This is a genomic window from Streptomyces sp. NPDC057099 (genome assembly GCF_042671245.1).
In the GTDB taxonomy this organism is placed as follows: Bacteria; Actinomycetota; Actinomycetes; order Streptomycetales; family Streptomycetaceae; genus Streptomyces; species Streptomyces purpurascens.
This window is the reverse complement of the sequence record NZ_JBHUTX010000027.1, coordinates 57,128-100,247: the sequence shown is the minus strand read 5'-3', so window position 1 is coordinate 100,247 and position 43,120 is coordinate 57,128. Positions and strand designations below refer to the sequence as shown.

At 71.8% G+C, this 43,120-nt stretch carries 38 protein-coding genes, 4 tRNA genes and 1 pseudogene; 17 read left to right on the top strand and 26 right to left on the bottom strand.

Annotated elements, in window-relative coordinates; genetic code table 11:
• Nucleotides 1-66 precede the first annotated feature (66 nt).
• The 6 genes from ACFT4A_RS27885 to ACFT4A_RS27860 form a co-directional block, all read right to left on the bottom strand.
• On the bottom strand, nt 67-2,289 hold the full coding sequence (locus ACFT4A_RS27885; protein WP_382835013.1) for an ArnT family glycosyltransferase: 2,223 nt from the start codon (nt 2,287-2,289) through the stop codon (nt 67-69).
• Nucleotides 2,286-3,731 carry a glycosyltransferase gene (locus tag ACFT4A_RS27880; RefSeq protein WP_382835010.1) on the bottom strand — a complete coding sequence of 482 codons (1,446 nt, stop codon included), beginning with the start codon at nt 3,729-3,731 and terminating at the stop codon, nt 2,286-2,288. Before ACFT4A_RS27880 ends, ACFT4A_RS27885 begins: the two co-directional genes overlap by 4 nt.
• Before the next feature lie 14 nt (nt 3,732-3,745).
• Nucleotides 3,746-5,527 (bottom strand): sensor histidine kinase, encoded by a 1,782-nt coding sequence (locus tag ACFT4A_RS27875; protein WP_382835007.1) that lies wholly within the window; start codon nt 5,525-5,527, stop codon nt 3,746-3,748.
• Nucleotides 5,524-6,264 carry a response regulator transcription factor gene (locus ACFT4A_RS27870; protein ID WP_382835004.1) on the bottom strand — a complete coding sequence of 247 codons (741 nt, stop codon included), beginning with the start codon at nt 6,262-6,264 and terminating at the stop codon, nt 5,524-5,526. The genes ACFT4A_RS27875 and ACFT4A_RS27870 overlap by 4 nt, the downstream gene beginning before the upstream one ends.
• Before the next feature lie 179 nt (nt 6,265-6,443).
• Entirely contained in the window at nt 6,444-7,316 is an 873-nt protein-coding gene (locus ACFT4A_RS27865) for a DUF2797 domain-containing protein (protein ID WP_382835001.1), read from the bottom strand.
• Between the two features lie 109 nt (nt 7,317-7,425).
• Nucleotides 7,426-7,809 (bottom strand): HGxxPAAW family protein, encoded by a 384-nt coding sequence (locus ACFT4A_RS27860; protein WP_382834999.1) that lies wholly within the window; start codon nt 7,807-7,809, stop codon nt 7,426-7,428.
• A 102-nt stretch (nt 7,810-7,911) separates the two neighbouring features.
• Here ACFT4A_RS27860 and ACFT4A_RS27855 point away from each other — a divergent pair, with 102 nt between their 5' ends.
• Nucleotides 7,912-8,412, top strand: coding sequence for a MarR family winged helix-turn-helix transcriptional regulator (locus ACFT4A_RS27855; RefSeq protein ID WP_382834996.1), 501 nt, complete (start codon nt 7,912-7,914; stop codon nt 8,410-8,412).
• Here ACFT4A_RS27855 and ACFT4A_RS27850 read toward each other — a convergent pair.
• Nucleotides 8,358-8,681, bottom strand: a complete 324-nt coding sequence (locus ACFT4A_RS27850; protein ID WP_382834993.1) for an NUDIX domain-containing protein — start codon at nt 8,679-8,681, stop codon at nt 8,358-8,360. The two genes, ACFT4A_RS27855 and ACFT4A_RS27850, sit on opposite strands and share 55 nt — an antisense overlap.
• Nucleotides 8,682-8,747: 66 nt before the next feature.
• On the opposite strand from ACFT4A_RS27850, the gene ACFT4A_RS27845 reads away from it, so the two are divergent.
• The gene (locus tag ACFT4A_RS27845; RefSeq protein ID WP_382834990.1) at nt 8,748-9,281 is read left to right on the top strand and encodes an NUDIX hydrolase; all 534 of its coding nucleotides are present in this window, start codon (nt 8,748-8,750) and stop codon (nt 9,279-9,281) included.
• A gap of 7 nt (nt 9,282-9,288) precedes the next feature.
• On the opposite strand, the gene ACFT4A_RS27840 is transcribed toward ACFT4A_RS27845, so the two are convergent.
• The 5 genes from ACFT4A_RS27840 to ACFT4A_RS27820 form a co-directional block, all read right to left on the bottom strand.
• Nucleotides 9,289-9,555, bottom strand: coding sequence for a hypothetical protein (locus ACFT4A_RS27840; RefSeq protein WP_382834987.1), 267 nt, complete (start codon nt 9,553-9,555; stop codon nt 9,289-9,291).
• Between the two features lie 185 nt (nt 9,556-9,740).
• A complete protein-coding gene (locus ACFT4A_RS27835) occupies nt 9,741-10,136 on the bottom strand; it encodes a hypothetical protein (RefSeq protein ID WP_382834985.1) in 396 nt (131 codons plus the stop codon).
• A 9-nt stretch (nt 10,137-10,145) separates the two neighbouring features.
• Entirely contained in the window at nt 10,146-10,886 is a 741-nt protein-coding gene (locus tag ACFT4A_RS27830; protein WP_382834982.1) for a hypothetical protein, read from the bottom strand.
• Between the two features lie 293 nt (nt 10,887-11,179).
• Nucleotides 11,180-11,252, bottom strand: a tRNA-Arg gene (locus ACFT4A_RS27825).
• A gap of 184 nt (nt 11,253-11,436) precedes the next feature.
• A tRNA-Ser gene (locus tag ACFT4A_RS27820) sits at nt 11,437-11,527 on the bottom strand.
• 164 nt (nt 11,528-11,691) lie between these two features.
• Here ACFT4A_RS27820 and ACFT4A_RS27815 point away from each other — a divergent pair.
• On the top strand, nt 11,692-12,222 hold the full coding sequence (locus ACFT4A_RS27815) for an SSI family serine proteinase inhibitor (protein ID WP_382834979.1): 531 nt from the start codon (nt 11,692-11,694) through the stop codon (nt 12,220-12,222).
• Nucleotides 12,223-12,605: 383 nt separating this feature from the next.
• Nucleotides 12,606-17,297, top strand: coding sequence for a PAS domain-containing protein (locus tag ACFT4A_RS27810; RefSeq protein ID WP_382834976.1), 4,692 nt, complete (start codon nt 12,606-12,608; stop codon nt 17,295-17,297).
• A 125-nt stretch (nt 17,298-17,422) separates the two neighbouring features.
• Here ACFT4A_RS27810 and ACFT4A_RS27805 read toward each other — a convergent pair whose 3' ends face one another.
• Entirely contained in the window at nt 17,423-18,001 is a 579-nt protein-coding gene (locus ACFT4A_RS27805) for a TetR family transcriptional regulator (RefSeq protein WP_382834973.1), read from the bottom strand.
• 129 nt (nt 18,002-18,130) lie between these two features.
• Between ACFT4A_RS27805 and ACFT4A_RS27800 the strand changes: the two genes are divergently transcribed.
• Together ACFT4A_RS27800 and ACFT4A_RS27795 are read left to right on the top strand one after the other, a co-directional pair.
• Complete coding sequence (locus ACFT4A_RS27800) at nt 18,131-19,336, top strand: MFS transporter (protein WP_382834970.1); 1,206 nt, start codon at nt 18,131-18,133, stop codon at nt 19,334-19,336.
• Between the two features lie 55 nt (nt 19,337-19,391).
• Nucleotides 19,392-19,985 (top strand): GNAT family N-acetyltransferase, encoded by a 594-nt coding sequence (locus tag ACFT4A_RS27795; protein WP_382834966.1) that lies wholly within the window; start codon nt 19,392-19,394, stop codon nt 19,983-19,985.
• A 43-nt stretch (nt 19,986-20,028) separates the two neighbouring features.
• Here the strand turns inward: ACFT4A_RS27795 and ACFT4A_RS27790 are convergent, their stop codons facing one another.
• The 6 genes from ACFT4A_RS27790 to ACFT4A_RS27765 all read right to left on the bottom strand — a co-directional run bounded on the left by ACFT4A_RS27790 (nt 20,029) and on the right by ACFT4A_RS27765 (nt 25,727).
• Nucleotides 20,029-21,675 carry a long-chain fatty acid--CoA ligase gene (locus ACFT4A_RS27790; protein WP_382835019.1) on the bottom strand — a complete coding sequence of 549 codons (1,647 nt, stop codon included), beginning with the start codon at nt 21,673-21,675 and terminating at the stop codon, nt 20,029-20,031.
• Nucleotides 21,676-21,868: 193 nt separating this feature from the next.
• Nucleotides 21,869-22,429: a SigE family RNA polymerase sigma factor gene (locus ACFT4A_RS27785; RefSeq protein ID WP_382834963.1), complete on the bottom strand. Its 561-nt coding sequence runs from the start codon at nt 22,427-22,429 to the stop codon at nt 21,869-21,871.
• Nucleotides 22,430-22,525: 96 nt separating this feature from the next.
• Nucleotides 22,526-23,734 (bottom strand): lipid-transfer protein, encoded by a 1,209-nt coding sequence (locus ACFT4A_RS27780; RefSeq protein WP_382834960.1) that lies wholly within the window; start codon nt 23,732-23,734, stop codon nt 22,526-22,528.
• A gap of 112 nt (nt 23,735-23,846) precedes the next feature.
• Nucleotides 23,847-24,266, bottom strand: coding sequence for a MaoC family dehydratase (locus tag ACFT4A_RS27775; protein ID WP_382834957.1), 420 nt, complete (start codon nt 24,264-24,266; stop codon nt 23,847-23,849).
• Nucleotides 24,263-25,219, bottom strand: coding sequence for a bifunctional MaoC family dehydratase N-terminal/OB-fold nucleic acid binding domain-containing protein (locus ACFT4A_RS27770; protein WP_382834954.1), 957 nt, complete (start codon nt 25,217-25,219; stop codon nt 24,263-24,265). The genes ACFT4A_RS27775 and ACFT4A_RS27770 overlap by 4 nt, the downstream gene beginning before the upstream one ends.
• A 181-nt stretch (nt 25,220-25,400) precedes the next feature.
• Nucleotides 25,401-25,727: a hypothetical protein gene (locus ACFT4A_RS27765; protein ID WP_376389351.1), complete on the bottom strand. Its 327-nt coding sequence runs from the start codon at nt 25,725-25,727 to the stop codon at nt 25,401-25,403.
• Nucleotides 25,728-26,095: 368 nt separating this feature from the next.
• Between ACFT4A_RS27765 and ACFT4A_RS27760 the strand changes: the two genes are divergently transcribed.
• The 3 genes from ACFT4A_RS27760 to ACFT4A_RS27750 all read left to right on the top strand — a co-directional run bounded on the left by ACFT4A_RS27760 (nt 26,096) and on the right by ACFT4A_RS27750 (nt 28,300).
• Nucleotides 26,096-26,962: a bifunctional DNA primase/polymerase gene (locus ACFT4A_RS27760; protein ID WP_382834951.1), complete on the top strand. Its 867-nt coding sequence runs from the start codon at nt 26,096-26,098 to the stop codon at nt 26,960-26,962.
• Nucleotides 26,963-27,256: 294 nt separating this feature from the next.
• On the top strand, nt 27,257-27,745 hold the full coding sequence (locus ACFT4A_RS27755) for a hypothetical protein (protein ID WP_382834948.1): 489 nt from the start codon (nt 27,257-27,259) through the stop codon (nt 27,743-27,745).
• A gap of 9 nt (nt 27,746-27,754) precedes the next feature.
• Nucleotides 27,755-28,300 carry a DinB family protein gene (locus ACFT4A_RS27750; protein WP_382834946.1) on the top strand — a complete coding sequence of 182 codons (546 nt, stop codon included), beginning with the start codon at nt 27,755-27,757 and terminating at the stop codon, nt 28,298-28,300.
• Here the strand turns inward: ACFT4A_RS27750 and ACFT4A_RS27745 are convergent.
• Nucleotides 28,285-28,590, bottom strand: a pseudogene (locus ACFT4A_RS27745) (GNAT family N-acetyltransferase); the annotation flags it as partial. The gene ACFT4A_RS27750 and the pseudogene ACFT4A_RS27745 sit on opposite strands and share 16 nt — an antisense overlap.
• 131 nt (nt 28,591-28,721) lie before the next feature.
• On the opposite strand from ACFT4A_RS27745, the gene ACFT4A_RS27740 reads away from it, so the two are divergent.
• Nucleotides 28,722-29,294: a GNAT family N-acetyltransferase gene (locus tag ACFT4A_RS27740; protein WP_382834943.1), complete on the top strand. Its 573-nt coding sequence runs from the start codon at nt 28,722-28,724 to the stop codon at nt 29,292-29,294.
• 177 nt (nt 29,295-29,471) lie between these two features.
• Here ACFT4A_RS27740 and ACFT4A_RS27735 read toward each other — a convergent pair whose 3' ends face one another.
• Nucleotides 29,472-33,611, bottom strand: coding sequence for an AAA family ATPase (locus ACFT4A_RS27735; protein WP_382834940.1), 4,140 nt, complete (start codon nt 33,609-33,611; stop codon nt 29,472-29,474).
• A gap of 434 nt (nt 33,612-34,045) precedes the next feature.
• Between ACFT4A_RS27735 and ACFT4A_RS27730 the strand changes: the two genes are divergently transcribed.
• Genes ACFT4A_RS27730 through ACFT4A_RS27720 form a run of 3 tightly spaced genes read left to right on the top strand, consistent with a single transcriptional unit; the run spans nt 34,046 to nt 35,558 of the window.
• Nucleotides 34,046-34,519, top strand: coding sequence for a hypothetical protein (locus ACFT4A_RS27730; RefSeq protein WP_382834933.1), 474 nt, complete (start codon nt 34,046-34,048; stop codon nt 34,517-34,519).
• A gap of 43 nt (nt 34,520-34,562) precedes the next feature.
• Nucleotides 34,563-34,775, top strand: coding sequence for a ferredoxin (locus tag ACFT4A_RS27725; RefSeq protein WP_382834930.1), 213 nt, complete (start codon nt 34,563-34,565; stop codon nt 34,773-34,775).
• Nucleotides 34,776-34,790: 15 nt separating this feature from the next.
• On the top strand, nt 34,791-35,558 hold the full coding sequence (locus tag ACFT4A_RS27720; protein ID WP_382834927.1) for a PIG-L deacetylase family protein: 768 nt from the start codon (nt 34,791-34,793) through the stop codon (nt 35,556-35,558).
• A gap of 28 nt (nt 35,559-35,586) precedes the next feature.
• On the opposite strand, the gene ACFT4A_RS27715 is transcribed toward ACFT4A_RS27720, so the two are convergent.
• Complete coding sequence (locus tag ACFT4A_RS27715) at nt 35,587-35,781, bottom strand: hypothetical protein (RefSeq protein ID WP_382834925.1); 195 nt, start codon at nt 35,779-35,781, stop codon at nt 35,587-35,589.
• Between the two features lie 241 nt (nt 35,782-36,022).
• On the opposite strand from ACFT4A_RS27715, the gene ACFT4A_RS27710 reads away from it, so the two are divergent.
• On the top strand, nt 36,023-36,382 hold the full coding sequence (locus ACFT4A_RS27710; protein ID WP_382834922.1) for an ASCH domain-containing protein: 360 nt from the start codon (nt 36,023-36,025) through the stop codon (nt 36,380-36,382).
• 398 nt (nt 36,383-36,780) lie between these two features.
• On the opposite strand, the gene ACFT4A_RS27705 is transcribed toward ACFT4A_RS27710, so the two are convergent.
• Together ACFT4A_RS27705 and ACFT4A_RS27700 are read right to left on the bottom strand one after the other, a co-directional pair.
• A tRNA-OTHER gene (locus tag ACFT4A_RS27705) sits at nt 36,781-36,868 on the bottom strand.
• A gap of 189 nt (nt 36,869-37,057) precedes the next feature.
• Nucleotides 37,058-38,509 (bottom strand): MFS transporter, encoded by a 1,452-nt coding sequence (locus ACFT4A_RS27700; RefSeq protein WP_382834919.1) that lies wholly within the window; start codon nt 38,507-38,509, stop codon nt 37,058-37,060.
• Nucleotides 38,510-38,597: 88 nt separating this feature from the next.
• On the opposite strand from ACFT4A_RS27700, the gene ACFT4A_RS27695 reads away from it, so the two are divergent.
• Together ACFT4A_RS27695 and ACFT4A_RS27690 are read left to right on the top strand one after the other, a co-directional pair.
• Nucleotides 38,598-39,476 carry a helix-turn-helix transcriptional regulator gene (locus ACFT4A_RS27695; RefSeq protein WP_382834916.1) on the top strand — a complete coding sequence of 293 codons (879 nt, stop codon included), beginning with the start codon at nt 38,598-38,600 and terminating at the stop codon, nt 39,474-39,476.
• 123 nt (nt 39,477-39,599) lie between these two features.
• A complete protein-coding gene (locus tag ACFT4A_RS27690; RefSeq protein WP_382834913.1) occupies nt 39,600-40,211 on the top strand; it encodes a TetR/AcrR family transcriptional regulator in 612 nt (203 codons plus the stop codon).
• Between the two features lie 154 nt (nt 40,212-40,365).
• Here ACFT4A_RS27690 and ACFT4A_RS27685 read toward each other — a convergent pair.
• Together ACFT4A_RS27685 and ACFT4A_RS27680 are read right to left on the bottom strand one after the other, a co-directional pair.
• Nucleotides 40,366-40,452: transfer RNA gene (locus ACFT4A_RS27685), tRNA-Ser, on the bottom strand.
• Nucleotides 40,453-40,495: 43 nt separating this feature from the next.
• A complete protein-coding gene (locus ACFT4A_RS27680) occupies nt 40,496-41,938 on the bottom strand; it encodes a S1C family serine protease (RefSeq protein WP_382834910.1) in 1,443 nt (480 codons plus the stop codon).
• 287 nt (nt 41,939-42,225) lie between these two features.
• Here ACFT4A_RS27680 and ACFT4A_RS27675 point away from each other — a divergent pair, with 287 nt between their 5' ends.
• On the top strand, nt 42,226-43,053 hold the full coding sequence (locus tag ACFT4A_RS27675) for a glycerophosphodiester phosphodiesterase (protein ID WP_382834907.1): 828 nt from the start codon (nt 42,226-42,228) through the stop codon (nt 43,051-43,053).
• Nucleotides 43,054-43,120 lie beyond the last annotated feature (67 nt).

Sequence of the window (43,120 nt, the reverse complement as noted above, 5' to 3'; positions counted from 1 at the left end):
CCGCCGCCCATGCCGCCCATGCCGCCCATACGGCCGTCGCCGTTCTGCCGGCCTTGCTGGTGACTGTCAGCCGCTCGCCTTCTGCGTGAGGTCGTAGAAGGTGGACGAACCGACCGTGACCTTCTTGAACGTGGACTCCACCCAGGAGGTGATCTGGGAGGACGTGCCGTCGCTGCTGCCGCCCATGCCGCCCCCGCTGCCCGAGCTGATGAAGTAGTGGATCTTTCCGTCCGCCACGTACTGCTTGAACTGGGCCAGCGTCGGGGACGGGTCCGTGCCGTTGAAGCCGCCGATGGCCATCACCGGGTCTCCGGTGGAGAGCTGGTAGCTCGCCGCGTTCTGGGCGCCGATGGCCGCCGCGACCCAGGTGTAGTCGTCCGCGTTCTTCTCCAGGAGCGCCTTGGCCTCGGAGCTGACGCTGGCGCCGTTGAGCAGACCGCCCATGCCGCCACCGCCGCCGCCCATGCCGCCCATGCCGCCCATACGGCCGTCGCCGTTCTGCCGGCCTTGCTGGTTCTGGCCCTGCTGACCCTGCTGGTTCTGCTGGTTCTGGCCGCCGCCCGGGAAGCCGTTGCCGTTGCCATTGCCGGGCGGCTGTCCCTGGCCCTGGCCCTGCTGGTTGTTCTGGCCCTGCTGACCTTGCTGGTTCTGGCCCCCGCCGGGGAAGCCGCCCCCGCCGGGGCCACCGCCCATGCCGCCGCCACCGCCGGGGCCGCCGCGACCGCCCGAGACCGCCGGACCGGCGGTGACGATCGAGCCGGAGTGGCCCTCGTTCAGCGTGGTGAGGGTGTACGCCGCCGGACCGGCCAGCGCGGCGACGAGGCCGAGCCCCGCGGCGCCCAGGGCCAGTCGACGGCCCAGCCGTCCCGCGAAGATCAGGCCGAGGGCCGCGGTCAGACCGCCGACCAGGACGAGCCACTTCAGCCACGGCAGGTAGTCGGAGGAGCGGTTGAGCAGGACGTAGCCCCAGGCCGCGGTGGCCGTCATCGCGGCCGCCAGGGTCAGCGACGCCCAGGCCTTGTCGCGCTTCTCCCAGAGCAGCGCCGCGCCCATGCCGACCAGCGGGGCGATGTAGGGGGCGAGGGCCACGGTGTAGTACTCGTGGAAGATGCCCTGCATGTAGCTGAAGACCACCATGGTGATCAGCAGCGAGCCGCCCCACACCAGGAACGCACCGCGCGTCGCGGAGGTCCGGCGGGCCTTCCGCGTGGCCACCAGGCCGGCGACGAGCAGGATCAGCGCGGCCGGGATCAGCCAGGAGATCTGGCCGCCGATGGAGGAGCCGAACATCCGGTCCCAGCCGGTCTCGCCCCAGGCGCCGCCGCCGTTGCCGCCTCCGCCGCCGCCACCGACGCTGCCGGTCTCCTCGCCGTTGAGGCGGCCCAGGCCGTTGTAGCCGAAGGTCAGTTCAAGGAAGCTGTTGTTCTGCGAGCCGCCGATGTACGGGCGGGACGACGCGGGCCACAGCTCGACGATCGCGACCCACCAGCCGCCGGAGACGACGATCGCGAGCAGGCCCGCCGCGAGCTGGCCGATCCGCTTCTTCACCGTCACCGGGGCGCAGACGCCGTAGACCAACGCCAGTGCCGGGAGGATCAGGAAGGCCTGGAGGGTCTTGGCGAGGAAGGCGAAGCCGATCGCGGCACCGGCCCACAGCAGCCACTTGGTCCGGCCGTCCTCCAGGCCCCGGATGACGAAGTAGCAGGCGGCGGCCATCAGCAGCGCCAGCATCGCGTCGGGGTTGTTGAAGCGGAACATCAGCGCCGCGACGGGGGTGAGCGCGAGCACCGCGCCCGCGATCAGCCCGGCCGCGGGGCTGAACCGGCGGCGCACCGCCGCGTAGACGACGGCGACCGTGCCGACGCCCATCAGGACCTCGGGGACGAGGATCGCCCAGGAGCTGAGTCCGAAGAGCCGTACCGACAGGGCCATCGGCCACAGCGCGGCCGGGGGCTTGTCGACGGTGATGGCGTTGGCCGCGTCCAGCGAGCCGAAGAAGAACGCCTTCCAGGACTGGCTGCCGGCCTGCACGGCCGCCGAGTAGAAGGAGTTGGCGTAGCCGGAGGCGCTCAGGTCGTAGAGGTAGAGCGCGGTGGTCACCAGGAGCAGGCCGAGGAAGGCCGGGCGGGCCCAGCGGGGGTCCTCGGGTCGGCCCTGCCACAGGCGTCGCAGGAAGGGCCGCTTCGGTTCACCGGCGCCGGGCGCGGGTGCCTCCGGCATCGGCGGCCGGGTCCAGTCGCCGGCACTCGTGTCTCTGTCCGCGGTCTGCTGGTCGTAGTGGATCGTCATCGGGAGTCCCTCGGGTCGGTGTCGTGCGGGCGCACCGGCTGGAGCTGCATGGTGGCGTCCCTCCCCCACTGGGCGGTGTCGTGCGCGTACTGGGGGGTGCGCTGCGGCAGCGGCCCGTACGGGTCGTGGCGCGCGGTGGAAAAGGTCGGCGAGGACAGCGGGTGGACCGGGGTGTGCGAGGCGACCACCGCCGGGTCGCCGTCGCGCCGGTCCGGGAACACCCACGCCCGGAAGAGCAGGAAGCGCAGCACGGTCGCCGCGAGGTTGGCGGCGATGAGCACCGCCAGTTCGGTGGAGTGCGCGGGCTCGGAGGTGGCCGCGTTGAGCGCCGCGAGCGAGCCGCTGGTCAGGGCGAGTCCGATGCCGAAGACCACCAGGCCCTGCGCCTGGTGCCGTACGGCCCCGCCACGCCCGCGCACCCCGAAGGTGAGCCGCCGGTTGGCCGCCGTGTTGGCGATCGCCGAGACCAGCAGGGCGAGCGCGTTGGCGACCTGGGACCCGGTGAAGACGCGGAAGCCGCTGTAGAGCAGCAGGTAGAAGAGGGTGGACAGGGCGCCGACCACGCAGAACCCGACGAGCTGGCGGGCCAGGCCCTTCGGTACGTCCTTGATCTCGCGGTCGCGCGGGTCGTCCCCGAACGGCCGGACGATCCGGTCCAGCGGCAGCGAACCGGTGGCGAGGGCCCTGCCGATCCGCCATACGCCCTTGAGGTCCTCGGTCGCGGTCTTGACGATGTGCACGGTCGAGTCGGGGTCGTCGACCCAGTCGACGGGCACCTCGTGGATACGTAGCCCCGCGCGCTCGGCGAGCACCAGCATCTCGGTGTCGAAGAACCAGCCGGTGTCCTCGACGAGCGGCAGCAGCACCTGCGCCACGTCCCGGCGGATCGCCTTGAACCCGCACTGGGCGTCCGAGAAGCGGGCCTGCAGCGAGCCGCGCAGGATGAGGTTGTAGGCCCGGCTGATGAACTCCCGCTTGGGGCCGCGCACCACCCGCGAGCTACGGGCGAGCCGGGAGCCGATCGCGAGGTCCGAGTGGCCGGAGATCAGCGGCGCCACCAGCGGGAGCAGGGCGTTGAGGTCGGTGGACAGGTCCACGTCCATGTACGCCAGCACCGGGGCGTCGGAGGCCGACCAGACGGACCGCAGGGCCCGGCCCCGGCCCTTCTGCTCCAGCCGGAAGAGGGTGACCTCGGGGATCTCCGCCGCCAGCCGCGCCGCCACCTGCGGGGTGGTGTCCGTGGAGGCGTTGTCCGCGATCGTGATGCGGAACGCGTACGGGAACGTCCTCACGAGGTGCTCGTGGAGTCTGCGGACGCACGGCTGGAGGTCCTTCTCCTCGTTGTAGACGGGGATCACTACGTCCAGGACAGGCGTACCGGCTGGCGCGGCCGGGAGGTGCTCCCGCGCCGGCAGGGTGCCGGGAGAAGAGTCGGTTCGCATGGAACCGACTTTCGTCAGGCGCCCTGTTGTACCGATGTGGTGACGCTGTGGCGTGCCTGTGAGTGCTGTTGCCAGCTCATTTCCGGCTGCGGCTGGGCCGGGAGCGCGGGCAGGTGCACCGTGAAGACGGTCCGCCCGGGCACGCTGTCGACGGTCACGGCACCGCCGTGCGCGGTCGCCACGGCCTGCACGATGGCGAGGCCGAGACCGGTCGAACCGGTGCTGCGGGAACGCGCGGAGTCGCCGCGCGCGAACCGTTCGAAGACATGCGGGAGCAACTCGGCCGGAATGCCCTGCCCGTTGTCCTCCACGTCCACGCACAGCCACGGCCCGCGCCGCTCCACCCGCGCGGTGACGGTCGTACCGGCCGGTGTGTGATTGCGGGCGTTGCCCAGCAGGTTGACCAGGACCTGTTGCAGCCGGGCCGCGTCCGCCGACACCAGCGCGGGCTCGTCGGGCAGGTCCAGGCGCCAGTTGTGGTCCTGGCCTGCGGCACGGGCGTCGCTGATGGTGTCCACGACGAGCGGTACGAGGTCGGTCTGCTCGAACTGCAGCGGCCGCCCGGCGTCCAGACGCGCGAGCAGCAGAAGGTCCTCGACGAGCAGCGTCATCCGCCCGGCCTCGGACTCGATCCGCCCCAGCGCGTGCCGGGTGTCGGGCCCGACGTCCTCTCTGCCGCGTCTGGTCAGCTCGGCGTATCCGCGGATGGAGGCCAGGGGAGTGCGCAGCTCGTGACTGGCGTCGGCCACGAACTGCCGGACCCGCGTCTCGCTCTGCTGCCGTGCGTGCAGCGCCCCGTGGACGTGATCGAGCATCCGGTTCAGCGCGGCACCGACCTGTCCGACCTCGGTGTGCGGATCGGTCTCGGAGTCGGGGACGCGCTCGCTGAGGTTCACCTCGCCGGTGTGCAGGGGGAGTTCGGAGACCCGGGTGGCGGTGGCCGCGACCCGTCGGAGGGGACGGGTGGCCACGCCGATCAGCACGGAGCCGGCGATGGCGGCGGCGACCAGTCCGGCGCCGGTGACGCTGACCTCGACGAGGATGAGGGTGTTGATGGTGGTGGTGACGGATTCGGTGGGCAGGGCGACGTAGTAGCCGCCGCTGCCGTCGACTTCGGTGACGTACTGCACGCGGTACTCGCCGAGGTCGGGGATGTCGATGGTGTACATGCCGCGCGTCTTCGGCACCTCGGCGAGGGCGGCCTTCTGCGCGTCGCTGAGCTCGACGGGCAGGTTGCGCTGGAAGGGGCCGTTGTCGTTGGAGGTCTCCTGGGCGAAGACCGCCTGGGTGACGCTGCCGTCGGCACCGACCTCGGCGGCGACGGTGTCCGGCTCCGCGGGTCCCTTGGCGAAGCCGGTGATCCTGTCCTGCGATCCGGCGTCCTGCTGTTCCGCGCTCTGCCTGGTCCCGGAGTTCCCGTTCTCGCTGTTCCCGGTCCCGCTGTTCCCGGTCCCGGAGTTTCCGGTTGCGCTGTTCCCGGAGTTCCCGGTCCCGTTTCCGGAGTTCCCGGTCCCGTTCCCGGAGTTCCCGGTCCCGTCCTGCCCGTCCCCGTCGTTCCCGCCCCCGGGTTTCATGGGGCCCGACAGCCGCTTGCCGGCGTCGTCGACCTTCGCGTCGAGCTGCTCGTACAGATGCGACCTGAGCGCGAGGGTCGTCACGGTCCCGATCACCGCGCACACCACGGCGATCAGCACCACGGACGCGACGACGAGCCGCGACCGCAGAGTGCGCGGCTTGCCCGCTCGCGCCTGCTTGCCCGCTCTCTGCTGCGTACGCGTCCGTCGTCGCCCGCTCATGACACCGCGGGCTTGATCAGGTAACCGGCACCACGCCGGGTGTGGATCATCGGCTCGCGCCCGGCGTCGATCTTCCGCCGCAGATACGAGATGTACAGCTCGACGACATTGGCCTGCCCGCCGAAGTCGTACGACCACACGCGGTCGAGGATCTGCGCCTTGCTGAGCACGCGCCGCGGGTTGCGCATCAGGAAGCGCAGCAGCTCGAACTCGGTCGCGGTGAGGTGGATGTTCGCGCCGGCCCGGGTCACCTCGTGGCTGTCCTCGTCGAGGGTGAGGTCGCCGACGACCAGCGTGGAGTCGGAGCGCCGGTCGGCCGCACCGGACCGCCGTATCAGCCCGCGCAGCCGCGCGACGACCTCTTCGAGGCTGAACGGCTTGGTGACGTAGTCGTCGCCGCCGGCCGTCAGCCCGGCGATCCGGTCCTCGACGGCGTCCTTGGCCGTCAGGAAGAGCACGGGCACGTCCGGCAGCTCCCGCCGCAGCCGCCCGAGCACCGCCAGCCCGTCCATGTCGGGCAGCATCATGTCGAGCACGACGGCGTCGGGCCGGAAGTCGCGCGCGGTCTGGACGGCGCCCTGGCCGTCCCCCGCGCTCCGGATCTGCCAGCCCTCGTAGCGAAGGGCCATGGAGAGCAGTTCGGTGATCGACAGCTCGTCGTCCACCACAAGCACGCGGACGGGGCTCCCGTCCGGCCTGAGCAGTTCGGTGCGCCCGTGGGGCGAGGTCGTGGTCATGTGAACACGATGTCGGGGACCTCTGAGAGCACCCTTTCGGCAACCTGTGAATTCCCTGAGAAACGCACAGGCGGTTCTCAGGGAACGCCTGGGAATGACCGAGTTCGGTGAGGTGAGGGGTGTCGGGGAAGCTGTGGGTCCGCTGGGCGGATCAAGAGGGGCGCATCAAGAGGGGCTGATCAGAACAACCCCTCCTGCACCCCCGCCTCCTCCTTGAACTCCCGCACGGGAACGGTCATTACCGCGCCTCCGACGGGCACCAGCTCCCACCCGGTCATCAACCGCGTATCGACCACGACGACCCCACCCTCGGTGGCCAGATGCAGATCGGGCCCGGCGGCGGCCACGAGCTCCCCGCTCACGACCCCACCGGCGACCAGCTCGCTCACGCTCCCGAAGGCGCCGGCCACTCCGGCGAGCCCAAAGGCCTCCACATGATCGACAACCCGCAACGGCTCCCGCACCAGCGACTCCGGCCACCCCCCGAGCGCCACCGCCCGCGCATGCAACTCGGCGACCTCACCGGCCCGATCGGCCGCCACCCGCGGCAACGCGGCCCGCACGGCCCGCTTCTCGGCATAGGGAATCCGGTCGGGCACCCCCAGCGCGGCCCGCAGCAGCTCCTCGGTACGCCGCGCGGCCATGAGCGGCCCGGCACCCAGCCAGCTGAAGCACACGGCACCCTGCTCCAGCAGCCGGGCCGATCCCCGCTCCACCGCCGTGATCCCGACCTTGGTCATGCCGGGCCCGAACCACGCCAGATATACGTGATACGGCCGCGGATCGTCCGCGATGGTGTCGGCGGCCACCGAGTGCGCCCGGTCCAGCCGCGCACACTCCTCGCACCGCGCCCCCGTGCTCCGCCCCGGCACGGCCACCCGCGCCGGACACGCATGCCCCCGAGCCCCCACACATGTCCGCACGCCCCCCTCCGCGACCCCGAAGGCCACGCGCTTCCCCCAGGTCAGCGCACTGCGCCGCCCGCCGTGCCACACCAGCACGGGGCCGTCCGCCGCCCATCGCAGCCCCGAGCACTTCCATGCCTGTGCCATCTCTGCCGAGACTAGAGGGCACCACTGACAACGGCACCGGGGCGCCCGGCCGGGGCGATCAACGGGTACGACGCCGAACAGGCCGCCGACAGGGACAGGAAGAAGGGGGTCACCTCACGGAATCGGCCCCGACGGCAGCAGAGGCATCCCTCTCCCCAGCCGCTTGCACGGGCACGACTCCGGCCGCACGCACCGGCCGCCGCCCGGCCAGCCGGCACCCCAGGCACTCCTCGTGCCCGCCCGGCGCCGACGAGTCCCGCACCCGCCAGCCCCACTCCGCCCGGGGCCGGAGGCCGGGCCCCTTGCCCCACCCGGCGAGGTGCAGCGCCCAGGTGACGAGCAGAGCCACGACCCCGATGGCTGCCCCACCGGCGATCAGCAGGCCCGAGACCAGGACCACCCCGGCACCCGCCACACCGGCCGCGACGCTACCGATCGCGCAGCCGACCCATCCCGCGAACGTGTGCCCGTGGTCATACTGATGTGCGCTCACGCGCTGCCCCCTCATCACACCGAGGACTCCCGGGCGCACCCCGAACCCCTCACCACCCAGCCATGCAGGGCCCAAACCTCTCACGAACTAAGGGAATGGGGAATGCCAGCCAAGCCGCGTGCGGCCGCAACGCCGGAGCAGGCACTGTCGGCGATGGACCACCTCATCGCGACCCACCTGGTCGGGCAGCACGAGATCGCCGAGCAGGTCGGCATGAGCGTGACCGACCTCACCTCCTTCGCCTACGTGATGGAGGCCGGCGAAAACCTCCTCACCGCAGGCGACTTGGCAGCCCGCGTCCACGTCACGACCGGCGCGGTCACCGGCATCCTCAACCGCCTGGAACGCGCCGGCTACATCACCCGCCGCCCCGACCCGACCGACCGCCGCCGCATCCGCGTAGCCGCCCGCCCCGACGCGGTCGCCCGCGTCCTCGAGGTCTACGAGCCGTACCAGGCCCGCCTCACGAAACTCATGGCGGACTACTCCCCTGCCGAAGTCGCCCTCCTCAACGACTGGTTCACCCGCGCGAGCGCCGTGGCGGCGGACTACTTGGAGGAACACTGCCGCCCCGACCGACCGGGGACCGGCCGGGCCACGTAACGCCTGAAGGCATCGACCCCGTCCTCGACGAACGTCCACTGCCCGAAGGCCTCCCGCAACTCGCCCTCGGTGAGTTCACGCGCCGCCGCCTCCTCGTACGACTCCCCGACCTCCGCGGCGCCGCCGATCAGCCAGTTGCACTGCCCCGGAAACCGGGACACGCCCTCCTGCCTCCGATGTACGAGAACGCGCCCCTCCGAATCCCGGCAGACGGTCGTCGCGACACGGTGCAGCCAGCGCCTCTCGCCCCGCTCCACCGGTTCACCCATGGCCCCACGATCGCAGCGGGGCAGCTGGCCTGAGACCCTGACGACCGGGGCGAGAGGGGCAGAGCCATGGAATGGAAAACCCACGGCGAGCGGCAGGTCTACACCAACCAGTGGGTGAACCTCTGCCTGGCCGATGTCCAGCGGCCCGACGGCAGCCGGTGCGAGTACTCGATCGTCCGCCTCCGCCACCTGGCCGTGGCCGCCGTGCTCAATGACCGGCGCGAGGTCCTCATGATGTGGCGGCACCGCTTCGTCACCGGCACCTGGGCCTGGGAACTCCCCATGGGCCTCGTCGAGGACGGCGAGACCCCCGAGGAGGCCGCCGCCCGCGAGGTCCTGGAGGAAACAGGCTGGCGCCCGGGCCGCGTCAAGCCCCTCATCTACGCCGAGCCGGCCAACGGCATCACCGACTCACAGCACCACGTCTTCCGCGCCGACGACGCGACGTACGTCGGCCCGCCCACGGAGAAGAACGAGTCCGACCGCATCGAGTGGATCCCCCTCACAGAGATCCGCGGCATGATCGACCGCCGCGAGATCGTGAGCAGCGGGTCGCTCGTGGGCCTGCTGCACCTGCTCCTGGACGAGGCGACTCGCTGACCGCGAGCTATCCCGACTTCCGTGAGTGCCGGTTCGACCGCCGGCGCACGGTGAAGAGGGAGGCGATGATGCCGAGAGCCCAGGCGATCAGGAGGGCGCCCCACAGCGGCATGGTCACCATCGGGATGAGAAGGCGGATCTCGACACTCGTGCGGTTCTCGAAGATGAAGACCAGAGCGACCGCGGTGATCAGAACGAACGGGATGAAGCGACGGACGCCCGGGCGGGAAAGGAACGGCGTCCGCGCCTTGTGGTCTGGGCTGGTCTGGGCCATGGGGTGCCTCTCCCTCACGTAGCCCCTGGCTCCAGCGTCCCCTTTCACCACGCAACCCGCCACCGAAACGCCAGAGGCCCCGGATCACTCCGGGGCCTCTGGTCTACGCGCACTCGGCAGGATTCCCCCCTGCGAGCCTCTGATCCGTTGGATCGGCAGGCCGCTCGAGCGGCGATCCGGCTAGGTCAGCCGACGAGGCCGACCGACACCAGGCCACCACCCGCGGCGACCGCACAGGCGATGCCGCGCTGCCACCAGGTGACCGCTTCGGGGCGGCCTCGCGTCGCCATCACCATGACGGAGTTGGCGGCGAACGCCGGCAGCAGGATGCCGAACAGCGCGAACGTGCCGACGGCGGACAGAGTCCACTCGATGCGCGCTGTCACCGCACCGACCAGCATCGCCGCGGCGGCGAGGGCGTATAGGACCCCCGACACGAGCGTGAGGTCGTCCCTCTTCAACGGAGCGGGACCGCGCCGCTTGTGGTGGTTCCAGTGACGGCGCTCGGTGCCGAACCGCGCCAGCGCCATGATCGCCACCTCGACAACAAGTGCGATCACCGCGACTCGTTCGATCGTCATGACATCACCTCACTTGCTGCATGCCTGGGAGATGGCGGAGATACCGATGAACGCCTTGACCGCCTCACGCTCCTTGGAACCGACGTGCTTGCCGTTCACGAAGCGCCAGATGATGTTCGCGGTCTTCTTCGCCCCGTACCTCTTGAACAGCGCAACAGCACGGGCGACCTTGATGCTGGAGCCTGCCGGCGCGAAGCTGATCAGAACGGCCGCGACGGCGGCACCGCACTTGACGGCGAACTTCGTCTTGTCCCACCACCCAAAGGTGGTGACCATGCGGCTCCCCATTTGGCTCCCCTTGCCGCCGGTGAGCTGGGCGAGGGCGGATTCGCGCACCTCGGCGTTGGCGAAGACGGGCAGCAGCGCGGCCTGGGCCTCGGCATCGCCGGGGTACGCGGCCTGCACCAACTTCTCGGCGGTCGGCTTCGCGGGCAGTGCGGCCAGACGCGTACGGAAGGCGTCTGCGTCCGGGGCAGGGCGGGTCAAGGCGACGTCCAGCGCGGCGGCGAACTGCTCCTCGGTCACTCCGAGTTCAGCCACGCTCTGCGCGAGCACAGCACCCTGCTCCTGCTCCTCGGGCGTGAAGTCCGAGTCGTCTGCGGCCAGAGTGGCGTTGACGCTGGTCTGCGATACCGGCTCCGCAGCATGGGCACCTGTGGCGGTGGCGAACAGAGCACCGGCGGTCACCACTGCAACGATCATGGCGCTGGTGCGCTGGATTACGCTCCGCGGCCTGGTACTGGTGGTCATACGAGATTCCCCGTGTTCCATGTTCACTTGTCCGAGGCGTCTTGCGCCTCGGTGGTCGAAATAGAACGTATGACCTTCGTGAGGGGATCGTGAAGCGCCTTGAGCAAGATCAGAGCTTGCTGCCTCCTGAGCGATGGACGGACCGCGGGTGGACCGGAAACGTCCAGCGGCGGCCCACGGTGAGCCGCGAGTCCGGTAAATATCGTCAGTTTGAAGCCGCTAGCGCGCCCGGCTGCCGTCAAGACAAAAGCCAGAGGCCCTGTGGATCTCTCCACAGGGCCTCTGGTCTGCTGTGCACTCGGCAGGATTCGAACCTGCAACCTTCTGATCCGTAGTCAGATGCTCTATCCGTTAAGCTACGAGTGCTTGTTCTGTTTTATCGCCGCTCTCGGGCCTTCCGGCTCGCTCGCGGCGACAGGAAGAACATTACATGACTGCCGCCGCCATGTGAAATCCGTTTGCCGTACCCCTTGTGAGCTGGGGAAACGGCTGTTCCGGCCGGTATGACAGCGAAGCCCCGGTCGGGTGACCGGGGCTTCGTGATCAGGTGCGGAGGCGGAGGGATTTGAACCCTCGATGGGCTTTAAGACCCAAACCGCATTAGCAGTGCGGCGCCATAGACCGGACTAGGCGACGCCTCCACGCACATCCTCCCGCGCGAGCGCGAGTCGGTGCTTGCCGATGATGACACAGTCGAGCGCCGCGTCACCAATCGCCCCCCACGGTACTAGGCAGGAAGGTCGCAGGGCAAAAGGCTTCTCGGGCTGTCGCGCAACGTCCCGGGGCACGCCGCGTTAGTCAGGACATGTCGACTGCCATTTCCCGGGCCACCGCCCGAACCGCGCCCCGGACCACCCCCCGCACCGGTCTGCGGCGCCTCGCCCTCGGTGCCGCCGCCTCCGTCGCCGCCCTCGGGGCACTGGCCGCGGTGTCGCCGGCCGCGTACGGCCAGGCCGGGCTCGGCGAGGTCAAGAGCAAGAACAACAAGAACAAGGAGCGGGATCACCTCACCGTCACCGTGCGGAACGCGGGCAACGGGGCCGACGGGACCTTCGAGCTGTACTGCGGACCCGCCGGCGGCAGCCACCCCGACCCGAGCGGCGCCTGTGCCGCCCTGGAGCGGGACACGCGGTGGGGTCAGGAAACCTTCGCTCCCGCCCCCAAGGGTGGCTTCTGCACCATGCAGTACGGCGGGCCCGCCACCGCGCGCGTCACCGGCACCTGGGCCGGGCGCCCCGTCGACGCCACGTACGACCGCCGCGACGGCTGCCAGATCTCCCGCTGGGACCGGCTCGTGCCGCTCCTGCCGGACATGAGGGCCGGGCAGGGCGCCTGAGGCGCGTCGCGTCCCCCTCATCGACTCCGGCGCCGGCCCATACAGACCCACACCCCCGCCCCGCCCCCGCCCCGTTTCGTCCCTCCGTACCTCGTCCGGTTTTCGCCCCTCCCCGCCCTCCTTCTCGCCGGCCCGGCCAAAAGGTACAGAACCACCTTCGTCGTAAAGGTCCCGCGAAGGTCCCGCGACGTCGTCGCAGGAGGGCGGGCGTTTGGCGGTTACTCGGTCGTCAGTTCGGGGTCACTTGCTCGTGCGACCTCGCTCTCATCCGGCGTCGCGAGCGCAACCGCAGCCCTTAGACTCCCTCGCGTGACACGCTGCGGGACGGTTGGCAAGATGGCCCGAGCGGTCGGCAAGGTGCGGTAACAGGGAGGAAGCGTCTCGTGAGCAGCAGGCCATCCCGAGGCGCTGCTCGCCTCGCAGCCATACTGGATGCGCTCCCCGACGCGTTGGTGCTGGTCAATGCCAACGGGACGGTCGTCAACGCCAACACCATCGCCCTGGAGGCCTTCGAGACTCCGGGCACCGCTCTGGTGGGGCGCGGGCTGCTCGATCTGCTGCCGCAGTTCGACTCCAAGCTCATCCCCGGCTCCATGCGACGGCCGGAGCACCTCGATCCGCAGGGCCGGACCAAGCCGCACCGGATGATCGCGCGCAGGACGGACGGGACCGAGTTCCCCGTCGAGGTCACCAGTGCGAATCTGGAGAACGGGCAGCAGGCCTACGACGGTTACGGCTACACCGGCGACGAGCTGCTCATGCTCGTCGTACGCGATCTGTCCGGGACCGTGGACACCGAGGCGGAGCTCGCGCGGTCGCAGCGGCAGACCGAGATGATTCTGCGGGCCGCCTCCGAGGGCGTCGTCGGGACCGACACCGACGGGCGGATCGTGCTCGTCAATCCGGCCGCCGCCCAGATCCTGGGCTTCCGGGCCAGCGATCTCGGCGGGCGGGAACTGCACGAACTCGTGCTGCACTCGCGTGCCGACGGGTCGGACTTCCCGTACGAGGAGTCGCCGCTCGCCGACACCCTGCGCTCCGGGCGCAAGCACCGGGTGCGCGGCCAGGTCCTGTACGCCAAGGACGGCGGCAAGGTGCCCGTCGATCTGACGACCGCACCCGTGCGCGACGGCGACCAGCTCGTCGGCGCCGTGATGACCTTCACCGACCGGCGGCCGTACGACACGGTCGTCGAGGAGAAGGACGCGGCCGAGAAGCGGCATGAGGAAGAGCTGGAGAAGGTCGCCGAGGAGCACGCCTCCGAGCTGACCGCGCTGCGCCAGCGGCACATCACCGAGCTGGAGGAGCTGGCCGAGCGGCACGCCGAGGAACTCGGCGCGAACGAGGATCGCTACGCCGCGCTCGGGGAGCGGGAGAAGGACCGGTTCGAGGCGCTCGCCGCCCGGCACGAGCAGTTGCTGACCCTGCTCGGGCGGTCGCTGCGCGGGCCGCTGGAAGAGCTGCGCCGCGAGCTGGCCGCGCTGGCCTCCGACGACGCCGGGCAGCTGTGGCCCGAGGCCAACCAGGTGCTGCACCACCTGTCCGCCGGCTATTCGCGGATCACGACGCTCATCGACAACGTCCTCGGCTACCAGCGGCTCGACACGGGCAGCGAGAACATCGCCCGTACGAAGGTGATGCTGGACGCCGTCGTCGCCGCCGGGGTCGACGGGGCCGTCGAGCTCATCGGGCCCGGGCGGGTGCAGTTCGCCGTGCACGCGCCGCCCATCGAGGCCGAGGTCGATCCCCGGCTGCTCGCCACCGCCCTCGCGCATCTGGTCGCGGACGTGGCCGGGGTCGACGCGACCGGCAACACGCCCCTGTCGGCGGGCGGTTATCTGGACAACACCGTCGTGGTGGCGGCGGCGCAGCGCGGCGAGGTCGTACGCATCGAGGTGCGCGGGCCGTACGCCGGGGGCGACACCGTGCACGAGCCGATCGTGCGGGGCATCGTCCGGGCGCACGGCGGCGTGCTGCAGACGCATGACGTGCCGGGGATGAGCGGGAGCGCGTACGTCCTCGAGGTGCCGATCGGGGGCGGGGCCGGGGCCGTTGCCGCGGATGCCGCCGCCGAGGCGGTGGACGAGGGCGTTCCCGAGGCCTTGAGTGAGCAGACCTCCGGTGGGGGGCGGCGCCGGGCGCGCCGTGCCACCACCGATGCCTTCCTGGACGGAGACGTTCCGGCCGAGGGCGACGAGGCCGATGGTTCCGGTGCTTCCGGTGGGGCTACTGGGCGGCGCCGGAGGCGAGGTGCCGGGGAACCGGCCGCTCTTCCGGCGCAGGCTTCCGGTGAGGGCGCCGGGTCGGGCGGTACCGGGCGGCGGCGCGGGCGTCCGGCCGAGGGCGCCGTCTCGGAGGCCCTCGCCATCGAGGCCGTCGGGAGCGCCGTCCAGGGTGTCGCCGAGGGGGCCGTCGTCACGGCCGCCGAGCATGCGGCCGGGACCGCCGCCTCGAACACGGGGCTGGGCGGGACCGTTCCGCCGCAGGGTGTGCCCGAGGCCTCCGGGCGGCGGGCCCGGCGTGAACCCGGGGAGCAGCGCGCGCTGCCGCCGGCGCTGCCCGCGCCGTCCGGTGACGCCGGCTCCGGTTCGGCCGACGAGGCGCAGGGACAGGCCCAGCAGCCGACCGGGCGCCGACGGCGTGCGCTGGCCGCCGCCAACGAGCGGGCGGCCGCGCAGCAGGCCTCCGGGCCGCGTCCGGTGTTCGCCCTGCCGCCGGCCGAGGCCGATCAGACGACCCCGGACGAACCGGTCCACCAAGGCGTGTCCGTCCCCGCGCAGGGCGTTCCGGCCGGACAGACCGACCAGGGGCAGGAGGCCGTGGCGGTTGCCGCGGCGGCCGCCTCCGGTGACGCCGTGGCCGAGGAGGGGCGGCACGACGCCGTACCCCACGACCAGTCCGCCGATCACACTCCGCCGCAGCCGCATCCCACGAGTGCGCCGACGGGCCGTCGCCGGCGGGCCGTGGTACCGCAGCAGGGCGAGGCGGCCGCCGCGGTGCAGGCGCCCGGTGCGGTGCAGGCGCCCGGTGCGGCGGGTGCCGCGCCGGCAGGTGCCGTACCGGCCGGCGCCGAACCGGCTGCTGCCGTACCGCCCGGTTCCGTGCCTGCGGGGCCCGGGCAAGGGGTTCCCGCGCAGCAGGACGCCGCGGGTCAGGTTCCGCCGGGGCTGGGCGCGCCCGTCCAGGTCGGGGTGGCCGCCGCCCAGGTCGCGCCGGGTGCGACCGTGCCGCCGCAGGGCGACGCCGTTCGGCCCCAGGGGAACGCGGCCGCCCAAGGAAGCGCCCCGCAGGGCGTGTCCGTACCCGTGCAGGGCGGGCTCGGGCACAGTGTGCGGGCGGCCCTCCCGGGGCAGGCGCTGCAGCCTCCGGCCCAGGGTGCGCAGCCCCTGCCGCAGCAGGGCGTCACCCCACCGGCGCAGCAGTCCTCCGCCGGGCAGCCGCTCCCTGCCGAGGCGGCCCCGGGGCAGGGAACACCGGCCCAAGGCATCCCGGCTCAGGGCACTCCCGCCCAGGGGGCTCCGGCTCAAGGGGCTCCGGCTCAAGGGGCTCCGGCTCAGGGCGCTCCCGCCCAGGGCGCTCCGGCTCAGGGCGGCATCCCCGCACCCCAGCCCTGGCCCGCCGCCGACGACGACAGCACGGGGGCCGGTTTCGCCCTGCCCCCGAACGGCACGGCCCCTCAGGCGCCGCAGCCGAAGACCCCGGCCCCGAACACTCCGGCTCCGGGCGCCCCGTTGCCCCCGGAGGGCGCGGCGCAGGCGCAGCGGGCGGCCCAGCCGTTGCCCGCGGAGGCCTCGGCGCCCGTCGATCCGAACTCGACGCAGGGGCGGGCGATCAGCGTGCGGACGCTGGGACAGGGCGTGCCGTTCAACCGGCAGGCGGCCCAGGTCCAGCAGCCGCCGTCCCTGTCCGTCCCCCTGCCGACGGCGACGCCTCCCCCGCACCAGCCGGGCGGATCGGGTCGGCGCCGCAAGCTCGGCACCCCGCCCGACCCGGCCACGCGCAGCGATCAGGCCACGCGTACGGAACCGGCGTCCCGTCCTGAGCAGGGTCAGCGCCCCGAGCAGGCGGCGCGTCCGGAGCAGGCGGCTCGCCCGCATCCGACGACCGAGCCGACGCCCCCGCCGGTCGCCGCCCAGGTGCCCGCCCCGGCGTCCGCGCCCGCCCCGGCGCAGCCGTCCCTCGCCGGTCAGTCCCGGCTCGCGCAGCTGACCGAGGGCGGCGGGCGGTCGTACGCCATAGGCGCACCCGACGAGAACGCCGCCGAGGGGCCCGAGCCGCTGGACGGGCCCGGGGGTGCCGTCGAGGTGGCCGATCCGCCGCGTCCGCAGCCGATGGACGACGAGCTGCCGCCGGAGCCGCTGGACAACCCGCGGCGGCTGCTGGTGTGGCCCGCGCCGGACGTCAGCACCCAGCAGGCGCTGAGCGACCGCGGCTACCGGCCGGTGATCGTGAACTCGCGCGAGGAGGTCAACGCGCAGATCGCGGCGTTCCCCGCCGCGCTGTTCGTCGACCCGCTGACCGGGCCGATCACCCGTACGGCGTTGCAGTCGCTGCGCCAGGCCGCCGTGGCCGCCGAGGTGCCCGTACTCGTGACCGCCGGGCTCGGACAGGCCTCGCGGGACGCTGCCTACGGTGCCGATCCGGCCGTGCTGCTGAAGGCGCTGGCGCCGCGCGACAGTGAGCAGCACCCGCCGCGGGTGCTGCTGATCGAGGAGCACGCGGAGATCGCGCTGGCGCTGACGGCGACGCTGGAGCGGCGCGGGATGCAGGTCGCGCGGGCCGCGAGCGACGCGGACGCGGTGACGCTGGCGAGCGACTTCCGGCCGAACCTGGTCGTGATGGACCTGATGCAGGTGCACGGGCGGCAGGCCGGGTTCGCCGGGATCATCGACTGGCTGCGTGCGAACGGGCAGCTGAACCGCACCCCGCTCGTCGTCTACACCGCCGCCGTCGACCAGGCCGACCTGCCGCGGCTGGCGTCCGGGGAGACGGTGCTGTTCCTCGCGGAACGCTCCACCAGCGGCGACGTGCAGACCCGGATCGTCGAGCTGCTGAGCAGGATCGGGACCAACTGAGTCGGTTCGGGGCCGACTGACCTGGTTCGGGACCGGCTGAGCCGGCGGTCGGCGGTCGGCGGTCGGCGGTCGGCGGTCGGCAGTCGGCGGTCGGCGGTCGGCGGTCGGCGGTCGGCGAGCCGGTCCTACCGGGCCGTCAGCCTGCGTGCCGCCTCCTTGACCGACGTGCGCAGGCGGTCCCGGGCGTCCTCGCCGTCGCCGACCAGGATGCGCCGCATCTGCGGGACGACGGCGCTCCAGTTGGCCAGGGCGGTCAGCAGGAACAGCAGGTCGGCCGCGGGGACGGCGTCGGTGATGACGCCCCGGTCCTGGCCGTCCTGGAGGGCGGCGACCTTGCGGGCGTAGTGCTCCTGGCGGTCGGACTCGTGAGGCAGTTCGGCGCTGCCGTACTCCAGGCCCTCCCAGAAGAGCAGGCGCAGCAGCTCCGGGTGGGCGGCGTGGTAGTCCATGACGCGGTCGACCCAGCTCTCGATGTCGTCCGGGACGACGGGGACGTCCTCGGCGAGGTGGAGCATCTTCTTCTCGAGGACGATCGCGAACAGCTCCGCCTTGTTGCCGAAGTAGGCGTAGATCAGCTGCTTGTTGGCCTTCGCCTCGGCGGCGATGCGGTCGATGCGGGCGCCGGCGATGCCGTGCCGGGCGAACTCGGCGACCGCCGCCTCGAAGATCCGGGCCTTGGTGGCCTCGGGGTCCCTTGGTGCCATGGGGGAGAGGGTAGCGCGCCGAGTAACCAACTGTTTGGTTGACAGGGAATCCACGGGCGGCTCACACTGTTGCCCCGTTATCCAACCAACCAGTTAGTTGCTAGAGCCGACTCCAAGGAGTCCCCCTCAATGCCGTCAGCGACCACGACCACGTCCCGCCGGGCCGGCCAGGCCCCTCCTCGGCAGGCGCGTACGCCCGCCCCCGGCCTCTTCCTCACCCTGATCGCCGTGTGCAGCGCGGTGACCGCCGCCAACATCTACCTCGCCGCACCGCTGCTCTCGCTCATGGCCGACGACTTCGGCTCGGCCCCCTCGGCCGTCGCCTGGATCGCCTCGGTCGCCCAGCTCGGCTACGCGGTCGGCCTGCTGTTCTTCGCCCCGCTCGGCGACAGCGCGAACCGGCGCCGGCTGGTCGCCGGGCTCACGCTCGTCACGACCGTCGCGCTGGGTGCCAGTGCGGCCGCCCCGGGCGCCACCGCCCTCGCGGTCGCCATGTTCGTCGCCTCGGCCACGACCGTCATCCCCCAGCTGCTCGTCCCGCTGGTCGCCGAACGCGCCCCCGCCGACCGGCGTGCCCGTCATGTCGCGGCCGTCATCGCGGGCCTGTTCACCGGCATCGTCGGGGCCCGGGTCCTGGGCGGACTGGCCGGGCAGGCCTTCGGCTGGCGCTGGGTGTTCGCGGGCGCGGCCCTGCTCACCCTCGTCCTGGGGCTCGCGACCGCGCTCGTCCTGCCGTCGCGGCGGCGCCGGGAAGGCCCGCTGTTCGCCGGAATCGCCGCGCTGCCCTCGGTGCTGCGGCACTCGCCCGACCTGTGGCGGGCGTGCCTGCGGCAGGCCGGGATGTTCGGTGCGTGGAGTGCGCTGTGGACCGCGCTCTCCCTGCTGCTGACCGGACCCGCGTACGGGCTGTCCCCCGCGACCGCCGGGCTCTTCGGGCTCTTCGGGCTGACGGCGAGTGCGGTGGCTCCGCTGGCGGGCGGGTTCGTGGACCGGTTCGGCGCGGCGCGTGTCGTGCGGTCCGCGTATCTGCTCGCGGCCGTGTCCGTGCCGCTGTTCTGGCTGGGCGGGCACGCTCTGGCAGCGCTGTTCGCCGCCGCGATCGCGATCCACGCGGCGCTGGTCGCCTCCCATGTCGCCAACCAGACCCTCGCCCTGACCTCCACATCCACCCCGGCCACCGCCAACACCGCCTACGTGGTCGCCGGCTTCGCGGGCGGCGCCGCCGCCTCGGCGCTCGGCGGGGCCGCCTTCAGCCACTTCGGCTGGGGCGGGGTGTGCGCGGTGGCGGGGGTGTGGCTGGTGCTGGGGTGGGGGCTGACGGCGGTGCGGCGGTGAGGTGACGGCGCAGGGCGGGAACGCGGGGTGGCGGGCGGGCAGATGAGGCTCCCGGGTGCGAAAGGGCCGTGGACAGCCGTACGCCGAGGTGGACATGATCGGTCTTGTGCACCGGGAAGCCGTGACCCTCAGCAGGATCGTTTCGGAGGACTGGGCCGCCGTCCACACCTGGGCGAGTCTGGCCGAGGCCTGCCGCTATCAGCCGTGGGGGCCGAACGCGCCGGACGAGACGCGGGAGTTCGTGGCGGGCGCGGTCGGCGCCTGGTCGGACAGGCCCCAGCGCCGGTTCGCCTATGTGGCTCGCCTCGGGTGGGAGGTCGTGGGGATGGGGGAACTGCGGGTGCGCGGCGGACCCCAGCGCCAGGGCGAGATCTCCTACATCGTGCATCCGCGTGTCTGGGGGCGGGGCATCGGGACGGAGATCGGGCGGCTGCTGCTCGCGCAGGCCTTCGGCGAGCTGCGGCTCCACCGCGTGCATGCCACCTGCGACCCGCGGAATCTCGGCTCCGCTCGGATCCTGGCCAAGCTCGGCATGACGCTGGAGGGGCGCCTGCGGCACACCCAGCTCATCCGTGACGGCTGGCGGGACTCGCTGGTCTTCGGCGTGCTCGAGGACGAGTGGGACGCGGGGAGCGCCGGGCAGGGGTGAGCCCCCTGGCGGCGGCCAGGGGGCTCAGGGGTGTTCGGCGGGGTCAGCCGAGCCGGGTGATGTCCAGGTCGCCTTCCGCGTACTGCCTGCGCAGTACCTTCTTGTCGAACTTGCCGACGCTCGTCTTCGGGACCGACTCGATGACCGTCCAGCGCTCCGGGAGCTGCCACTTGGCGATGTGGCCCTCGTCGGCGAGGAAGGCGCGCAGGGTCTCGAAGGTGGCGGTGGAGCCCTCCTTGAGGACGACCGTGGCCAGGGGGCGCTCGCCCCACTTGTCGTCGGGGACGGCGACGACGGCCGCCTCGGCGACGTCCGGGTGGGCCATGAGCGCGTTCTCCAGCTCCACCGACGAGATCCACTCGCCGCCGGACTTGATGACGTCCTTGGCCCGGTCGGTGAGGGTGAGGTAGCCGTCGGGGGAGATGGTCCCCACGTCGCCCGTCTTGAGCCAGCCGTCCTCGCTGAACTTGTCGGCGGGGCGGAGCGGGTCGGCGTCCGGGCCGTTGTAGTAGGCACCGGCGATCCACGGGCCGCGTACCTCCAGCTCACCGGCCGACTCGCCGTCCCAGGGGAGGCGTTCGCCGCCGGGGCCGGTCAGGCGGCCCTCGACACCGGCCGGGAAGCGGCCCTGGGTGAGGCGGTAGGCGAGCTCCTCCGCCGTGCCGATCGCACGGGCCGGCGGGCGGGCGATCGTGCCGAGCGGGGACGTCTCCGTCATGCCCCAGGCGTGGCAGACCCGCATGCCCAGCTTGTCGAAGGCCTCCATGAGCGACGGCGGACACGCCGCGCCGCCGATGGTGACCTGGCCGAGGGAGGAGACGTCACGCGGGTTCGCGGTCAGCTCGGCGAGCAGGCCCTGCCAGATGGTGGGGACGGCGGCCGCGTGGCTGGGCTTCTCGCTCTCGATCATCGCGGCGAGCGGGGCCGGCTGGAGGAAGCGGTCCGGCATCAGCATGTTCACGCCGGTCATGAAGGTCGCGTGCGGCAGACCCCAGGCGTTCACATGGAACTGGGGGACGACGACGAGCGAGGTGTCCTCGTCGGTCAGGCCCATCGACTGGGCCATGTTGACCTGCATGGAGTGCAGATAGATGGAGCGGTGGCTGTAGACCACGCCCTTGGGGTCGCCGGTGGTGCCGGAGGTGTAGCACATGGCGGCGGCCTGGCGTTCGTCCAGCTCGGGCCAGTCGTACGACGTCGGCTTCCCGGCGATCAGGTCCTCGTACTCGTGCACCCGCGCGGTGGCGTCCGCGAGCAGGGAGCGGTCACCGGGGCCGGTGACGACCACGTGCTCGACCGTCTTCAGGTGCGGGAGCAGCGGGGCGAGCAGGGGGAGCAGCGAACCGTTGGCGATGATCACGCGGTCGGCGGCGTGGTTGACGATCCAGGCCAGCTGCTCGGGCGGGAGGCGGAGGTTCAGGGTGTGCAGGACCGCGCCCATGGACGGGATCGCGAAGTAGGCCTCCACATGCTCCGCGTTGTTCCAGGCCAGAGTCGCGACGCGCTCGTCGCCGGCGACGCCGAGGTCATCCCGGAGCGCGTGGGCCAGCTGGGCGGAGCGGGCGCCGATCTCCGCGAAGGAGCGGCGGTGCGGCTCGTCCTCACCGGTCCAGGTGGTCACCTGCGATGTCCCGTGGATCGTGGACCCGTGGGTCAGGATCCTCGAGATCAGCAGCGGTACGTCCTGCATCGTGCTCAGCACGGCGTCCTCCCGGGGGCGACATTGCCTACGCGGTGGTAAGGGTTGCGCTGATTCTGCGCACATACCGCGCGGTATGTCACTAGGACCGGGCGATCGATCACATCACGCCAAGCGGAGGGAGGGGTTCAGACGTGGCCGAGGCGGCGTGCGAGCGGCCTGCGAGTGGCGGGCGAGGCGGGGCTCACTGGCGGACAAGTCCCAGCTCAGCGTCCTCGCGGAGCTTTCCCAGCGCACGCGAGACGGCCGACTTCACCGTGCCCACCGAGACGCCGAGCACCTCGGCCGTCTGGACCTCGCTCAGGTCCTCGTAGTACCTGAGGACGACCATCGCCCGCTGCCGGGCGGGCAGCCGCATGATCGCCCGCCACATCGCGTCGCGCAGCGCCTGCTGCTCGGCCGGGTCGTCGCTGCCGGTCACCGGCTCCGGCTCGGGCATCTCGTCGCAGGCGAACTCGTCGACCTTGCGCTTGCGCCACTGCGACGTCCGCGTGTTCAGCAGCGCCCGGCGCACATAGCCGTCGAGGGCGCGGTGGTCCTCGATACGCTCCCAGGCGACGTACGTCTTGGTGAGCGCGGTCTGCAACAGGTCCTCCGCGTCGCTCGGGTTGCCGGTGAGCGAGCGTGCGGTACGCAGCAGCACCGGCTGGCGGGCCCTGACGTACGACGAGAACGACGGATACGGAAGGGTCTGCGCCGCTGGTGCAGCGGCCTTCGACGCGCTGGTGCAGACGATTGTGGTCATGGCTCAACGCTAGGAGCGGGCCGGGTCCGGCGGATCGGCCGCAGGTCCCGAAGCGAAGTCCCCCTCAGGTTGTAGTGGTAGGGCCTGCTGCACCTCCTACAGGTGGAGCGGGGGGACCGGGGTACTGCGGGTTGTCCCCTGCGGGTCGGCGGTGAGTACGAGTCCCGACGTGGGCACGCCCGTCCCCGCCGTCACCAGGACCCGTTCCGCTCCGGGGATCCGGTTCACCGCCGTGCCCCTGATCTGCCGGACGGCCTCCGCGATCCCGTTCATCCCGTGCAGGTACGCCTCACCCAACTGTCCCCCGTGGGTGTTGAGCGGCAGGCGCTTCTCGGCCACGAAGTCGGGGGCCTCGCCGGGGCCGCAGAAGCCGAACTCCTCCAGCTGCGTCAGGACGAACGGCGTGAAGTGGTCGTAGAGGATCCCCACGTCGATGTCGGCCGGTGCGAGTCCGGAGGTCCGCCACAGCTGCCGGGCCACCACCGCCGTCTCGGGCAGGCCGGTCAGGTCGTCGCGGTAGAAGCTGGTCATCTGCTCCTGCGCGCGTCCCGCGCCCTGGGCGGCCGCCGCGATCACGGCGGGCGGATGGGGCAGGTCGCGGGCCCGCTCCACGGAGGTGACGACGAGGGCCTGTCCGCCGTCGGTCTCCTGGCAGCAGTCCAGCAGCCGCAGCGGCTCGACGATCCAGCGGGACGCGGCGTGGTCGGCCAGGGTGATGGGCCGGTTGTGGAAGTACGCCGCCGGGTTGGTCGCCGCGTACGCGCGGTCGGTCACGGCCACGTGCCCGAACACCTCCGGCTTCAGCCCGTACGTGTGGAGGTAGCGCTGGGCCGCCATCGCCACCCAGGAGGCCGGGGTGAGCAGGCCGAACGGCAGCGACCAGCCGAGCGCGGTGCCCTCGGCCGACGGCTCTCGGTGCCGGACGCCGGAGCCGAAGCGGCGGCCCGAGCGTTCGTTGAACGCCCGGTAGCAGACGACCACGTCCGCCACGCCCGCGGCGATCGCGAGGGCCGCCTGCTGGACGGTGGCGCAGGCCGCGCCGCCGCCGTAGTGGATCCGGGAGAAGAAGGAGAGCTCACCGATGCCCGCCGCCTGGGCCACGGTGATCTCCGGGCTGGTGTCCATGGTGAACGTGACCAGCCCGTCGACGTCGGCGGCGGTCAGCCCGGCGTCGTCCAGGGCCGCCCGCACTGCCTCGACGGCCAGGCGCAGCTCACTGCGGCCCGAGTCCTTGGAGAACTCGGTGGCCCCGATCCCGACGATGGCCGCCCGACCGCCGAGGGTGTCATGCCGACGGGGACTCATGACGGGCCTGTTGGGGACGTTGCCGGGCTTCTTGGGGGCATTGCCGGGCCTCCTCGGCTCACGGCGGACGCGGAAACACGACACACGACGGCCGCGGAGACCGTGTCGTCGGTCATGACCGTCCACCGGGAGCCGTCGTCGTCCCGGCTTCCGCCGGAATCGTGACCGTCACCGTGCCGGTGACGTGCTGGCCGATGGCGTTCGCGCCGATGACCCGGACCGTCAGTGTGTCGCCGTCGACCTCCTCGACCGTGCCGGTCAGCACCATCGTGTCGCCGGGGTGGTTGGGCGCGCCGAGGCGGATGGCCACGCGGCGCAGCACGGCCCGGGGGCCGAAGTGGTCGGTGATGTAGCGGCCGACCAGGCCGTTGGTCGTCAGGATGTTCATGAAGATGTCGGGGGAGCCCTTCTCCCGGGCCAGGTCCGGGTCGTGGTGCACGTCCTGGTAGTCGCGGGAGGCGATCGCCCCGGCGACGATCAGGGTCCGGGTGACCGGGATCTCCAGGGGCGGGAGGGAGTCGCCGACGTTCATTCCGCGACCCCCTGGAAGACGGGCAGCACCAGCTCTTCGTCGTAGCGCCGGAAGTCGAGCCGGACCGGCATGCCGATCCGCACCTTGTCGTACGGCACTCCCACCACGTTGCTGACGATCCGCACGCCCTCCGCGAGCTCGATCAGCCCGACCGCGTAGGGAGGCTCGAAGGCCGGGAAGGGCGGGTGGTGCATGACGACGTACGAGTAGACCGTGCCGTCGCCGCTCGCCTCGACGGTGTCCCACTCCGGGGAGCCGCAGCTGTTGCAGCCCGGCAGCCAGGGGAAACGCAGGTCGCCGCAGCCGGTGCAGCGCTGGATGAGCAGTGCGTGGCGGGCCACGCCCTCCCAGAAGCCGGCGTTGTCACGGTTGACGACCGGGCGGGGGCGGCGTTCCTCGGGCGGCCCGGGCGCCTGTTTCTTCGGCCGGCGTGCGGGGGCGTACTTGAGGATGCGGAAGCGGTGGGTGCCGGCGAGTGCGCCGCCGGCCCGGACGTCCGTACGGGTCGTGACGAAGTGCCCCGCCCCCAGCTTCGTGGTCTTCAGGTCCGAGACCGACTCGATCACCGAGTCGAAGGTGATCTCGTCGCCGGGGCGCAGGGGGCGCAGATACTCCTGCTCGCAGTCGGTGGCGACGACCGCGTGGTAGCCCGACTCGTCGAGCAGGCGCAGCAGTTCGTCGTAGGCCGCCGTGCGTTCCGGGCTGCGGGAGAGGCCCGCCATGGTCCACGCCTGGAGCATGGTGGGCGGAGCGATGGCGTCCGGTCCGGTGTAGGCGGGGCTGGTGTCGCCCATGGCCTCGCACCAGTGCCTGATCATCGGCTCGTTGACGGGGTCCCGGCCGACCCCGGTGGCGGCGGCCGGGCGGCCCTCGTAGGCCTTCAGGCGCGCCTCGAACTCCTCGGATCGCTCCGACGCCTCGGACTCCTCGTGGACCTCCGGCTCACCGTTCACGATTTCTGACTGTCCGTCAGATACGCGGCGACGTCAAGGCATGCGTCGAGGCATCGCACCCCACGGACGCGAAAACGCCTGCGCGGCGACACCGAAGTGCCGCCGCTCAGACGCTTGTCACCCCACGAAGCGCACACCCACACGAACGGCGGGCCGATGCCGGTACACCGGCCCGCTCAGCTCACCACCACAGCGGGGTGAAGCTGACGGCGGTGTTGTCGTTGCCCTGGTTGACGGCCGTGAAGGCGGAGCCGTTGACCTGCGCGGTGTTGCTCTGGTTCGAGGCGCCCTCGCCGACGGCCTGCTGGTTCGTGGTGGACGAGGTGCCGAAGTTGTCACCGCCGACGCCGCTGCCGAGGACACCCGACTCGGCCTCCGTGACGGACGCGATCGATCCGTTGTCCGCGAAGGAACCGTTGTCCGCCGTCGCGATGCCGGTGAAGAGGGCGGCCGCGAGCGGAAGGGCGGAGACGGCGGCGATGACGCGGGCGGTACGGATGCTTGCCATGTTGTTGTCCCTCCAAGGACTGCTGAGACTTCAGAGACTTCAGAACCAAGGACTGCGTGGAGAAGTACTGCCGTTTCCAGGGAAGTTGGCCGACCGCCCTGGTCCGTTGCTCGACGTCGCGAGACCAGAGTTGCCCACCGAATCCCTGGCGAACCACACCGGAAGCCTCTATTCGCACTCAAGCGTGATGACATATCGATAAACCCCTTTGCGTCACTTCAGTACCGGATCGGGGTGGAAGGGATGGTTCGGACCCTGGTGCCGCAAGGGGTGAAGCGTTCCGGCACTTTTCGGGCGCAGGCCTCCGCCCCGGCGCGTCGCACCCGCCCCCTCTTTCCTTTTTCGAACGTACGTACGAAACTAGAGCCATGGCCACCACCGACCGGCAGGCCACGACGCTGGCCCTCGCACACGCCCTGTCAGCCGCCGAGCGCGGACTGGCCGTCATCCCTCTGTCCCGCACCAAGCTCCCGGCGCTGCGCTCCCCGCACCGCGACGGCCCCGCGCCCTCCCCCTGCCACGGCGCGTGCGGCCGGCTCGGACACGGCGTGTACGACGCCTCCAGCGACCCGACGCGCATCCGCGAACTGTTCGCCGCGGCGCCCTGGGCGACCGGCTACGGCATCGCCTGCGGCCTGCCCCCGCACCAGCTCATCGGCGTCGACCTGGACGTGAAGACCGGCACGGACTCCTCGGCGGCCCTGCGCGAGCTGGCCCTGCGGCATCTGTTCACCATCCCCCCGACGGTGGTCGTCCTGACCCCGTCCGGCGGGCGTCACCTCTGGCTGAGCGGCCCGCCCGACGTGGCGGTCCCCAACTCGGCGGGCCGTCTCGCCCCCGGCATCGACATCCGGGGCGCCGGCGGCTACCTCGTCGGCCCAGGCTCCCGCACGGATCAGGGGGCGTACGCGGCGGCTCCCGGGACCGCGCACCTGGCGCCCGCGCCCTGCCCGCGCTCCCTGCTGCGGCTGCTGCTCCCGCCGCCGCGCGTCCACCACCCCACGCCCCCGTCGGCCGGCGGGCACGGCCAGGGCCTGGTCCAGTTCGTCCTCGCCGCGCACGAGGGGCAGCGCAACACCCGGCTGTTCTGGGCGGCCTGCCGCGCGTACGAGGACGGCATCGGCCCGGCACTCGTGGATCCCCTGGTCGAAGCGGCCCTCCACACCGGCCTGTCCGAGCGTGAGGCCCGGACGACGATCGCGTCAGCGGCCCGGATGACGGGGCACCGGCCGTGAGCAGGACGTCGTCGACCCGGGTGACGACGCATCAGCCGCGCCGCTGACGAGACACCGGCCATGAGCAGGGCCTGGCCGACCCTCGCGACGACCGCATCAGCCGCCCCGCTGACAGGACACCGGCCATGAACACGGCCACGTCCACCCGCACGACGACCACATCAACCGCCCGACCGACGAACACCAACCACGAGCGCCAGGCCACGTCCACCCACGCGACAACCACGTCAGCCACCCGACTGACAGGACACCGGCCATGAACACGGCCACGTCCACCCGCACCGAAAGACCTCCATGCACCAGCACGCCGCCCGACCGCCGGCCATGGCGCTCGCCCGTCTCGTTCTCGCCTCCGGCCGCTCGGTGGACCTCGCCGAACTGCGGTTCTCGTCGACGTACGGCGATCTGCTCTCGGCCTGCGGCGACCCACTGGGCGGCTATCCCTGCAAGCCGGTCAACGATCTGCGGATCCGCGAGCTGCTGCGCGCCGCCGAGCGGTCCCACCCCGGCACGCCCGTCCACCTCGTCCCGCCCCCGCGCGAGCGCCCCGACCAGTACGCGGGCGGCCTCGGTCCCGTCGAGGTCCTGCCCGCCGTGGCCTGCCTCGGAACGTTCCACTCCACCGCCCTCGACCCGGCCCACGACCCGGTCCTGTACCGCTCGCGCCTGGCCGTCCTCTGGTTTCAGCCGGCCCCGCGTCTGCCGTCGGGCTGCGACACGGAGCGGGCGTTGCGGGACATCGACTGGCCGGGACTGGCCCGGGACGCCAGGGCGGTTGCGTAGGGTCGCCCGATGAGCGATTCCCGTACGGAACTGCCGCGCTGGCAGTTCGAGTTGACCTGGTCGTTGTTCGAGTACCACTTGGAGCGGCTTGAGCCCGAGGACTTCCTCTGGGAGCCCGCGCCGCACTGCTGGACCATGCGCCGGGCGCCCGACGGCACGTGGGTACCCGACTGGGCCGACACCGAGCCCGACCCGGTGCCCGTCCCCACGATCGCCTGGGTGAGCTGGCACATCGGCTGGTGGTGGAGCGTCACCCTGGACCACGTGCGGGGCCTGCCGCCCCGCGACCGCACCGACATCGCGTGGCCCGGCGAGGGCGCCCCCACCATCGAGTGGCTGCGCGACCTGCGCACTCAGTGGCTGGCGATCCTGGACAACCTCACCGACACCGATCTGGACGCCACGGCTTCGTTCCCGTCGCAGGGCGACCCCCAGTACACCGTCGCGCACATGGTGGCCTGGGTGAACGCCGAGCTGATGAAGAACGTGACCGAGATCGGCCAGCTGCGGCTGCTGCGGGCTGCGTCGACGTCGGCGGCTCAGTCCCCTGTGTAGCGGTGGACCGTCGGCTCCCGGGCCTGGAAGCCGAGCCGCTCGTAGAGCCGGTTCGCCGCGGCGCGGTCCGGCCGGGAGGTGAGGTCGACGGTACGGGCCCCGGCCCGGCGGGCGAGGCACAGGGCCTCCTCGATGAGCAGGCCCGCGATGCCCTGCCCCCGCGCCGCGTCGTCGACGACCACGTCCTCGACGCGCCCCCGCAGCCCGGACGGCAGGGGCAGCAGCACGAGCGTCAGGGTCCCGATGATCGTGCCGCCGGACCGGGCCACGAGCACGGTGTTCGCATCACAGCGGCAACCGCCCGAAGCGGTCGACGAGTTCCTCCCTCGGCTCCCGGGTGAGCGCGTATCCCCGCGCATCCGGGCCACCCGCCGGAAACAACCAAGCGGCGAACACCCCAAGGCCATGCCATCGTGGTGCCATGAGCATCGACGTCCGCCCGGCCACGGATTTCGACGACGTCCGTGCCGTGCTCGGGCCGAAGTCGCCCGGGGCGAATGTCTGCTGGTGTCTGAGCTACCGGATCCCCTCCAAGCTCAACAAGGAACTGCGGGGCCCGGCCCGGGGCGACTACGTGGCGGAGTTGTGCCAGGCGGACCCTGCCCCGGGCGTGCTCGCCTTCGAGGGTGACGTACCCGTCGGCTGGGCCGCCGTCGCACCGCGCTCGGACACCGCCTTCGCCCGCAACCGCAAGATCCCGCACGTCGACGACCTGCCCGTCTGGTCGCTGTGGTGCGTCCGGGTCCGCCCCGGCCACCGCAAGCAGGGCATCTCGCACGCGCTCATCTCCGGCGCGGTCGACTTCGCCCGCGCCCAGGGCGCACCGGCGATCGAGGCGTACCCCCTCGACAACGGCGACGCCAAGGTCGACCTGACGATGGCCTACGCCGGACTGAGGAAGAATTTCGAACGAGCCGGCTTCACCTACGCGGCCCCCACCACCTCGGTCCTGGCCGGCCATCCCCGCATCCTGATGCGCCTCGACCTGCACTGATCGGACCGGCATGCGAATGCCCGACCGCTGGCGACGGGGGATGCACCAGCGGTCGGGCTATGGCCAAGGGTAACAAGCGCTTGCGCGGGAGGAGCCGACTGTCTGTCAGGAAAAGCCAGGTTGTGACTCGTATCACTCAACTGCCGTACAGGCAGGCCCTGTTGTCGTAAGGCGGTCTCAGCGGCCGGCGCACGGCACATCGTAGGAGAGCCGGGGCAGGTACTCGCGCCAGGTGTCGGGCGTCAGAACACCCCGGGTCATCGAGCAGATGCGGCGTACGGCCTCGTCGGTGTCCAGGTTCCAGAGCCGGATGCTGTCGGCGCCGCTGGACACCCCGAGCATGTGGCTGTTCGGGCTGAACGCCAGGAAGTTGCCGGTCTTGGCGTTGGGGCCCATCGACTGGCCGATCGCGGTGGCCCCGGAGGGGTCGGAGACGTTCCACAGCCGGACGGTGCTGTCGTTGCCGCCGCTGGCCAGGGTGCGCCCGCTCCGGCTGAACGTCAGTGACACGACCGCTTCCTTGTGCCCCGTCAGGCGCGCCTGCTGGGAGGCCTCGGCGGGGTCCTCGATGTCCCAGAGGCGGACCGAGTTGTCGTCGCCGGCGCTGGCCAAGGTGCGGCCGTCGGGGCTGTAGGCGAGGGCGTTGACGGCTCCGAGATGGCCCTTGAGAGGCGGGCGGAGCAGGGTCGGCCGGCCGGGGTCTGCCGCGTTCCACAGCCTGATCGTGCCGTCCGCGCTGCCGCTGGCGAGCGTACGGCCGTCCGGGCTGAAGACGAGGGCGTTGACGTACCCCTTGTGACCGGTGAGGGGCGCGCCGAGCGGGCGGGGACGGGACGGGTCGCCGACGTTCCACAGCTGGACGGTGCGGTCGTCGGAGGGGGTCGCCAGGACCTGCCCGTCCGGACTGAACGCCAGCGGGTCGGCGAGACGGGTGCGCAGGGGGATGGGGGACCCGTGCGGGACGGGGCGTCGAGGTTCGTCGACGTTCCACAGCTGCAAGGCCAGGCCGCCCGTCACCACCGCGAGGGTACGGCCGTCCGGGGAGAACTCCAGGGTCCGTACGCCGCCCTCCGGCCGGAACGGTTCGCCCATCCGCACGGGCCTGCCCGGCGTCCGCACGTCCCACAGCCGCACCCGCCCGTCGAGCGCCGCCGTCGCGAGCACCCGCCCGTCCGGGCGGAACGCTCCGGTCCGGCCGATCATGTCCGACGTCGGCAGCGCCCACAGGCGGACCTTGTTGTCGCCCGCCCCGGTGGCGAGGGTGCGCCCGTCGGGGCTGAAGCCGAGCGCGTACATCTCGCCGCTGCTGCCCGCCAGGGGCCCGCCGACCTGCGACGGGTACTCCGGATCGCCGACCTTCCACAGGCTCGCGGTGCTGTCCGCGCTGGCGGCGGCGAGCATCTTCCCGTCGGGGCTGAAGGCCACGGACCACACCGGCCCGGTATGGCCGGTGAGCGGCGTACCGATCGGTTCCGGGTGACGTGAATCGGCCGTGTTCCACAGCCGTACGGTGTTGTCCGAGCTGCCGCTGGCGAGCGTACGGCCGTCCGGGCTGAAGGCCACGGAGTGCACGGTGGCGGTGTGGCCGGTCAGCTGCTCCCCTGCCTCCTCCGGGCGCCGGGGGTCGGTCACGTCCCACAGCCGGATCGCCCCGTCGTCGCCACCGGCGGCCAGTGTCCTGCCGTCCGGGCTGAACGCCACCGAGCGCACGGCGGCCTCGTGCCCGGTCAGGGGCTTGCCCAGCGCCCGCGGCCGGCGCGGATCGGCGACGTCCCACAGCCGGACGGTTCGATCGTCGCCCACGGAGGCGAGCGTGCGCCCGTCCGGGCTGAAGGCGACCAGGTAGATCGTGCTGTCATGGCCGGTCAGCGGCTTGCCGAGCCGCTTGGGCCGGCCGGGGTCCGTCACGTCCCACAGCCGGATCGTGCCGTCGTCGGACGCGCTGGCGAGGGTACGGCCGTCCGGGCTGAAGACCGCGCTGCTCACCCAGGAGGTGTGGCCGGTGAGCGGCTCGCCCAGGGGCTTCGGACGCTTCGGGTCGTCCACGTCCCACAGCCGTACGGTCCGGTCGTAGCTGGCCGTGGCCAGGGTCCGCCCGTCCGGGCTGAACGTCGTGAGGTAGACGGCGCCCGTGTGGCCGACCAGCGGCGTGGCCAGCGGGGCGTTCACGATCGACATCAGGCGGCTGTTCGCGCCCTTGTCGTCCGGCCGCAGCCGATGCGCCACCAGATCGAGCTGCGCCGACAGCGACGGATCCGTGTACTGGACACGGTCGGCCTGGGCGAGCACCTGCTCGAAGACGGCCTCGTCCCGCTGCTTCGAGGCGATGACGGCCGACCCGACGGCCAGCATCGCCAGGACGACCAGCGTCGCCACCGCGCCCCGGCTGATCCAGATGATGCGCCGGCGCAGCCTGACCGAGGCGGCCAGGAACTCCACCGCGCTCCGGGTCAGGAACGTGTCCCCGGCGGATTTCGCCCAGCCGTGGGCCTGTTCCAGCCGGGAGCCCCGGTAGAGCAGCGACGTGTCGCGGTTCGATTCCTCCCAGGCCCGGCCGTCCTCCTCCAGGCGCTGGCGCAGCAGATTGCCCTGCCGGTCGTCGTCGATCCAGTCGCGCAGGCGCGGCCAGGCGTGCAGCAGCGCCTCATGGGTGATCTCCACGGTCTCCGCGTCGAGGGTCACCAGCCGGGCGCGGACCAGCGCCTCCAGGGACTCCTCGGTCTTGCCCGGGTCGGTCGACTCCTCGGCCAGCTTCCGCCGCGTCCCCCGTCTGCGGGTGGCCTGGGTGTCCTCGCCGAGGCGGACCAGCCGGAGCAGGAGCAGCCGGGCCGCCGTGCGCGCCGCGGGGTCCAGGCCGGACCAGGCCCGCTCGGCGGTCGCCGCGACGGCGCCCTGGATGCCGCCGGCCGCGCGGTAGCCGGCGAGCGTCAGCCGACCTGCCTTTCTGCGCTGCCAGGTGGCGAGCAGGGCGTGCGAGAGGAGGGGGAGCACGCCCGCGTCGTGGGCCCCGCGCGGGCCGTCGGCGCTGACCTCCCGGACGATCAGTTCCGCCAGGCCCGGTTCCAGTTCCAGCCCGACGGCCTTGGCCGGGCCGGTCACCGCCTCGCGCAGCTCAGCGGTGGTGAGCGGCCCGAGCACCATGTGCCGGTGCTGGAGCGCGTCGGCCAGTTCGGGATATCTGAGGCACCGCTCGTAGAAGTCGGCGCGTATGCCCAGGACCACCACCGCCGGGGCCGGTTCGCCCCCTCCGGAGGGTGAGCACACGGCGTGCAGGACCTCGATGAAGGTACGCCGGTCCGCCTCGTCGGGGCAGAGCGTGAACGTCTCCTCGAACTGGTCCACGATGACGACCGGACGCGCACCGGAGGGCGCCTCGCGCCGGGCCCAGGCGGCGACGGCGGCACGGACGGCGTCCGCGGTGGGGGGAGCGCCGGGTTCCGCCGGTTCCTCGGGTTCTGCGGCTGAGTGGTCGGGTTCTGCGGCTGAGCGGTCGGGCTCTACGGCCGAGCGGTCGGGCTCCTCGGCCCTCGCTTCCGGTTCCTGTTCCGTGACGGACGGGACATCGGACTCCCCTGCCCCGGATATGAGAACGGGAGCGAGTTCCGGGATGCACCGGGTCAGCTCCGTCAGCGGATCACCGCCCGGGACGAGTTGCGCGACCTTCCGCGCCCGGCCGTGCTCCGCACCGTCGTCGTCGCTCAGCGCGCCGTCCCGCAGGGCGGGCACCAGACCGGCGTTCAGCAACGAGGACTTCCCCGCTCCCGACGCGCCCACGAGCATGACAAGGCCGCCCGCCTCCGCCACGGCCCCGAGCTGCGCGACGAGCGCGTCCGTGCTCCGCTCCCGGCCGAAGAACCAACGCGCGTCCTGACGGCGGTAGCAGGCCAGCCCGCGGTACGGGCTCACCCCGCCGGGCGCGGGCGGGGCCTCAGCCGAAGGCCCTTCCCGCGCCGGGGACGCCTCGGGGCGCTCGGCGACCGGGTCGGCCACCGCCCGTTCCCACAGCCGCTGCCACTGGCCGAGGTCGTACAGGCCCGGGGACACCGGCGTGGGCCGCGAGCGTCGCGCCTCGGGGATCAGTACGTGCAACACGGCCGCGAGAGCGGCGAACTGGGCGGGTACGTTCCTGGCCCGCCGCCAGTCGCTGATGCGCTGTGCGGACACCCGAACGGGCCGCCCGCGTTCGTCGACCCGCTGGAGCCGGACGACCGCTTCGGACACACGCTTGAGGGGAGGGTTCCCGGCTTCCTTGTAGAGCAGCGCGAGGCGTTCCGCGAAGGCGGTGCGTGCCCCCGAGTCGGAACTCAAGGTCTCCACTCCTTACTTGTCACGCCTGGACGTCCGGACCGGAAAACTCACTCTATACGGCTGACCTGCGGTAATGCCGTCCGTCCGGCACCGGAATCTCCTCTTCAGCAGCCTGAACTGGCAGGATCCGGACGCAGCGACGCACCATTCCGGACAGCTTCAGCCCGCTTCGGTTGACCTCCGTCGACTTCCGTCGGCTTCCGTCCGTTTGCGTTCGCTCGCGTCCGCGCCGGACGACGGCAGCTCCACCGTTCGGCACCGGTCCCCACGAGGGGAGGGACCGGTGCCGGACGAAGTGGCCGCCCCCTCCCCTGGACTCTCCCGTCCACAACGCGCCCTGCGACCCTGGATAACTGACGATCCGTCAGTTATGGTCGCGCCTGCCGTACCGCTTCCGGAGCCACGTACAAGCGACGTACCAGCGACGTACAGGGGTGAGCGCGATGGAGACACGTCCCGAGAGCCCGGAGCCGCAGGGCGACCCGCGCTGGGTGGCGATGCTCTACCGGCCTGCCGCGCAGTCCTGGCGGGCCGTCGCGGAGTCGCCCCATCGCGCGCCCGTGCTGTACGCGCTCGGCGAGATGACCCAGACCATGCGCGCCCGGGGCGACGAGGTGACCGTCGCGCTCTGGGGACCGAAGGACGGCGCGTGGCAGCTGTTCGACCCACCGCTGAAGCAGACGGCTTCACCGCAGCCGACGAGCCCGGACGCCGCGGAGTCCCCGGGCGAACCGACCGTGCTCGCGGAGCGGATGACCGGCCGCCGCCACCAGGTCCTCATGGCCGGGCTGAGCAAGGCGGGCCTCTACGACCTCACCCCCGAGGACGACACGACCGTCCAGGCCCTCGTCGAACGGCTCGACGAGCCCGCCGTACGCCGGGTCGCCCACTGGCTCGCCGCAGCCGGCACCCGCTAGCCGGGCCGGTTCGGCCGCTGGCGCACTGGGCAGAGGAAGGGGCATGAGGGTCTCCGTCGACCGCGAACTCTGTTACGGCTCCGCCGAATGCGCCCACCGGGCCCCGGCGGTCTTCGAGTTCGTCGACGGCTACGGCTTCGTCCGCCCCGGCCGGTCCAGCGCAGGCGATGCCCCGGAGATCCTGGAAGCAGCGGAGAAGTGCCCCAGCCAGGCCATCACGATCACGGACACGCCCTCGCAGCCGGGCCGGCCGTAGCGAGGGCGGTTGCCGATGCCGACGCCCATGCCGTCGCTGCTCGGGGTCTTCGCCCACCCCGACGACGAGTCCCTGGTGGCGGGCGGCGTCCTCGCCCGTTCCGCGTCCGCGGGCGCTCGCACGACGGTCGTCACCGCGACCTGGGCGCCGGACACCCCACGCGCCACGGAACTGGCCGAGGCATGCCACCTCCTCGGCGCCGACCGGCCACGCATGCTCGGTCACGCCGACTCCCGCGTGCCGCACTCGGCCCCCGGCAGACCGCGCTGGTGCGACGCCCCGCTCGACGAGGCGGTGGGCGAACTGGTCGCACAGATCCGCGACATCCGCCCGGAGATCGTCGTCACGCACGACGCCTACGGCGGCCTGACCGGGCACGAGGACCATGTGCACACCCACCGCGTGACCCTGCTCGCGGTCCACGCCGCCGGCCTCGAACGCCTCTACCCCGACGCCGGCGAGCCCTGGCAGCCGAGCGCCCTGTACCTGGCCACGCACCCGCACTCCGCCGTCCGGGCATGGGGCAGGTATCTGGCCCTCATGGGCAAGACGATGCACACCGTCCCCGACGACCGCGTCACCGCGACCGTCGACGTCACCCCCTGGCTTGAGCGGAAGACCGCCGCCGTCCTGGCCCACCACACCGAGGTGGCACGAGGAGCCGCCCCGGCCCTGATCGCCGCCCTCCCGGCCCCCGACCGCGAGCGGCTGCTCGGCACCGAGTGGTACATCCGCCACGACCCCCTGAGCACGGCACCGCCGCACACGGAACTCCGGCCCTGAGGGCAGCCGCCGCCGACCGCGGTCGGATCTATTCCATGCGGAACACGCGCCACGCTTCGTCCTGTCGGTCCACCAGGAACCTGGTGTAGCCGAGCGGATTGCTGCTCAACCGCACGGTGTGCGTGGTCCCCCGCTTCTCCGCTCTGGTGTCCTCGTCGGTCAGCTCCATCGCCGCCACGGCTTCACGCTCCGCGGCGGCCAGCGAGCCGGACTGGGCACGCACGGCGGAGCGGCAGTCCGCTTCTCCCTGCTGGGTCGTCAGGCCGAGCGACCTTGCCCGATGGTGCGGCGCCCTGGATGCTCGACACCCGAGAGTGGCCGGGGTCGTTGGCTGAGTACGTCGACCGATTGCTTGGTCTGACGGACGTGTTACTCGGCGACCCACGCCACTTCTTCCGCTCGTACTCGGCCGGTGAACTCGGCCGGCTGATGACCACCGCACCAGCTAGGAGCATTCCCGCCCCATGACGGAGACCGCCGCCGCTCGCGTCCGCGAACTGAACCTCTACCGCCGGTACTTCGACCTCGTCGCCTCAGGCCAAAAGACGATCGAGGTGCGGGTCAAGTACGCCCACCTCGAAGACCTGGCCCCCGGAGACGTCATCCGCTTCCGCATCAAGGGCACCGACGAGACCTCCGATGTCCGCGTGAAGCGAGTGACGGAGTACAAGACGTTCGAGGACCTGCTCGACGGAGAGGGCCCAGCGAACGTCAACCCGGCCTCATCCCGTGAGCAACAGCTCGCAAATATCCGCGAGATCTACCCCGCGGAGAAGGAACGGCTCGGGGCGCTCGCCATCGAAATCGCACTGCTCCGTCTGTAACTGGTCGGCGTGCTCGTATGCGGGTGCGGTGCGGCTGCAACCCCGGCCCGCGCCAAATCTGAGGGCAGGCCGGTTCCCAGGAGTCGAGAACCGCAGGAGCGCGGCAACGCTCACAGCATGTCTCCGGCGGGAGCGCTCAGGCTCCGAGATGGCGGGGGCGCCGTCCGCGAGTGCCGGCGGAGTAGCGGCGTACGCGAGGAGCTCCCATCCCGTCTGCCATCGACCCAGGCAGAGCCGAGCAGACGCGGCCCATCGCGTCCAGGTCGTTCGTACAGTGGCGCGCGCCATCAACCGGAAGCAAGCCGGATCTGTTGCCTGTGCCCCAGTCACCGTCGCCGGACACGAGAACGGCCCCCGACAAACACCCAGTTCAGGGACCGTTCTCACTGCTCACCACGCGGAGGCGGTGGGATTTGAACCCACGGTGACATCGCTGCCACGACGGTTTCAAGACCGTGCCTTCGACCGCTCGGGCAACCCACCTCCTGCCCCGTCCACCAGGGGCGGAGCGGGTACGGCGTACCGGTCTCGGGCCCTGTGCGGAGAGGGCGGTCCGCGCGGGGTCCACTGTCTCTGAGACAGGCCCCTCAACGCTGTCGACGAGCACTAACCGCGTCCTACCAAGGTCACAACGGCGCCGCGTTGACTTCCTCGTACGACCTGGTCGTGGCCGGTCTACCGCGCGTCGAGCGCCTCCGCTTCGACCGGCCCTGAGACCGACCCCGCGTCCGTCCCGCGGCCCCGGAGACCGAGGGCGACGAGGACGGCGGTGGCCAGCACGATCGTCGTTTCCACCGCGAGGACTGTGTGGAGGCCCGTCAGCAGGTCCGAGGAGGTGGTGGCGAGTACGCCCAGCAGCGGGATGCCGATGGTGATGCCGACCTGCTGGGTGGAGGTGACCAGACCGGTCGCCAGGCCCTGCTCCGTGTCCGGTACACCGGACGTGACGGTCAGGCCGTAGGAGACGATCACACCGAGGTGGAATACGCATGCCAGGGAGACGGCGACCGTGGCGAGCCACACCGACCAGGCGTGGGTATTCAGGCCCAGCAGCGCCCCGGTCAGCACACCCTGCCCGGCGAGCGAGCCGACGAGCGTGCGGCGGGCGCCGAAGCGGCCGATGACCTTGGAGGCGTAGGCCCCGGCGACCGCTGACAGCACGCCTGCCACGCCGAAGATCAGCCCCGTCCGGAAGGCGGACAGACCCAGAGTTTCCTCGAAGTAGAGGGTCAGTACGAACACCAGCGTCGACATCATCGAGAAGGTGACCAGACCGCCCAGATTGCCGAACGCCACGGTGCGGCGTCGCAGCATGGGCAGGGACACCAGCGGTGCCTCGGTGCGGGACTCGACGAGCACGAACGCGGTGAGCAGCGTCAGGCCCGCGACCAGGGTCGCGATGACGTCGACGTGGGTGAAGCCGCGCTCGGCGGCCGTCGACAGGGCGTAGATCACCGACAGCAGTCCGCCGGTGACGGTGACCGCGCCGGGCACGTCCAAGCGCGGGCGCTCAGGGGTGCGGGACTCCGGCAGCAGGCCGGGGGCCAGGGGCAGGACGATCAGCGCGAAGAGGGCGAGCACGCCCATGGTGGAGCGCCAGCCGAGGGCGTCGGTCAGGACACCGCCGGCCACCATGCCGACGGTGAAGCCCAGCGAGAGCAGCGTGCCCGAGATGCCGAGGGCGCGGTCGCGGGCCGGTCCCTCCGCGAACGTCGTGGTCAGCAGGGACATCCCGGTCGGGACGATGGCCGCCGCGCCGATCCCCTGCAGGGCGCGTCCGGTGAGGAACGACGCCGGGTCCCAGGCGAAGGCGGCCAGCAGCGAGGCCGCCCCGAACAGGGCGAGCCCGGTCAGGAACAGCCGTCGGCGGCCGTACAGGTCACCGACGCGGCCGAAGAGGAGCAGGAAGCCGCCGGACGGCAGCGCGAACGCGGTGACCGCCCACTGCAACGCCCACTGGCTCATGCCGAGGTCGGCGCCGAGGACGGGCAGTGCCACGTTCAGCACGGAGAAGTCGAGGGCCACCATGAACTGGGCGGCGCACAGGACGAACAGGACGAGTCTGTCGCGCGTCGACAGCCGTGGGGTGTCGAGCGGAGAGGGTTTGGGAGTGGTGTCGATCGCCATGGGCACGAGCCTGCGGCCGGCGGAATAGTCGTGGGGAGTGACAGGTTCTCCTGGTGGTGGCACCACCAGACACGAGGAGGACCTGTCCATGCCCGGGGACGCGCTCAAGACCCGGCGTCGTAGCGAGCTGCGCGAGTTCCTGATGAGCCGCAGGGCCCGGGTCAGCCCGGCCGACGCCGGACTGCCGGACGGTGGCGCCCGCCGCCGCACGCCGGGGCTGCGCCGCGAGGAGGTCGCGGTGCTCGCGGGTGTCGGCGCCTCCTGGTACCAGTGGCTGGAGCAGGGCCGGAATATCTCGGTCTCCCCGCAGGTCCTCGACTCCGTCGCCCGCGTCCTGCATCTGAGCAACGCCGAGCGCCGCCATCTCTACGTGCTCGCCGGGATGAACCCACCCGTGCCTGAGACCGAGCCGGACGGGCAGCGGGACATCCGCGAAGGGTTGCAGCGGATGATCGACACGTGGATGCCGTATCCGGCACACATCATGGACCTGTACTACAACACCGTGATGTTCAACGACGCGGCCGCGACGGTCCTCGGGATGAAGCCCGGCATCACGCAGAACTGCCTCGTCGACTTCTTCACCGACCCGATGTACCGCTCCCGTGCGCTGAGCTGGGAGCAGAACGCGCGCACGGTCGTCGCGCAGTTCCGGGCCGCCTGCTTGGCCAGCCCGGACGACGAGGGGTTCCAGGCGGTGGCGGCCGAGCTGAAGGCGGCGAGCACGGAGTTCGCCGAACTGTGGGAGCGGCGGGACATCGAGGAAGCCGGGCAGATCCGCAAGGAGATGGACCACCCGGTGCTGGGGCTGCTGTGCTTCGAGTCCAGCGTGATGAGGCTGCCGGCGCGGCCGGATCTGTCGATCGTGCTGCACACGCCGCTGAACGAGGCGGACACCGCGGGCAAGCTGGAGTGGCTGGCGTCGCCGGAGGGGCGGCGCGGGGCGATGTACCCCGTGGCGGGATAGCGGCGGTGCTGCCGCGGTTCTCGGTTCGGGGTGGCGCCATGGCGGGGCTGGTATGAGGCCGGTCTCGGGTATCGTCCGCCGCGGCTCCAGCCGATGACGGACTCGAGCGGGAGAGGACGGCTCATGGGCTCGAAGACGGAACGCGGGCGCGGCAGAAAGCGTGATGCGGACGCCACGCGGACCGCGCTTCTCGGCGCTGGCCGTGACCTGTTCGCCCGCCACGGATATGACGCGGTGACGGTTCGGGACATAGGCGAGCATGCCGGTGTCGATGCATCTCTGATCGCGCGGTACTTCGGCAGCAAGGCTGCCTTGTACCGCGCGGTGGTCGACGAGGACAGTCGGAACGTGACCGTGTCGCCCGACACGCTCGACTTGGGGGCCTTCACCGTGGAGGCGTTGCACCGAGCCGACCGCAGAGGCGCTCCGGGGCCTCTCGTCCAGGCTCTCCTCTCCCGCAGCGACGTCCCCGAAGCGCGTACCGCAGCGGCAGACGAAGTGCGCACCCGCCTGATATCTCCCCTCGCCAACCGATTCGCGGCCGAGGGCGCCGAGGATCCGGTCGGCCAGGCCGAGGTCTTGATCTCCTGTTTGATCGGCGTCATCGCCCTGCGCACGAGCAACCTCTTCGAGGGCCTGTCGGCCATGGGACCTGAAGCGATCGGTGCCATCCTCGAAGCCGCCGCGCAAACGCAGACTGAGCCCTCACCGGATACGGACCAAAAGGCCTGGTGAGAGACCTCTGCGAACAACGATGTGGTCCACGCCTGGTCCACACGCAGTGATCCACAACGCGACAGAGCCGGATCAAGGTGAGACAGGTCCCATGCAGAAGGGGTGCCCCTCAGTGAGTGGCACCCCTTCTGACCTGCAACATCTATGACCTGCGCGGAGGCGGTGGGATTTGAACCCACGGTGACATCGCTGCCACGACGGTTTTCAAGACCGTTCCCTTCGGCCGCTCGGGCACGCCTCCCCGCGCCGGCCGTGATCGGCGGCGCGGGGACAAGGGTAACGGGTCAGCTGTCGCCGGTGCGCGAGCCCAGGGTGACGTCGACCGTCTGCTGCTTGCCGCCGCGCTCGTAGGTGATCGTGACCTTGTCGCCGGGCTTGTGGGTCCAGATCTCGCCGATCAGGGTGGGGCCGGAGTCGATCACCCGGTCGTCGAGCTTGGTGATGACGTCGCCGGGCTTGAGGCCGGCCTTGGCGGCCGGGCCGCCGGGCTCGACCGGTGCCGCGCCGCCCGCGCCCTGGTCGGTGATCTGCGCGCCGCTCGAGTTGTCGTCCAGGGAGACGGACGCGCCGATCTTCGCGTACACCGGCTTGCCGGTCTTGATCAGCTCCTGGGCGACGTACTCGGCCTGGTTGATCGGGATGGCGAAGCCCAGGCCGATCGAGCCGGACTGGCCGGTGCCGAAGCCGCCGTTGCCGGTGGACTGGATCGCGGAGTTGATGCCGATGACGTTGCCCTGCGCGTCCAGCAGCGGACCGCCGGAGTTGCCCGGGTTGATCGAGGCGTCGGTCTGCAGGGCGCTCATGTACGACGCCTGGCTGCCGCTGCCGTCGCTGGAGGCCACCGGACGGTTCTTGGCGCTGATGATGCCCGTCGTCACCGTGTCGGACAGCCCGAAGGGGGCGCCGATCGCGATGGTCGCGTCACCGACGGCCACCTTGTCCGAGTCGCCGAGGGTGAGGGGCTTCAGGTCGGAGGGGGCGTCCTTGAGCTTGATGACCGCCACGTCGTAGCCCTGCGCGTGGCCGACCACCTCGGCGTCGTACTTCTTGCCGCTCGGGAAGGTCGCGGTGAGCTTTCCGCCGTCCACCGCGCCCGCCACCACGTGGTTGTTGGTGACGATGTGGCCCTGCTTGTCGAAGACGAAGCCCGTACCGGTGCCACCCTCGCCGCTGTTGCTCTCGGCCTCGATCGTGACCGTGCTCGGCAGCGCCTTGGCGGCCACGCCCGCGACCGTGCCCGGGTCGCGCTTGACGTCGCCGCCGCTGGTGGAGGCGGAGACCGTCGTGGAGCCGGAGCTCTCGTCGTTGTTCTTCGCCAGGGTGTAGCCGAGGCCGCCGCCCAGACCGCCCGCGAGCAGGGCGGCCGCCAGGATCGCGACGACCAGGCCACCGCGGCCGCGGCCGGGCTTCGGCGCCGGCTGCTGGTAGGAGGAACCCCAGCCGCCCGCTCCGTAACCGGCACCGCCGTCGCCGTACGACGATCCGGCACCGCCGTCGCCGTACGACGGGGTGGCCGGCGGCGGGGGCGGGGGCCAGGACGGGTCGGGGGCGGAGGAGGAACCGCCGGGATGCCCGGCGGCACCGGAAGCGCCCTCTCCATGAGCGGCCTGCCCCTGGGCGTCCTGCCCGTACGGCCCCTGGGGCGCCGGAGCAGCGGGAGCATCCACCGGCACGGGGGGTGCGGACGGGGCGGGGGGTACCGCGGTGCCCTCGTTCTCGGTGCTCACAGCTTCTCTCCTCGATCCACGGCTGCTTTTCCTGGGTCGCACTCGGTCACGCTTTTCACGCTGGCGACGGTCCGGCGCGATACAGCTGTGCTTGTCCCTTTGTATGCCGTCAGCTTTTCCCACGGGACGTCAGAGCACCATAAGCGGTGGCTGTGGGTCCGCGGCCATTCTTTATATAGGTCATTACTGGCGAAAAGTATGCAATTCCAGCACCTCCGTACGGGCCTGTGAATCCGTCGGGTCCGTACGACCGGACGCGTACCCGGACTCGGTGGCACCATGACGCGGTGACCCACGCACGGCAGCATGTGATTCAAGTCGTCGCCCACCGCGGAGCCTCCGAGGAGGCCCCGGAGCACACCCTGGCCGCTTACACCAAGGCGATCGAGGACGGTGCGGACGCCCTCGAGTGCGATGTGCGCCTCACCGCCGACGGCCACCTCGTGTGTGTGCACGACCGCCGGATCAACCGTACGTCCAACGGCCGCGGCGCGGTCTCCGCCCTGGAGCTCGCCGACCTCGCCGCCCTGGACTTCGGCTCGTGGAAGACGCGCGAGGCCTGGAAGGGGCGCGACGAGGAACCCGACTGGGAGCACCCCCCGGAGGACCGCGAGGCGACCTCCGTACTCACCCTGGAGCGGCTCCTCGGACTCGTCGCCGACGCCGGGCGCCGGGTGGAACTGGCCATCGAGACCAAGCACCCCACGCGCTGGGCGGGCCAGGTCGAGGAGCGGCTGCTGGCCCTGCTGAAGCGCTTCGGCCTCGACGCCCCGGCCGCCGCCGAGGAGTCCCGGGTGCGGGTGATGAGCTTCTCGGCCCGCTCGCTGCACCGGGTGCGGGCCGCCTCGCCGACCCTGCCGACGGTCTATCTGACGCAGTTCGTCTCGCCCCGGCTGCGCGACGGGCGGCTGCCCCTGGGCGTGGGGATCGCCGGCCCCTCGATCCGGATCGTGCGCAACCACCCCGTCTATGTGGAGCGCCTGAAGCGGGCCGGCCACCAGGTGCACGTGTGGACCGTGAACGAGCCGGAGGACGTGGATCTCTGCATCGACCTCGGTATCGACGCCATCATCACCAACCGTCCGCGCGCCGTGCTGGACCGCCTCGGCCGCTGAGGCCGGCCACACAAGTCGCACCAGACCCACGCACACCCCTTGACCCCACGCCTTGACGGGCGGGATC

Bases quoted from the DNA above. Each gene is read 5' to 3' on its own strand.
- ACFT4A_RS27885 (WP_382835013.1), bottom strand. From the start codon at position 2,289: ATGACGATCCACTACGACCAGCAGACCGCGGACAGAGACACGAGTGCC.
- ACFT4A_RS27880 (WP_382835010.1), bottom strand. From the start codon at position 3,731: ATGCGAACCGACTCTTCTCCCGGCACCCTGCCGGCGCGGGAGCACCTC.
- ACFT4A_RS27875 (WP_382835007.1), bottom strand. From the start codon at position 5,527: ATGAGCGGGCGACGACGGACGCGTACGCAGCAGAGAGCGGGCAAGCAG.
- ACFT4A_RS27870 (WP_382835004.1), bottom strand. From the start codon at position 6,264: ATGACCACGACCTCGCCCCACGGGCGCACCGAACTGCTCAGGCCGGAC.
- ACFT4A_RS27865 (WP_382835001.1), bottom strand. From the start codon at position 7,316: ATGGCACAGGCATGGAAGTGCTCGGGGCTGCGATGGGCGGCGGACGGC.
- ACFT4A_RS27855 (WP_382834996.1), top strand. From the start codon at position 7,912: ATGCCAGCCAAGCCGCGTGCGGCCGCAACGCCGGAGCAGGCACTGTCG.
- ACFT4A_RS27850 (WP_382834993.1), bottom strand. From the start codon at position 8,681: ATGGGTGAACCGGTGGAGCGGGGCGAGAGGCGCTGGCTGCACCGTGTC.
- ACFT4A_RS27845 (WP_382834990.1), top strand. From the start codon at position 8,748: ATGGAATGGAAAACCCACGGCGAGCGGCAGGTCTACACCAACCAGTGG.
- ACFT4A_RS27840 (WP_382834987.1), bottom strand. From the start codon at position 9,555: ATGGCCCAGACCAGCCCAGACCACAAGGCGCGGACGCCGTTCCTTTCC.
- ACFT4A_RS27835 (WP_382834985.1), bottom strand. From the start codon at position 10,136: ATGACGATCGAACGAGTCGCGGTGATCGCACTTGTTGTCGAGGTGGCG.
- ACFT4A_RS27830 (WP_382834982.1), bottom strand. From the start codon at position 10,886: ATGACCACCAGTACCAGGCCGCGGAGCGTAATCCAGCGCACCAGCGCC.
- ACFT4A_RS27815 (WP_382834979.1), top strand. From the start codon at position 11,692: ATGTCGACTGCCATTTCCCGGGCCACCGCCCGAACCGCGCCCCGGACC.
- ACFT4A_RS27805 (WP_382834973.1), bottom strand. From the start codon at position 18,001: ATGGCACCAAGGGACCCCGAGGCCACCAAGGCCCGGATCTTCGAGGCG.
- ACFT4A_RS27800 (WP_382834970.1), top strand. From the start codon at position 18,131: ATGCCGTCAGCGACCACGACCACGTCCCGCCGGGCCGGCCAGGCCCCT.
- ACFT4A_RS27790 (WP_382835019.1), bottom strand. From the start codon at position 21,675: ATGCAGGACGTACCGCTGCTGATCTCGAGGATCCTGACCCACGGGTCC.
- ACFT4A_RS27785 (WP_382834963.1), bottom strand. From the start codon at position 22,429: ATGACCACAATCGTCTGCACCAGCGCGTCGAAGGCCGCTGCACCAGCG.
- ACFT4A_RS27780 (WP_382834960.1), bottom strand. From the start codon at position 23,734: ATGAGTCCCCGTCGGCATGACACCCTCGGCGGTCGGGCGGCCATCGTC.
- ACFT4A_RS27775 (WP_382834957.1), bottom strand. From the start codon at position 24,266: ATGAACGTCGGCGACTCCCTCCCGCCCCTGGAGATCCCGGTCACCCGG.
- ACFT4A_RS27765 (WP_376389351.1), bottom strand. From the start codon at position 25,727: ATGGCAAGCATCCGTACCGCCCGCGTCATCGCCGCCGTCTCCGCCCTT.
- ACFT4A_RS27760 (WP_382834951.1), top strand. From the start codon at position 26,096: ATGGCCACCACCGACCGGCAGGCCACGACGCTGGCCCTCGCACACGCC.
- ACFT4A_RS27755 (WP_382834948.1), top strand. From the start codon at position 27,257: ATGCACCAGCACGCCGCCCGACCGCCGGCCATGGCGCTCGCCCGTCTC.
- ACFT4A_RS27750 (WP_382834946.1), top strand. From the start codon at position 27,755: ATGAGCGATTCCCGTACGGAACTGCCGCGCTGGCAGTTCGAGTTGACC.
- ACFT4A_RS27740 (WP_382834943.1), top strand. From the start codon at position 28,722: ATGAGCATCGACGTCCGCCCGGCCACGGATTTCGACGACGTCCGTGCC.
- ACFT4A_RS27730 (WP_382834933.1), top strand. From the start codon at position 34,046: ATGGAGACACGTCCCGAGAGCCCGGAGCCGCAGGGCGACCCGCGCTGG.
- ACFT4A_RS27725 (WP_382834930.1), top strand. From the start codon at position 34,563: ATGAGGGTCTCCGTCGACCGCGAACTCTGTTACGGCTCCGCCGAATGC.
- ACFT4A_RS27720 (WP_382834927.1), top strand. From the start codon at position 34,791: ATGCCGACGCCCATGCCGTCGCTGCTCGGGGTCTTCGCCCACCCCGAC.
- ACFT4A_RS27710 (WP_382834922.1), top strand. From the start codon at position 36,023: ATGACGGAGACCGCCGCCGCTCGCGTCCGCGAACTGAACCTCTACCGC.
- ACFT4A_RS27700 (WP_382834919.1), bottom strand. From the start codon at position 38,509: ATGGCGATCGACACCACTCCCAAACCCTCTCCGCTCGACACCCCACGG.
- ACFT4A_RS27695 (WP_382834916.1), top strand. From the start codon at position 38,598: ATGCCCGGGGACGCGCTCAAGACCCGGCGTCGTAGCGAGCTGCGCGAG.
- ACFT4A_RS27690 (WP_382834913.1), top strand. From the start codon at position 39,600: ATGGGCTCGAAGACGGAACGCGGGCGCGGCAGAAAGCGTGATGCGGAC.